We start from the raw sequence: 55,974 nt of genomic DNA, 5'->3' as shown, positions 1-55,974 counted from the left end.
CGGCGAGGGCGAGAAGGACGAGGCGCCCATGCTGTTCAACGGCGAGGAGGTCGGCAACGGCGACGGGCCCGACTGCGACGTCGCGGTGGACCCGATCGACGGCACCACCCTGATGGCCAAGGGCATGCCCAACGCCATCGCCGTCCTCGCCGTCGCCGAGCGCGGCGCGATGTTCGACCCCTCGGCGGTGTTCTACATGGAGAAGATCGCGGTGGGCCCCGAGGCCGCCGACGTCATCGACATCAGCGTCCCGGTGGCGGAGAACATCCGGCGCGTGGCCAAGGCCAAGGGCAGCGACGTCTCCGAGGTCACCGTCTGCATCCTGGACCGCCCCCGGCACGAGAACCTGATGCGCGAGGTCCGCTCCGCCGGCGCCCGCATCCAGCTGATCTCCGACGGTGACGTGGCCGGCGCCATCGCCTGCGCCCGCCCCGACTCCGGCGTGGACATGCTGCTGGGCACCGGTGGCACGCCGGAGGGCATCATCGCTGCCGCCGCCATGCGCTGCATGGGGGGCGCCATCCAGGGCCGGCTGGCTCCCACCGACGACGCCGAGCGCCAGCGCGCCCTGGACGCCGGTCACGACCTCGACCGGATCCTCACCACCGAGGACCTGGTCTCCGGGGACAACGTGTTCTTCTGCGCCACCGGCATCACCGACGGCGACCTGCTCCGCGGCGTCCGCTACCGCGGCGGCGGCTGCACCACGCAGTCCATCGTGATGCGCTCCAAGTCGGGCACGCTGCGCATGATCGACGGCTACCACCGCCTGACCAAGCTCCGCGAGTACTCCAGCATCGACTTCGACAACGCCGGCGACGAGGGCGACCGCCCGCTCCCCTGATCGCAGGTCGGGACACCACCACCGGCGCCGCCCCCACCAGGGAGCGGCGCCGGTGGTGCGTCAACCCTCGCTGGAGCTGTGCCCGGGGAACAGGTGCGCCGACGGATCCAGCTCGACGGCGATGTTGTTCACCGCCGTCGCCGCCTCGCCGAAGCCGGTGGCGATCAGGCTGACCTTTCCCGGGTAGGTGACGATGTCGCCCGCCCCGTAGACCAGCGGGCGGGCGGTGCGCATGGTCGAGTCGACGACGATCTGGCGCCGGTCGATCTGCAGCGCCCACTCGGTGAGCGGCCCCAGGTCCGCGGTGAAGCCGAGCGCGGCGATCACCGACTGCGCCGGCAGGGTGCGCACCACGCCGTCCACCTCGACGTCGACCTCGGCCAGGGCGCCGCTCTCCCCCGCCCGCAGCGCGCTCACCTGGGCGTCGGTGACCAGCTCGACCCCGAGGCTGCGCACGGCGTCCACCGTGCCGGCGTGGGCCCGGAACTTGGCGCGCCGGTGCACCAGGGTGACGCTCTTGGCCACCGGGTGCAGGGCCAGGCACCAGTCGAAGGCGGAGTCGCCGCCGCCCACCACCACCACGTCCTGGCCGGCGTGCGCGGCCAGCGCGGGCACGAAGTTGACCACCCCGCGCCCGGACCACTCCTGCCCCACCGGCAGCGGGCGCGGGGTGAAGGTGCCCATCCCCCCGGTGACCAGCACCGCCCGGCTGCCCACCACCTGCCCGTCGTCGAGCTCCACGTCGAAGCCACCGCCCGCGGCGTCGTGCAGGTGCACGGCCTGGCGGCCGAGCAGGTAGGTGGGCTTGTACTGCCCGGCCTGCTCCACCAGGCCGGCCACCAGGTCGCGGCCCCTGATCGCGGCGAAGCCACCGACGTCGTAGATCATCTTCTCCGGGTACATGGCGGTGACCTGGCCGCCGGGCTCGGGCAGCGTGTCCACCACGACCACCGACAGCCCGCGGAACCCGGCGTAGTACGCGGCGTAGAGGCCGGCCGGCCCTGCGCCGACCACCAACAAGTCACACGTGGTCTCAGTCACACGAACTCCTCGTCTCGGCTGTGACTCCCCACCCTAGGCAGAGCCGGTCCGATTCGTGACCCGGCTCACCGTGGGAGCCGGTGGGCACCCGCGCGCTGGCCCGCGCCCACGCCGAGTGGCAAGGTCGGGCCCATGACCAACGGCGAGACACAGACCCAGGACGGCTACCGGATCGAGCACGACACGATGGGCGAGGTGCGGGTGCCCGTCGACGCGCTGTGGGCGGCGCAGACCCAGCGCGCGGTGGAGAACTTTCCCATCAGCGGACGCGGCCTCGAGCGCGCCCAGATCCGCGCCCTGGGGCTGCTGAAGGGCGCGTGCGCCCGGGTCAACGCCCAGCTGGGCATCATCGCCGACACCGACGCCGCGGCCATCGCCAGCGCGGCCGACGAGATCGCCGCCGGCCGCCACGACGAGCAGTTCCCCATCGACGTGTTCCAGACCGGCTCGGGCACCAGCTCCAACATGAACACCAACGAGGTGATCGCCACCCTCGCCGGCAAGGCGGGCGTCACCGTGCACCCGAACGACACCGTGAACGCCTCCCAGTCCTCCAACGACACCTTCCCGACGGCCACCCACCTGGCCGCCACCGAGGCCGTGGTCAAGGACCTGGTCCCGGCGCTGGAGCACCTGCACGCCTCGCTGGTGCAGAAGCAGCAGCAGTGGCGCGACGTGGTCAAGGCCGGGCGCACCCACCTGATGGACGCGGTGCCGATCACCCTGGGCCAGGAGTTCGGCGGCTACGCCCGCCAGGTCGCCGCCGGCATCGAGCGGCTGCAGGCCTGCCTGCCCCGGCTGGGTGAGCTGGCCATCGGCGGCACCGCCGTGGGCACCGGGCTGAACGCCCCGGAGGGCTTCGGCGCGGCCGTGGTGGCCGCCCTGCGCGACGCCACCGGCCTGGACGTGCTCACCGAGGCCGTGGACCACTTCGAGGCGCAGTCCGCCCGGGACGCACTGGTGGAGGCCTCCGGCGCGCTGCGCACCATCGCGGTGTCGCTCACCAAGATCTGCAACGACCTGCGCTGGATGGGTTCCGGACCGCGCACCGGCCTGGGCGAGATCCGGCTGCCGGACCTGCAGCCGGGCAGCTCGATCATGCCGGGCAAGGTGAACCCGGTGATCCCCGAGGCCACCCTGCAGGTGTGCTCGCAGGTGGTGGGCAACGACGCCGCCATCGCCTGGGCGGGCGCGTCGGGCTCGTTCGAGCTGAACGTGCAGATCCCGGTGATGGCCCGCAACCTGCTGGAGTCCATCCGGCTGCTCAGCAGCTCCAGCCGGCTGCTCGCCGACCGCTGCATCGACGGCCTGGAGGCCGACGAGGAACACTGCCGCGAGCTGGCGGAGTCCTCGCCGTCCATCGTCACCCCGCTGAACTCCGCCATCGGCTACGAGGAGGCGGCCAAGGTCGCCAAGCAGGCCCTGGCCGAGCGGCGCACCATCCGCGAGGTGGTCATCGACCGTGGGCACGTGCCCGACCGCATCAGCGAGGAGAAGCTGGACGCGGCGCTGGACGTGCTGGCCATGGCCCGGGTCAAGCAGGACTGATGCGAGTCGCGCTGGCACAGGTGCTCAGCGGCACCGACCCCGCCGCCAACCTGGCCACCGTGCGCGAGCAGGTGGGGCTGGCCGCCGCCGCCGGCGCGTCGCTGGTGGTGTTCCCGGAGGCGAGCATGTGCCGGTTCGGGGTGCCGCTGGGGCCGGTGGCCGAGCCGCTGGACGGGCCCTGGGCCGAGGGCGTGCGGGAGGCCGCCCGGTCGGCCGGGGTGACGGTGGTGGCGGGGATGTTCACGCCCGCCGACGACGGGCGGGTGCGCAACACGCTGCTGGTGGTGGGGCCGGACGTGGACACCCACTACGACAAGGTGCACCTGTTCGACGCCCTCGGGTTCACCGAGTCGCGCACCGTGGCCGGCGGCGACGAGCTGGTGGTGGTGCCGGTGGACGGGGTGCAGGTGGGGCTGAGCACCTGCTACGACATCCGCTTCCCCGGCATGTACCAGCAGCTGGCCGACCGGGGCGCGGAGGTGGTGGTGGTGTCGGCGTCCTGGGGCGCCGGCCCGGACAAGGTGGCGCAGTGGGAGCTGCTGGCCCGGGCCCGGGCGCTGGACTGCACCAGCTACGTGCTCGCCTGCGGGCAGGCCGACCCGGCGAGCCTGGGCGAGGAGCCCGGCAGCGCGCCGACCGGGGTGGGCCACAGCGTGGTGGTCTCCCCCACCGGCGCGGTGCTGGCGGGGGCGCAGTCCGACCCGGAGCTGCTGGTGGTCGACCTGGACCTCGCCGCGGTGGCTGCGGCGCGGGCGTCGTTGCCCGTGCTGGCCAACCGCCGCTGGTAGCTCGCTCCCCTGGGGCGCCGCAGGGTCAGGACTCCGGCACGAACTCCTCCAGCATGTCGGTGACCAGCGCAGCGATGGGTGAGCGCTCGCTGCGGGTGAGGGTGACGTGCGCGAACAGCGGGTGCCCCTTGAGCTTCTCGATCACCGCCGCCACCCCGTCGTGCCGGCCCACCCGCAGGTTGTCCCGCTGGGCAACGTCGTGGGTGAGCACCACCCGCGAGCCCGACCCCAGCCGGGACAGCACCGTGAGCAGCACGTTGCGCTCCAGCGACTGGGCCTCGTCCACGATCACGAACGAGTCGTGCAGCGACCGCCCCCGGATGTGGGTCAGCGGCAGCACCTCGAGCATCCCCCGCGCCAGCACCTCCTCGATGGTGCCCGGGTCGGCCAGGCCCTCGAGGGTGTCGAACACCGCCTGCCCCCACGGCCCCATCTTCTCGGCCTCGCTGCCCGGCAGGTAGCCCAGGTCCTGCCCACCCACGGCGTACAGCGGCCGGAACACCACCACCTTGCGGTGCTCGCGTCTCTCCAGGACAGACTCCAGCCCGGCGCACAGGGCCAGCGCCGACTTGCCGGTGCCGGCACGCCCACCCAGCGACACGATGCCCACGCTCTGGTCCATCAGCAGCTCCAGGGCGATGCGCTGCTCGGCCGAGCGCCCGTGCAGCCCGAAGGCCTCCCGCTCCCCGCGCACCAGCGCCACCTGCTTGCCCGGGGTCACCCGGCCCAGCGCGGACTGCTGCCCGGCCAGCAGCCGGATGCCGGTGTGGCAGGGCAGGTCCCGCGCCTCGTCCAGGTCGATCAGCCCGGTGGCGAACAGGTTGTCCACGTCGGACTGGGTCACCGCCAGCTCCGTCATGCCGGTCCAGCCGGAGTCCACCACGTCCTGGGCGCGGTACTCGTCGGCGGGCAGACCCACCGCCCCGGCCTTCACCCGCAGCGGGGTGTCCTTGCTGACCAGCACCACGTCGCGCCCCTCGGCCCGCAGGTTCAACGAGCAGGCCAGGATGCGGGAGTCGTTGGAGTCGGTGCGAAAGCCCGAGGGCAGCACCGCCGGATCGGTGTGGTTGAGCTCGACGTGCAGGCTGCCGCCGTGGGCGCCGACGGGGACCGGCTGGTCCAGCCGTCCGTGCTCCAGGCGGAGGTCGTCCAGCAGGCGCAGCGCCTCGCGGGCGAACCAGCCGAGCTCGGGGTGGTGCCGCTTGCCCTCCAGCTCGCTGATCACCACCAGCGGGAGCACGACCTGGTGCTCGGCGAAGCGGGTCGGCGCCCACGGGTCGGACAGCAGCACTGAGGTGTCCAGGACGTACGTTCGTGCAGCCACAGCAGGCTCCCTCACCAGCGCGGCACCCGCGCAAGCGGTTTGCTCGGCCGGACCGTTCCTGGCCGCCGTCAGGGTTGACGGTGACGAGGACCGGGTGCCGGCCCCCTCGTGCAGACACTCACGACTGGAACCTCCCGGACGGGTGGCTTCCCCACCACCCGACACCGCCGACGCTAGCCGCCGCGATCGCCAGGGTGATGCAGGACACGCCGCGGTTTACCGGGCGTTCACGGCCCTCAGGCGGCGGCGATCTCCGCGCGCACGGTGGCGGGCACCAGCGGCTCGTCCAGCAGCCGCAGGTAGCGGGTGCCCAGCGGCTCGTCGGCGGGCCGGGCGTCCAACCAGGAGTGCAGCAGCCGGTAGCCCTCCACGTAGGTGGTGGTGTACGCCCGCCACAGCGGGTCGGACAGGAAGCGCAGCATCTGCCGGGCCCGGGGCGCGGGCACCAGCAGCCACCGCTGCAGGAAGTCCACCACCGTGTCCTCCTCGGCGCCCTGGGAGTGCAGCATCAGGGCCGCGTCCTGGCGCACCTTGAGCAGCTGGGTGGAGGCGTTGTGCAGCCGCTCGGCCCGCGCCCCGTCGAAGCGCAGCCCCAGGTCGGCGAAGATCTCCTGCGCCCACAGGCCCCAGCCCGGCCCGACCACGGCGTCCAGGCCCAGGTCGGCCAGCCCCTCCGCCATCAGGCACTGCGGGGTGTTCACCAGGAACAGCGTCTGCTCCAGCTGGCCGTCGGCCACCAGGCCGGACTCCTTGCGGCAGTGCTCGGTGTGGTGGCCGGGGTAGGACTCGTGGGCCACCAGGTGCGGCAGGTGGCTCATCCGCTGCTTGAGGTCGGAGTTGATGGCCACCCGGGACTGGTGGTTGCCCAGGTAGTAGTTGAAGCCCGACCAGGGCTTGTCACCGACGATCTCGTAGCTCACGGTCTCGTCCTCGGGCAGCGCGAACTGGTCGCGCACCCGGTCGCGCAGCGCGGAGGAGAAGGCGTGCACGCAGGCGCTGAGCCGCTCCGGCGGGATCTCCTCCAGGGCCCGGGCGGCGTTGAGCCGGGCCGGCAGCGGGCCGTCGCCGGGCAGCTCCGCGGCCAGGGCGCGGTGCGCGGCCAGGTACTCGTCCGGGTCACCCGGGGTGATCCGCACGTCGAAGTAGGCGTCGACCTCCTCGACGAAGTCGATGGCGTCGCCGGCGAGCTTGCGTCCCGAGCACTCCAGCGCCCGCAGGTGCACGTCCAGGAAGCGCTCCCGCTCCGGTGCCAGGGCCACCGAGGCGAGCTCGGCGCGCAGGTCGGCCGCCCGTGCGGCCAGCGCACGTGGGTCGGGCGGGGGCTCGTTCTCGGTCTGCCTGCGCAGGGCCGCGTCGCCGGTGTAGGCGTCGACGAACCCGGGCTCCAGTCGGTCGAAGCGCAGCCCCAGGAGCAGGTACTCGCGCACCATCGTGTTCGCGTCCACGACCGTCAAGCCTAGTCGCCACGCCGGTCCAGGCGCCCCACGGCTTCTCCCTCTCCAGGCCTATGCGTACCGTTTGTCCCGTGGCTCGAACCAGCACGCGCAGCACCCAGGAGCCCAGCCCGTACGTGGAGCTCGACCGGGCACAGTGGCGCGACCTCCGGCTCTCCACCCCGCTGCCGCTCAACGACGACGAGCTGAGCGCCCTGCGCGGCCTCGGCGAGCAGGTGGACCTGGACGAGGTGGCGGAGGTGTACCTGCCGCTGGCCCGGCTGATCAACCTCCAGGTGGCCGCGCGCCAGCAGCTGCACAACGCCACCACCACGTTCCTCGGCGAGACCCCGGCCAGCACCCGCGTGCCCTTCATCATCGGCGTGGCCGGCAGCGTGGCGGCGGGCAAGTCCACCACCGCCCGGCTGCTGCAGACGCTGCTCGCTCGCTGGCCCGACCACCCGCAGGTGGACCTGGTGACCACCGACGGCTTCCTCTACCCCACCGCCGAGCTGACCCGCCGCGGAATCCTGGACCGCAAGGGCTTCCCGGAGAGCTACGACCGCCGCGCCCTGCTGCGCTTCGTCACCAGCGTGAAGAACGGGGTGGAGCGCGCCGCCGCGCCGGTCTACTCGCACGAGGACTACGACATCGTGCCCGGGGCCGAGCAGGTGGTGTCCAAGCCGGACATCCTCATCGTCGAGGGCCTCAACGTGCTGCAGCCCGGCCCGCGGCTGATGGTCTCGGACCTGTTCGACTTCTCCATCTACGTCGACGCCGCCATGGAGGACCTGCAGAGGTGGTACGTGGAGCGCTTCCTGGCGCTGCGGAGCACGGCCTTCGCCCAGCCGGGCTCGCACTTCCACCACTACTCCTCCCTCGACGACGCCCAGGCGCGCGTGGAGGGCCGCAGGATCTGGCTGTCCATCAACGAGCCCAACCTGGTGGCCAACATCCTGCCCACCCGGCCACGGGCCACGCTGGTGCTGCGCAAGGACCGCGACCACTCCATCCGCCGGGTCCGGCTGCGCAAGCTCTAGCAGCCGTACCGGCGGTGCTGCTAGGAGCCGTACCGGCGGTGCTGGCTAGGAGCCGTACCGGCGGTGCTGGCTAGGAGCCGTACCGGCGGTGCCGTGCCCCGTAGTCGCGCAGCGCCCGCAGGAAGTCCACCCGGCGGAACTCCGGCCAGTAGGTCTCGCAGAAGTAGAACTCCGAGTACGCGCTCTGCCAGAGCAGGAAGCCCGACAGCCGCTGCTCGCCGCTGGTGCGGATCACCAGGTCGGGGTCGGGCTGGCCGGAGGTGTAGAGGTGCTGGCCGATGGCCTCCACCGTCACCGTCGCGGCCAGCTGCTCGGCCGGCACGCCCGCGGCGGCCCGCTCCGCCAGCAGGGAGCGCACGCCGTCCACGATCTCCTGGCGCCCGCCGTAGCCGACGGCGATGTTCACCGAGACTCCCGGACGTCCCTTGGTGCGCTCGGCGGCCGCGCGCAGGCCCTTGGCGAAGGGCTCGGGCAGCGCGTGCAGCGCACCCACGATGCGCAGCTGCCAGTTGGCCTCCGGCCCGGACAGCTCGTCCACCACGTCGGTGATGATGTGCAGCAGCGCCTCCAGCTCCTCGGGGTCGCGCCGCAGGTTGTCGGTGGCGAGCATGTACAGCGTCACCACCTCCACCCCGGCGGCGTCGCACCAGCCGAGCATCCCGGCGATCTTCTGCGCCCCCACCCGGTGGCCGTGGCTGACGTCGTCGAAGCCGGCCTCACGGGCCCAGCGGCGGTTGCCGTCCATGATCACGCCGATGTGGCGCGGGCGCTCCACGCCGCGGAGCTGGCGCAGCAGGTGGCGCTCGTAGAAGGCGTAGGCCAGGTTGCTCGTCGTCTCCCTGACCGTCACTGCTGAGTCCTCCTGGCGCCGCCCTCCACGGGAGGGGACCCTACGCCTGGGAGCGGACCGCCCAGAACGGTGTCCGAGTGAGCGCCTCGGCTGGGTACCCTGTGATTGGTCTCGCCGCTGGTGCGGTGACCACAGCTGGAGGAGGCCGTCCCGTGACCACCCTGACCCCCGCCCCCTCGCTCGTCACGCCGCGCATGCGCGGCTGGATCCACCTCTGGTCGTTCTGCGCCGCGGTGGTCGCCGCCGCGGTGCTGGTCACCCTGGCGGCGTCCACCGTCTCCGGCCGCGCGGCGCTCGGCACCGGCATCTACGGAGTCACCGTGTGCGGGGTGTTCGGGGTGAGCGCGCTGTACCACCGCCGGGCCTGGCGCAGCGAGCGCGCGCGCACCTGGATGAAGCGGCTGGACCACTCGATGATCTTCGTGTTCATCGCCGGCAGCTACACCCCGTTCGCGCTGCTGTGCATGCCCCGCGACACCGGCAACCGGGTGCTTGCCGTGGTGTGGGTCGGTGCGGCACTGGGGGTCGTGCTGAAGATGGCGTGGCCCTCGGCGCCGCGCTGGGTGGGCGTCCCGCTCTACCTGGCGCTCGGCTGGGTGGCGGTCTTCGTGCTGCCCGAGCTGCTGCACCACGCCGGGCTCGCCGCGCTGCTGCTGCTCATCATCGGTGGGCTGTTCTACACCGTGGGCGGGATCTTCTACGGCGTGCAGTGGCCCAACCCGTGGCCGGACACCTTCGGCTTCCACGAGTTCTTCCACGCCTCCACCGTGCTCGCCGCGCTGTGCCACTACGTGGCCATCTGGCTGGCGATCTACTCCTGACGCGCCGGCCCCGGCGGCCCGCCCCGCTCCCCTCGCGCTGCCGCTGATCGGTGCCCCGCCGGGCCGTCGTTCGGCACCTGAACGACCCTGTTGACGCTCGGGTGAGCGGACGATCATGTTCACCCCACTGCACGCTGACGTGGGCGGTATCACGGACATGGACCGGGTAGCGCCGCGAGCGCAGGCACATGCACGCCCCGTTCGGTGGGGTAACCGGCCCCACGATCAGCGGGCAGAACCGGCCCACCTTCCAGCAGGTGGTGCAGCTCCGCTGCTGCCGGCAGCGGCGAAGCCTGCATCACTACCTACTGCTCCGGCGGGGCGCCTTCCATGACGACGCGGTTGTCCTGCCAGTGGTACTTCACGGTGACGAAGCCCTTGGCCGGGCACGCGTTGCACTCGCCCACGACCTTGTAGGTGAGCACGACCGTGCGGTCGCTGGATGCGGTGCTGAAGCCGGTGAAGCCGTACGCCTTGGTGGTCCCGGTACCGAGGTACTTCCCCTGGTGAAACATCAGGGCCTGCACGGGCGACGACCCGGTAGCCCCGTCGACGGTGACGAGCGCGGTGGACAGCGTCGCGCACGGGTCGTAGTTGCCGTCGATGACGTGCCCAAAGCGTGCACCGGTCACCGGCTCGCGGGGCTGGCGAAGCATGGCGGCGCTGACCGCCGGCGCCTCGAGGTTGATGCCACACGGGGCGCTCACCGGCACCGCGCTCGTCGGGGGCGCTGCGCCGCCCTGCGCCGTCAGCGGGGTTCGATCACCACGACTGAGGTGGAACCCGTTGCCCGAGCTGGCTGCCACGCAGGTGAGCCCGTCCTGCATGCTGCGACAGGCGACGCCGCCCAGCTGCACCGTGCTGCCGTACGGCAGCACCGCCACCGGCGCGATGCTGGTGTCGATCGGCGGACCACCGAAGCACGACGCCGGCGCGAGCCCCGCAGCGGTGAGCTGCACGATCTGCGGCGACCAGTTTCCGACGCAGGGGCTGGGCCTCGGCGGGTCGGGGTAGGTCCGGCCCTGGACGATGCACGCCAGCTCGGCAGCGTCGGGGCTGGTGCCGCAGCGCACGTTGCCGCTGGGCGTGACGAGCTGGTGGCCCGCGGGGGTTGCGTAGGCCGCCGGGTCGGTCGCCGCCCCCGCCGCCACGAAGGCAGCCGGGTTGTCTCGCCAGGTCAGCGCAGGCGCCGGTTCAGCAGAGGTAACGTCCCCGCTCGGAGCTTCCGCCGGTGTCGCCGGCACCGGCGGCTGCGTCACGGCCGCCGTTGGCGACTGCGGCACTGCTGACCTGCCGTCCTGCGGAGCCGGAGCCGGCGCCGGCGCCGACTGGCCACAGGCCGTCAACGCCACCAGCAGGAGCACCGCTGCTGACCACTGGCGCATGCGTGCGTGCACGAAGCCTCCCCCAAGACTGCCCGCCGACAGGACTCGTCCGACCAGGCCCCGAACCCAGCGCAGGCCCGCTCCCGGGTCCCGCGTGCGGCGTCGTCACCGCAACCCCCGTCGTGCTGACAGCACAGTCACGGAGCCGGGCGATCATGGCACAGCGACCACCGAACAACGGCGAGCGGGACTGTGGACCTAGACGCTGTCGGCGCCCCGGCCCAGCAGCTGCAGCAGCTCGGGCACGCTGGCCACCGGGCGGTCGCAGACGAACCCGCGGCACACGTAGGCCGCGGGGTGGCCGTCGATGAGCTCCCGCCCGGCGAGCAGCGGCGCGGAGTCGGGCTTGCCGCCCACGATCACCGTGCCGCCGGGGGCGTTGCGCCGCGCCGAGGACAGCAGTGCTCCCCCGCCGGCCACCGCCACCTGCAGCGGCCCGCGCTGGGCAGCCTCGGCCACCGCCCACCAGTTGCCCGCCGCCCGGGGCGCCCGGTCCAGCAGCACGCCGGCTCGGGCCAGGGTGGTGTCGGCCAGCTCGGCGTACCGCGCCGAGCGCTCGGGCTCGGTGAGCGCGGCCGCCACCTGCAGCGCCTCCGCCATGGCGGACGCCCCGGACGGGGTGACGTTGTCCATCGGGTCGCGCGGACGGCGCACCAGGGCTTCGGCGTCGTTGGCGGTGTCGAACCAGGCGCCCGGCTCGGTGCCGTCGGCGAAGTGCTCCACGGCCAGGTCCACCAGCGTGCAACCGTGCTCCAGCCAGCTCAGGGCCCCGGTCGCCTGGTGCAGGGCCAGCAGCCCCGTCGCCAGCGACGCGTGGTCCTCCAGCACCGCCGCGGCCGAGCCCACCGATCCGCCCAGCGAGGCCCGCCGCAGCCGTCCGTCCACCAGGTGGGTGGCCAGCAGGTGCTCGGCGCACGCCGCCGCCGCCTCCACCCACTCCGGCCGGTCCAGCGCCGCACCGGCCTCGGCCAGCGCGGTGATGGCCAGCCCGTTCCAGGCGGTCACCACCTTGTCGTCGCGGCCAGGCTGCGGGCGCCGGGCCCGGGCGGCCAGCAGCGTGGCCCGCACCCGCTGCCACCGGTCGGAGTCGTCCGGGTCGACCGGCAGCTGCAGCACCGAGGCGCCGTGCTCGAAGGTGCCTCCCTCGGTCACCACCAGCAGCTCGGCCGCCCACGCGCCGTCGTCGGGTCCGAGCACCTCGGCCAGCTGCGCCGGGGTCCACACGTAGGTGAGCCCCTCCACGCCGTCGGTGTCGGCGTCCAGGGCCGAGGCGAAGCCACCCTGCTCGGTGCGCAGCGCGCCCAGGAGCAGGTCGGCCGTGCTCTGCGCGGTCCGCAGCGCCAGCGCCGAGCCGGTCACCCGGTGCAGGTTGGCGTACAGCCGCAGCAGCTGGGCGTTGTCGTAGAGCATCTTCTCGAAGTGCGGCACCACCCACGCCGCGTCCACCGAGTACCGGGCGAAGCCACCGCCCAGCTGGTCGTTGATGCCGCCGCGGGCCATCGCGTCGGCGGTGCGCACCACCGTGGCCAGCGCCTCCTCCGCGCCGGTGCGCTCGTAGTGGCGCAGCAGCGCCTGGCACAGCATGGTCGGCGGGAACTTGGGGGCGGTGCCGAACCCGCCGTTCACCAGGTCGGCGTCCCGCAGCACCTTGCCCACGGCGGAGTCCAGCGCGTCCTGGGTGACGGCGGCCGGCGGCAGCACCCCCGAGGCACGCTCCAGCTCCGACACCACGGCCACGCCGGCCTTGAGCACCTCGGCGCGGTTGTCCGTCCAGGCGTGGGTGACCGCGGTGAGCAGCTGCGGGAAGGACGGCATCCCCTGCCGCGGGGTGGGCGGGTAGTAGGTGCCGCAGTGGAACGGCTCGGCGTCGGGGGTGAGGAAGCAGGTCATCGGCCAGCCGCCCTGGCCGGTCATGGCGACGGTGGCCTCCATGTAGACCGCGTCGATGTCCGGACGCTCCTCGCGGTCGACCTTGACGCAGACGAAGTCACGGTTCATCTGCGCCGCGATCTCGGGGTTCTCGAACGACTCGTGCGCCATCACGTGGCACCAGTGGCAGGCGGAGTAGCCCACCGACAGCAGCACCGGCACGTCCCGCTGCCTGGCCTCCTCCAGCGCCGCCGCGGACCACTCCTGCCAGTGCACCGGGTTGTCCTTGTGCTGCAACAGGTACGGGCTAGACGACTCCGCCAGCTGGTTCACTTGGGTGTCCTTCCACTCGGCGTCGGTCGGGCTCCCCCAAGCCGCACGGCCATCGTGTCAGGACAACCTCCGCCCCGCCGGGTGTGTTCCCGACGGGGCGAGGAGGTCAGTCGAACAGGATGACGCCGCGAATGTTCTTGCCGGAGTGCATGTCCTCGAACCCCTGCGCCACCTGGTCGAGGCTGTAGGTGGTGGTGACCAGCTCGTCGAGCTTGAGCTTGCCGCTGGTGTAGAGGTCGATCATCCAGGGGATGCCCGAGCTGGGGCTGGAGGCGCCGAACAGCGACCCCTGGATGCGCTTCTGGTACAGCACCAGCTCCACCAGGTTGATCGGCAGACCCATCTGCATGGCGTTGCCCAGCCCGGTCACCACGCAGGTGCCGGCCTTGCGGATGGCAGCGAAGGCCTGCGCCACCTGGTCACCGGTGACCACGCCGGTGGTGACGATGGCGGAGTCCGCACCCTGGCCGTTGGTGAAGGAGCGGGCGATCTCGGTGCCCTCCTCCATGGTGGCCACGGCGTGGGTGGCGCCCAGGGCCAGCGCGGTCTCGCGCTTGAAGGCCACCGGGTCCACCGCGATCACGTGGGCGGCGCCGGCGTGGGCCGCACCCTGCACCGCGTTCATCCCGATGCCGCCGACGCCCATCACCACCACGGTGTGGCCGGGGTAGACCTCGGCGGAGTTGACCGCCGCGCCCCAGCCGGTGCCCACGCCGCAGCCGAGCAGGCAGAGCTTGTCCAGCGGCAGGTCCTTGTCCACCTTGACCGCGGAGCTGACGTGCACGGTGGTGTGCTCGCTGAAGGTGGAGATGCCGCTGTTCTGCGCCACCGCCTGCCCGTCCAGGCTCATCCGGTAGCTGGACGGGTCGTCCGGGCGGCTGCCCACCAGCACCGAGGCGCCCCGGTCGCACAGGTTCTGCATGCCGGTGGCGCACCAGCGGCAGCGTCCGCAGCCGGCGAGGAAGGAGAACACCACGTGGTCGCCCTCGGCCCAGTCCAGGGTGTGCGGGCCGACCTCGACCACCACGCCGGCGCCCTCGTGGCCACCGCAGAAGGGGTAGCTGCCCACCGGCAGGTCACCGGTGGCGAGGTGGTCGTCGGAGTGGCACAGCCCCGAGGCCACCATCTTCACCAGCAGCTCGTTCTGCCGGGGCCGGTCGAGCTCGAGGTCGACCACCTCGTACTTGCCGGGGGCCTGCCGGATGATGGCGCCGCGAGTCTGCACAGTTGCTCCTGAGTTCTGGGTCGAGCCGTACTGGTGGGTGGGGTGGTGCGGGTGGAAGCAGGCGCCGGCTAGGGGGTGATGGCGGCGACCATGCCGGCGTGGAACTGCTCGCCGAAGGGCGGCAGCATGCCCCAGTCGTGCCGCGGGTCGGCGCCGGCGGGCGCCTCGAAGACGGTGCGGGCGTGGGTGAGCTCGAGGAAGCCCTCGCGACCGTTGTAGTGCCCCATCCCGGAGGCGCCGACGCCGCCGAAGGGGGCCTCCGACATGCCCGGGTGCAGCATCAGGCCGTTGACCGTCACGCCGCCGGAGCGGGTGCGCTCCAGCACCAGCTGCTTCTCCTGCTCGTCGGTGCCGAAGTAGTACAGCGCCAGCGGCGCGGGCCGGGCGTTGATGTCGGCGATGACGTCCTCGACGGTGTCGTAGGGCAGCACCACCACCGCGGAGCCGAAGATCTCCTCCTGCATGATCGCCGCCTCGGGGGCGGGGTCGACCACGATGCGCAGCGGCTGGCGGCCGGAGTCGGCGGGCACCTGCTCCCCCTCCGGGCTCACCTCCACCCGGGCACCACGGGCCGCGGCGTCGTCCACGTAGCCCTGCACCCGGTCGCGGTGGCGGTCGTTGATCGCGGCCACCACGTCCGGGTTGTCGGCCACGGTCGGGAACAGCTGGGCGAACTGGGTCTTGAGCTCGGCGACGAAGGTGTCCACGTGCTCGCGGGGCACGTGCACCAGGTCGGCGTTGACGCACAGCTGGCCGCCGTTGGTGGCCTTGGCCACGGCCACCTTGCCGGCGGCGATAGCCAGGTCGGCGCTGCGGGAGACCACCGACGGCGACTTGCCGCCCAGCTCGAGGGTCACCGGCACCAGGTTCTTGGCGGCGTTGGTCATGATGATCTTGCCGACCGTGGTGCCGCCGGTGAAGATGATGTGTCCCAGCGGCTGCGAGGACAGCGCGCCGGAGACCTCGGGACCGCCGGTGACCACCGCGACCTCGGTCGGGTCGAGGTGCTCGGCCGCCAGCTCGGCGAGCAGCTGGGCGGTGCGCGGCACCAGCTCGGAGGGCTTCAGCACGGCCCGGTTGCCCGCGGCCAGGGCGTAGGCCAGCGGGGCGAGCAGGGTGTACACCGGGGCGTTCCAGGTGCCGATGATGGCGACGGTGCCCTTGGGCTGGTGCTGCACGTGCGCGGTGGCGCCCATCTGGTCCCACGGCGCGTAGGCCGGACGCGGGTCGGGCTCCATCCACTGCGCCACCGAGTCACGGGTGAACTTGAGCGAGGCCAGCGAGCCCAGCACGTCGTTCATCGTGGAGTAGCCGGGGTGGCGGTTGCCGAAGTCGGCCCCGATCGCGGCGACCAGCGGCTCGTGGCAGGCCACCAGCATGTCGATGACGCGCTGCAGGCGGGCCTGGCGCACCTCGACGCTGGGTGGGCCCTCGGCCAGGAAGGCCTCCTGCTGCTGCGCCAGCACCGTCGTCAGGCGCTGTACCTCGTCGCTGCCGTGCTCCATCTGTCCTCCACGTCGGGCGAGCTCGCGCTCCGCCAGCAGGCGGAGCGCACTCAACCTATTAGGCATAGACCGACGCGATGACCAGCGTCTCGGTGACCGAGAACGGACCAATCGGGCGCTCGGAGGTCGCACAGGGAGCTCACAGCAAACCGCCAGCCTCGGCACAGGCGCACGCGCGACACTGACCCCATGCAGCACGCAGCGCGGTCCGCGGGGGCACGGGTCCCGACGGTGCCCGAGGCCAAGATCCTGGTGGTCGACGACGAGCCCAACATCGTGGAGCTGCTCAGCACCAGCCTGCGGTTCGTCGGCTTCGAGGTGGCCACCGCGGCTGACGGCATGCGCGCCCTGGACGTCGCCAGGACCTTCCGCCCGGACCTGGTGGTGCTGGACGTGATGATGCCGGGGATGGACGGCTTCGGGGTGCTGCGCCGGCTGCGGGCGGACGGCACCCAGTGCCCCGCGCTGTTCCTCACCGCCCGGGACGCGGTGGCGGACAAGATCACCGGGCTCACGCTGGGCGGCGACGACTACGTGACCAAGCCGTTCAGCCTGGAGGAGGTGGTGGCCCGCATCCGGGCGGTGCTGCGCCGCACCGGGACGCTGGAGGGGCTGGCCAGCTCCTCGCGGATGACCTTCGCCGACCTCACCCTGGACGACGACACCCGCGAGGTGTGGAAGGCCGGCGAGCCGGTCACCCTCTCGCCGACCGAGTTCAAGCTGTTGCGCTACCTGATGGCCAACGCCGGCACCGTGCTGAGCAAGCCGCGCATCCTCGACCACGTGTGGAACTACGACTTCGGCGGCGAGATGAACGTGGTCGAGTCCTACGTCTCCTACCTGCGGCGCAAGGTGGACACCACCGAGCCGCGCCTCATCCACACCCTCCGGGGCGTCGGCTACGTGCTGCGGCAACCCCGCCGGTGACGCTGCCCCGGCGGGCCGGGCCGGCCCGCGGGGTGCCGCTGCGGGTCACCCTGGTGGCGGCGCTGCTGGCCCTGGTCACCCTGGGCCTGCTCGCCTCGGGGGTGGCCACCACCACCTACCTCAAGGACTTCCTGGTGCAGCGCACCGACGCCCAGCTGGGCCAGGACGCCGGGGCGTTCCTGCACCGGATGAGCGCACCGGTCGCCCCGCTCAACGACCCGGGCGCCCCACGGCCGCCGGCCCGCTACTACGTGGCCCTGGTGGCCGCGGACGGCACCACCCTGCAGGTGATCGACGATCCCGGCCTGGCCACGGCCCCCGACCTGACCTCGATCCGCCCGGACAGCACCGCGCACGGCCCGGTCACCGTGACCTCCACCGCCGGCGGACCGCAGTGGCGGGTGGTGGCCGAGCCGGTGGTGCTCACCGACGGCAGCGCGGCGAGCGTCGTGGCGGCCACCAGCCTGGCCGACGTCAGCTCCACGGTGCACCGGCTGGTGCTGCTGCAGACCGCCATCGGGCTGGTCGTGCTGCTGCTGCTGGCCGTGCTCGGCTACCTCGTCGTCCGGCGCAGCCTGCGCCCGCTGGTGGAGGTGGAGGAGACCGCTGCGGCCATCGCCACCGGTGAGCTCGACCGGCGGGTGCCCGACCTCGGCCAGCGCACCGAGGTGGGCCGGCTGTCGGTGGCGCTCAACGGCATGCTCAGCCAGATTCAGTCCGCCTTCGACTCCGCCGCGGCCTCGGCACAGGCCGCGCAGAGCTCGGAGCAGCGGATGCGGCGCTTCGTCGGCGACGCCAGCCACGAGCTGCGCACCCCGCTGACCACCATCCGCGGCTTCGCCGAGCTCTACCGGCAGGGGGCGGCCACCGACCCGGCGGCGGTGCAGCGGCTGATGTCGCGCATCGAGGACGAGTCAGCCCGGATGGGGCTGCTGGTGGAGGACCTGCTGCTGCTGGCCCGCCTGGACTCCCAGCGCCCGCTGGAGCGGGAGCCGGTGGACCTGCTCGCCGTGGCCAGCGACGCGGTGCACGCCGCCCAGGCCGTCGCCCCCCGGCGCAGCATCCGCCTGGAGGTGGTGGACGGGCCAGGCACGCCCGAGGTTCTCGGCGACGAAGGCCGACTGCGCCAGGTGCTGGGCAACCTGGTGACCAACGCCCTGGTGCACACCCCGCCGGAGGCCGCGGTGACCGTGCGGGTGGGCACCGACGCCGAGCACAGCGTGCTGGAGGTCAGCGACACCGGTCCCGGCCTCACCGCGGAGGCGGCCGAGCGAGTCTTCGAGCGCTTCTACCGCGCCGACTCCTCCCGCACCCGAGCCAGCGGCGGCACCGGGCTGGGCCTGTCCATCGTGGCGGCGCTGGTGTCCGCCCACCGGGGCACCGTGCGGGTGGACAGCGCTCCTGGCGCAGGGGCCACCTTCCGGGTGTCGCTGCCCCGCGCCCCGCACTGACGGTAGGTTCACCAGGTGCTCTACTTCCTCTTCAAGCATGTGTGCCCGGGTCCGTTCATGATGCTGCTCAGCCGCCCCCGGGTGACCGGCAGGGAGAACATCCCCAAGACCGGTGGCGTGATCGTGGCCGGCAACCACCTCGCCGTGGCCGACTCCTTCGTCGTGCCCCTGGTGATGCCGCGGCGGGTGATCTTCCTGGGCAAGGCGGAGTACCTCACCGGCACTGGCCTGGTGGGCCGGGCCCGGGCCATCTTCTTCGGCGCCATCGGCATGGTCCCGGTGCAGCGCGACGACGCCAGCGCCGCCTCGGCGTCGGTGGACGTGGTGATCGAGCACGTCGAGCGAGGCATGGCCTTCGGCATCTACCCGGAGGGCACCCGCTCCCCCGACGGCCGGCTGTACAAGGGCCGCACCGGCGTGGCCAAGGTGGCCCTGGCCACCGGCGCCCCGGTGCTGCCGGTGGCGGTGATCGGCACCGACAAGCTGAACCCGGTGGGCTCGAAGATGTGGCGCCCGCACCGCATCGAGATCCACTTCGGCAAGCCGCTGGAGTTCTCCCGCTACGACGGCCTGGCCGGCGACCGCTGGGCCGAGCGCGCCATCGTGGACCAGATCATGACCGAGATCGCCAAGCTCTCCGGCCAGGAGTACGTCGACGCCTACGCCTCCTCGGTCAAGGAGCAGCAGGGCTAGCGGACCGGCCGCACCGTCCCGCGGGCGACCAGCTCCACCACCAGCACCACCGCCACGGTCTCCACCGCCAGCAGCGCCACCAGCACGAACAGCTGCACGGCCCCGGCAGCTGCCGGGCTCGCCCCGCCCAGCAGCATCCCCACGAACGCGCCCGGCAGGGTCACCAGCCCCACGGTGCGGGTCTGGTCCAGCGCCGGCACCAGGGCCTGGCCCGCGGCCGGCCGGCACACCAGCAGGGCAGCCTCGCGGGTGGGCAGCCCGATGGCCAGGCCCGCCTCCAGCTCCCCGTGCCGCTGGGCCAGCTCGTCCAGCGCGCGGCGTCCGGCTAGCGCCGTGGCGGTCATCGCACCGCCGACGAGGATGCCCGCCACCGGGATGAGCGCGAGCCCGGTGGTGGGCAGCAGGCCGGCGAGCACCAGGCCGAGCACCACTGGGGTGGTGCCCGCCAGCACCGGCAGCGCCGCCCACCAGCCGTTGCGCCCGGTGCGCATCCGTCGGGCGGCCGTGCCGCTGGCCACCACCGCCATCAGCGCGACGAACGCCACGGTGGCGGCCAGCGAGCCGACGATGGCGGCGATCACCAGCGAGACGGCGGCCAGCTGGACCACGGCGCGCAGCACCGCCACGACCACCTCGCGCCCGACTCCCACGCGGCCCGCCACGGCGACCGCCGCAGCGGCCGCGGTGAGCACGACCATGGCCACGACCAGGCCGGGACCGACCTCGACGAGGGTGGCGGGCCCCTGGGCGAAGGACCCCAGGGTGGCGGGCCCCAGGGTGAGAATCACTGCCCCGCTAGCTGGTGGAGCCCGCGGGGCCGGCCGGGCCGGACTCCGCGTCGGCCTTGGCCTGGTCGAACTCGGTGGGCAGCTTGCGCATGTGCCGGTTCATCGACCGGATCAGCAGGATCAGCCCGACGAGCAGCAGCAGCACCAGCACCAGGCCCGCCGGTGCCGCCTTGCCGAACTCCGCACCCGTGGAGTTCGGGTTGGGGTTGGGCGTCGGCGTGGGGGTCGGCCCCTGGCCCAGCAGGACCTCGGTGGCCAGCAGGGAGAGTGTGCCCGTCATGCCTGAACTGTCTCCTGAATCCCCGCGAAGAGGTCGTCCTCAGGGGTGTCGGTGTCGACCAGCGAGCGCGCCAGCTCCCACTCCTCGGTGGGCCACAGCTCGCGCTGCATCTCCACCGGGATGGCGAAGAAGCGTCCGTTGGGGTCGATCTGGGTGGCGTGCGCCTTGAGCGCGGCGTCGCGCACCTCGAAGTAGTCGGCGCACTCCACCTGGGTGGTCACCCGCTGCATCACGTCCCCGCGAGAGGGGTCCCACTGCGCCAGCCACTCGGCGAAGGGCGAGTCCATCCCCTTGGCCACCAGGGCGTCGTGGAACAGCTGCAGGCGCTGGCGGCTGAAGCCGTGCGAGTAGTAGACCTTCAGTGGCTGCCAGGGCTCGCCCGCGTCCGGAAAACGGTCCGGGTCGCCGGCGGCCTCGAACGCGGCCATGGTCACGTCGTGGCAGCGGATGTGGTCGGGGTGCGGGTACCCGCCGTGCTCGTCGTAGGTGGTGAGGACGTGCGGGCGGAACTCGCGGATGAGCCGCACCAGCCGCTCGGTGGGCTCCTCCAGCGGCACCAGGGCGAAGCAGCCCTCCGGCAGCGGCGGCAGCGGGTCGCCCTCGGGCAGCCCCGAGTCCACGAAGCCCAGCCAGCGGTGCTGCACGCCAAGGATCTTGGCTGCCTCGGCCATCTCGTCGCGGCGGATCTCGTGGATCCGCTCGTGCACCCCGGGGGTGTCCATCGCCGGGTTGAGGATGCTGCCGCGCTCCCCACCGGTGAGGGTCACCACCATCACCTCGTGCCCCTCGGCCACGTAGCGCGCCGTCGTGGCCGCGCCCTTGCTGGCCTCGTCGTCGGGGTGCGCGTGCACCGCCATCAGCCGTAGTCCACTCACCGGCGTCCTCACCTCGTACATCGGCCTGGTCGTAACCTGGGGTGGTGCGACACAGATGTCGCACTAGAGACCCATGATCCCATCTGACCGCACTGCTGCGCGTCGGCACCTCCAGGAGTCGCACCCCATGGCCACCACCCTGCCAGCCGGCCGGTACTCAACGGGCACGAAGCGACACCGCTCACCCCGGCTCACCGCGGCCCTGGCCGTCGTGGCCGCCCTCGTCTTCGGCGCCCTGATCGCCCTGCTGCTCTACCGGAACTTCGGCTCCAGCCCCATCTCCAGCGAGAGCACCGGCTACCAGACGCTCGACGACTCCTCCATCAGCGTCACCTTCACCGTCACCCGCGACGACCCGGCCAAGCCGGCGGTCTGCGTCGTGCGTGCGCTGACCACCGACCACTCCGAGACGGGTCGCCGAGAGGTCTTCATCCCGCCCAGCGACACCGACATCGCCCAGTACGACGCTGTCATCCGCGCCTCCGAGAAGCCTGTGGTGGCAGACGTGTTCGGCTGCGGCTACGACGTCCCCAGCTACCTGCTCACCCCCTGACGCGCCGACGCTGACGCCGTCGGCGCCCGCCGCGGAGACGGGCGCCGACGGCGGAAGACTGCTAGCCTTGGCTCATGGCACGGTCCCGCACGGGGCCGTGTTTCGTCGTATTGAGCGGGTGCCCACCGTAGGTAGTCGACCCGCAACGAGGGAGTGGACACGATGACCGACACCCAGGTGACCTGGCTGACGCAGGAGTCCCACGACCGGCTCAAGGCCGAGCTGGACAACCTCATCGCCAACCGTCCCGTCATCGCCGAGGAGATCAACGCCCGCCGCGAGGAGGGCGACCTCAAGGAGAACGGCGGCTACCACGCGGCGCGCGAGGAGCAGGGCCAGCAGGAGCGGCGCATCCGCCAGCTCCAGGAGCTGCTCAACAACGCCCACGTCGGCGAGGCCCCCACCACCTCCGGAGTGGCCCTGCCCGGCTCGGTCGTGAAGGTGTACTACGACGGTGACGAGTCCGACACCGAGACGTTCCTCATCGCCACCCGCGAGGAGGGCAGCCACGGCCGCCTCGAGGTCTACTCGCCCAGCTCTCCGCTGGGCAGGGCCCTGCTGGACGCCAAGGTCGGCGAGAGCCGCGAGTACCCGCTGCCCAGCGGCGGCACGATGAAGGTCACGCTCACCAGCGCGGAGCCCTACCAGGCCTGACGCGCCTGCCCCGGTGGTCCTCCCCGCTCTCCGCACCCGGTGTGGGTAGCGTCAAGGGCAGAGCGCCACCGGGGTTCGCTCGTCCGCGAGTCCCGTCCCAGCCGCACGAACGAGGAGGTCCGGCCGATGAGGGCACACCGCACCTCCCTGCTCGGCCTGCTCTGCACCGTCGCGGCGAGCGCGAGCCTGATCGGCGGCGCGCTGTTCACCGTCACCCAGGCCGGCTGCGACACCCCCGCCCACCTGCAGACCCGCGCCGACGGCGGCGTGGAGCTGGTGGGCGGCTGCGTCGCCGCCGGTGACCTGGTGGTCCCCGGCGCCCCGACCACGCCGGCGGCCGTGCCGGACGGCCAGGGCAACCGCCCCTAGCTCGTCGGCAGGGCCTGCTCCAGGTCCGCCAGCAGGTCGGCGACGTCCTCGATGCCGACCGACAGCCGCACCAGGTCGTTGGGCACCTCCAGCGCCGAGCCCACCGTGCTCGCGTGGGTCATCGCGCCGGGGTGCTCGATCAGCGACTCGATCCCGCCCAGGCTCTCAGCCAGGGTGAACAACCGGGTCCGCGCGCACAGCGCCAGCGCCGCCTCGCGGCCCCCGGCCAGGCGCAGCGACACCATCCCGCCGAAGCGGCGCATCTGCTTGGCGGCCACCGCGTGCCCAGGGTGCTCGGGCAGGCCCGGGTAGAGCACGCTGGCGACCGCCGGACTGGCGCTGAGCATCTCCACCACGCGCTCGGCGTTGTCGCTGTGCTTCTCCATCCGCAGCGCCAGGGTCTTGGCCCCGCGCATCACCAGCCAGGAGTCGAACGGTCCCGGCACGGCGCCCGCCCCGTTCTGCAGGAAGGCGAACGCCGCGGCCAGCTCGGCGTCGTTGGTGACCAGCGCCCCGCCCACCACGTCGGAGTGCCCACCCAGGTACTTGGTGGTGGAGTGCAGCACCACGTCGGCGCCCAGCGCCAGCGGCGTCTGCAGGTACGGGGAGGCGAAGGTGTTGTCCACCAGCACCGTCACCCCGGCGTCGTGGGCCACCTCCGACAGCGCGGTGATGTCGGCGATGTTCAGCAGCGGGTTGGTGGGCGTCTCCACCCAGAGCAGCTTGGTGTTGGGACGCAGCGCCGCCCGCACCGCGTCCACGTCGCTCATGGACACCGGGGTGTGCTCGATGCCCCACTCGCTGAGCACCTTGTCGATCAGCCGGAAGGTGCCGCCGTAGGCGTCGTTGGGGATCACCAGGTGGTCGCCCGGACGCAGGATGGCGCGCAGCGCGGTGTCGCTGGCGGCCATGCCCGAGGCGAAGGCCAGCCCGTGCGCGCCACCCTCCAGCGCCGCCAGCGCGGTCTGCAGCGCCGCCCGGGTGGGGTTGCCGGTGCGGGAGTACTCGTAGCCGCCGCGCAGCCCACCCACCCCGTCCTGGGCGTAGGTGGAGGTGGCGTAGATCGGCACGATCACCGCACCGGTGGTGGGGTCCGGCTCCTGCCCCGCGTGGATGGCGCGGGTGGCGAATCCGGGACCGGCGAGGTTGCTGCCGGCACTGTGCGACGAGTCGTGGGTCATGCGCCCGAGCCTAGTGGCGGGCGCGGGGCACCCCGAGCCGGGCACAGCGCCGACGTGCCTGGCCGACACAATGAGTCGGTGCACCCCACGAACCACGTCCACGACGGCCACCCGCTGCAGCTGTGGGTGAGCCCCACACCGTGGCGGGCCATCTCCTCGGCCCCGCTGGGCGGTGGCGTCGGGCTCCGCGGCTGGGTGGTCAACGCGACCGTGCCCGCCGACTACGGCCGCACCGACCCGGAGGCGCACCTGCGCGAGATCGCCGAGCACCTCGGGCTCGGCGGGCCCGGCGTCGGGCTGCTCACCGCGGTGGACGTGCGCGCCGCCGTCACCGTGGAGCAGGACGGGGTGGTGGTCACCGCCACCACCGGGGTGGGCGCCCCCACCTGGGCGGCCGCGGGCGCCGCGGCGGTGCCCTACCGGCCGGGCACCATCAACGTGGTGGTGCAGCTGCCCGTGGCGCTCACCGACGCGGCGCTGGTGAACCTGGTGGGCACCGTCACCGAGGCCAAGACGCAGGCCATGCTCACCTTCGGGGTGGCCGGCACCGGCACCGCCACCGACACCGTCACCGCCCTGTGTCCGCCGCCAGCACTGTGTCCACCAGCCCCGCACCCGCCGGCCCCCGAGCACGACGGAGCGGGTGCGCCCGAGGTGTTCGGGGGCACCCGCTCCGTGTGGGGATCACGCACGGCCAGCGCGGTGTTCGACGCGGTGACCGCGGGGCTGGTGGTGGACCGGGCCCGGATCGACGCGCTGGCCGCGCAGGGCTACCAGCCCTGGCCGGTCTGACCCGGCTGGCCATAGCCCTGCTGGCCATAGCCCTGCTGGCCATAGCCCTGCTGGCCGTAGCCCTGGCCCGGGTTGGTCGGGGCCACCGGCAGCACGATGGTGTGCACCATCTTGTCGGCCAGCGTCTGCCGCTTGTCGTCCCACAGCGGGAAGAGCCAGCCGACGTAGCAGATCAGTGAGTCCACGCAGTGCGCCAGGTGCCGGACGAAGGCCATTCCGCCGCCGATCGGCCGTCCGGTGCGCTCGTCGACCAACTGGGTGCCGGCCCAGCGCTTGCCCAGGCTCTGGCCCGTGCTGCCCTGGAGGATGAACAGGTTCCAGATGGTGAAGCCGGCGTAGGCGAGCACCACGACCAGGGCGAGCATGGCGCCCACGACCCCGCCGATACCACCCAGGGTGATCCCGTAGAACAGGTAGAAGACTGCCGCCGGCGCGACGTAGTCGACCAGTGCCCCCTGCGCCCGGAGCGGCCACGACGCGTAGGCGTCGGGGTTGGGCGCCGGGTAGCCGTACCCCGCGGGCGGGTAGGCCTGCTGGCCGTACGCGGCGTTCTGGTCCCAGCCCGGCTGGCCGTACCCCGCAGGCGGGTAGGCCTGCTGGCCGTAGCCGGCGCCCTGGTCCCAGCCCTGCTGGCCGGGGCCGGCGTTCTTGTCCCAGGCGGGCTGTCCCTGCCCGCCCTGTTGGTACGCCCCGGAGCCCGACGTCGGGTCCTGCTCCGACGGGGGGCCGTAGGACTTGTCGCTCATGTGACTCCTCTGGTGGGCAAGCGCGCGCGAGTGATCGCGGTACGTTAACCCGCCGAGAGGCCACACGGTGCCGAGCGTCCCGGCGTGGCGCCGTGCCCCGAGATCACGAATCCCGTGCCGCGGCAACCCCGCTCGTGCGCGCCCGGCACCGCCGCAGCCGACTGGCTGGCGCTCAGAGCTTCTCGCTGAGGAACCCCAGCAGGTCGTGGCGGGTGATCACCCCGACGGGCTTGCCGTCGTCGATGACCATCAGCGCGTCCGTCTCCGTCAGCGCCGCGGTGGCCTCGGCGACCGGCTCGCCCGCCCCGATCAGCGGCAGCGCGGGGCTCATGTGCTTGGCCACCGGGTCAGCCAGGTGCGCACGACCGGCGAACACCGCGTCCAGCAGGTCGCGCTCGCTGACGCTGCCGGCCACCTCGCCCACCATCACCGGTGGCTCCGCGCCCACCACCGGCATCTGGGAGACGCCGTACTCACGGAGGATCTCGATGGCGTCGCGCACGGTCTCCTGCGGGTGCGTGTGCACCAGCGCGGGCATCGCGCCGGACTTGGCCCGCAGCACGTCGCCCACCCGGGTCTGCACGGTGTGCCCGTCCAGCGGGCTGCGCAGGAAGCCGTAGGAGGACATCCACTCGTCGTTGAAGATCTTGCCCATGTAGCCGCGCCCACCGTCGGGCAGCAGCACCACGATGACGTCGTCCGGGCCGGCGCGCTCAGCCACCCGCAGCGCCGCCACCACGGCCATGCCGCAGGAGCCGCCGACGAGCAGCCCCTCCTCGCGGGCCAGCCGCCGCGTCATCTCGAAGGAGTCGGCGTCGCTGACCGCGATGATCTCGTCGGGGATGGACGGGTCGTAGGCGCTGGGCCAGAAGTCCTCCCCCACGCCCTCCACCAGGTACGGCCGACCCGAGCCGCCGGAGTACACCGAGCCCTCCGGGTCCGCGCCGATCACGCGGACCTTTCCGCCGGAGACCTCCTTGAGGTAGCGACCGGTCCCGGTGATGGTGCCGCCGGTGCCCACTCCGGTGACGAAGTGGGTGACCTTGCCGTCGGTGTCGTTCCAGATCTCCGGACCGGTGGTCTCGTAGTGGCTCAGCGGACCCATCTCGTTGGAGTACTGGTCCGGCTTCCAGGCGCCGTCGATCTCGCGAACCAGCCGGTCGGAGACGCTGTAGTAGCTGTCCGGGTGCTCCGGGGGCACCGCGGTCGGGCACACCACGACCTCCGCGCCGTAGGCCCGCAGCACGTTCTGCTTGTCCTCGCCCACCTTGTCCGGGCAGACGAACACGCAGTGGTAGCCGCGACGCTGGGCGACCAGGGCCAGGCCGACCCCGGTGTTGCCCGAGGTGGGCTCCACGATGGTGCCGCCGGGCTTGAGCGCGCCGGAGGCCTCGGCGGCGTCCACCATGCGGACGGCGATCCGATCCTTCACGGAGCCACCAGGGTTGAGGTACTCCACCTTGGCGGCGACCAGGGGCACCAGGCCGTCGGTGACGGAGGTCAGCCGGACGAGGGGGGTGTTGCCCACGAGGTCGACGATGTGTTCGGCGATGCGCATGACCCCATCGTGTCAGGTCGCCCCGTGGGCCGGGTCTGCAGACCGGCACCGAGGTATACCGTGCTCGCGAGACGACCGCCGACAGAGGGGAGCAGCGTGGCCCGGACACGACGAATCTCCGTCGCGGCGGTGGTCACTGCTTCCTCCGCGGGCACGGCCTACCGCCTGCTGATCGAGCAGTCCAAGCACGCCCGCCGCAAGATCGGCCCACCCCGTTCCCTCGCCCCGCGCGCCGACGGCGTGTACCAGCCGCAGGCCACCGAGCCCTGCCCCGGCGGCGCGGTGCTCGACCCGGACGCCGGGCCGGGCACGGACGTGCTGACGCTCGGGTTGTTCGGGGACTCCACCGCCGCCGGCCTGGGGTGCGCCACCGCGGCCGAGCTCCCCGGCGTGCGGCTGGCCCGCGGCCTCGCCGACGAGACCGGTCGCCCGGTGCGGCTGCACACCTACGCCGTGGTCGGCGCCAACTCCACCACCCTGGACGACCAGATCTCCCGGGCGCTGTCCGAGCAGGGCGGCCGCGCCCCGGACGCCGCGGTCATCTTCATCGGCGCCAACGACGTCACCTCCAAGCAGTCGGTGCAGGCCTCGGCGGACCGCCTCGGCGCGGCGGTGGCCCGGCTGCGCGGGCACGGCACCGCCGTCGTCGCCGGCACCTGCCCCGACCTGGGCGCTGTCCGTCCCATCCCCCAGCCGCTGCGCAGCGTGGTGCGCTCCTGGAGCCTGCGGCTGGCCAAGGCGCAGAGCGTGGCCATCACCGCCGCCGGAGGCTGCGCCGTGCCGCTGGCCGACCTGCTCTCCCCCGAGTTCCTCACCCGCCCCGAGGTCTTCTTCTCCGCCGACCAGTTCCACCCCTCGGCGGCCGGCTACGAGGCAGCGGCCACCCTGATGCTGCCGGCGGTGTGCTCCGAGCTGGGCCTGTGGGGTGGGCCGCCGCTGGCCGAGCTCCCCCTCCGCTCGGTCACCGCCGAGGCGCGGCGCCCCACCTCTCGGCTCACCGCCGCGCTGAACCAGAACCTCGACCAGCGGGCGCGGACCGGGGGACGGTGGGCCACAGAGCTGTTGCGCAGGGCCGATGTCCAGCGCCGTGGCGAGGCGCTCCCCACCGACCAGTAACCTCTCGGCAGGTAGCTCAACACGCCGACAGAGGAGTTCTCCCATGCCCGAGGCCGTCATTGTTTCCACTGCACGCTCCCCGATCGGGCGAGCGTTCAAGGGATCGCTGGCCAGTGTTCGTCCCGACGACCTTGCGACGCAGATGGTGGCCGCTGCCCTCGCCAAGGTCCCTGAGCTCGACCCCACCACGATCGACGACCTGCTGCTCGGCTGTGGCCAGCCCGCGGGTGAGTCCGGCTTCAACATGGCGCGCATGGTCGCCATGCAGCTGGGCTACGACGGCCTGCCCGGCACCACGGTGAACCGGTACTGCTCCTCCTCGCTGCAGACCACCCGCATGGCGATGCACGCCATCAAGGCCGGCGAGGGCGACGTCTTCATCTCCGCCGGCGTCGAGAGCGTGTCCAGCTTCGTCCGCGGCAACGCCGACTCCTGGCCGGACACCCACAACCCGCTGTTCGCCGACGCCGAGGCCCGCACCGCCAAGAGCGCCGAGGGCGGCGCCGGGGCGTGGCAGGACCCCCGCGAGAACGGCCTCATCCCGGACGCCTACATCTCCATGGGCCAGACCGCGGAGAACGTCGCCTCCTACACCGGCATCAGCCGCGAGGAGCAGGACCGCTGGGGCGTGCGCAGCCAGAACCGTGCGGAGGAGGCCATCAACAGCGGCTTCTTCGAGCGAGAGATCACCCCGGTGACCCTGGCTGACGGCACCGTGGTCAGCAAGGACGACGGCCCCCGCGCCGGCACCACCTACGAGAAGATCTCCCAGCTCAAGCCGGTGTTCCGTCCGGACGGCGTGGTCACCGCCGGCAACGCCTGCCCGCTCAACGACGGTGCTGCCGCCCTGGTGATCATGAGCGACACCAAGGCCAAGGAGCTCGGCCTGACCCCGCTGGCGCGCATCGTGTCCACCGGCGTCTCCGGCCTCTCCCCGGAGATCATGGGCCTGGGCCCCATCGAGGCCACCCGCCGGGCGCTGAAGCTGGCCGGCATGAGCATCGACGACATCGACCTCGCCGAGATCAACGAGGCCTTCGCGGTGCAGGTCATCGGCTCCGCTCGTGAGCTGGGCCTGGACGAGGAGAAGCTCAACGTCTCCGGTGGCGCCATCGCCATCGGCCACCCGTTCGGCATGACCGGTGCGCGCATCACCACCACGCTGCTCAACAACCTGTCCTCCCGGGACAAGAGCATCGGCCTGGAGACCATGTGCGTCGGCGGCGGCCAGGGCATGGCCATGGTGATCGAGCGCCTCAGCTGATCACCCGCTAGACACCGAGAAGGGCCCGGCAGCGCTGCTGCCGGGCCCTTCTCGTCGCTCCGGGGGGAGCGAGTTGGTGCTAGTCGTTCTGGAAGTAGCTGAGCAGGCGCAGGATCTCCAGGTACAGCCACACCAGGGTGACGGTCAGGCCCAGGGCCACGCCCCACGCGGCCTTCTCCGGCGCGCCCGCGCGGATGAGCTGGTCGGCCTGGTCGAAGTCCAGCAGGAAGCTGAACGCGGCGACCGCGATGCAGATCAGGCTGAAGCCGATGGCCAGGGCCCCACCGTCGCGCAGGCCCATCTCCAGGCCGAACAGCGACCCCACCAGGTTGGCCACCATGAGCACCAGGATGCCGATCATGGCGCCCACGATCATCCGGGTGAGCTTGGGGGTCACGCGGATGGCCCCGGTGCGGTAGACGATGAGCATGCCGGCGAAGACACCGACGGTGCCGATCACCGCCTGCCCCACGATGGCGCTGCCGAAGAGGTCGGCGAAGACGAAGGAGATGGCCCCGATGGCCACACCCTCCGCAGCGGCGTAGGACAGCACGATGCCCGGGTTCATCTTGCGGCCGAAGGTGGCCACCAGCACGAGCACCAGCGCGATCACCACGCCGCCGATGGCCAGCGGGGTGACCAGGTCGGGGTTGGCCGCACACACCAGCGCGGAGATGATCCCGGCCACGGTGAGCACGCCCAGGGTCATGCCGGTCTTCACCACGACGTCGTCGATGGTCATCGCCCGCTCGGTGGAGAACGGCTGCGCCGGCTGCGGCTGGCCGTACGGCTGCTGCTGGCCGTACGGGGCCTGGCCGTGGGGCTGCTGCTGGCCGTACGGGGCCTGGCCGTAGGGCTGCTGCTGGCCGTAGGGCGCCTGGCCGTAGGGGGCCTGGCCGGTCTGGGGCGCCGCGCCGGACCCGAACGTTGCGTACCCGTTCCTGTCCTTGGGCAGGGTGCGGAATACCGGGTTGCTGCTGGTGCGCACGATGTGTTCCCTTCTTGCGGGATGAGTAGCGACGGGCAACAGCCCGTTTGCAGGAGTAACGCGTCTCAACGGTACAAGGTTCCCGGCACGGACGAGACAAATCGGACGCTGACCGGGCGAGGAGCCGGTGGACCTTTGTACCGTCGGTGCATGACGACGGATCCGGAGCTGCTCGAGCACATCCTCGACCAGCTCGCCCCGCTGCCGGTGACCACCCGGCCCCTGTTCGGGGGGCACGCGCTGTACCTCAACGGGACGATCCCGGCGTTCGTCACCGACGACACGCTCAGCCTGAAGATCACCGAGCTCGTCGACGACCGCCTCACCGACGACCTCAAGGGTGAGCTGTTCCCGGGGTCCAAGCCGTACTGGCGCATCCCCCGTGAGCTGCTCGAGGACCACGACTGGCTGCAGGGCGTGGTCGCGGAGACCGCGGCGCGCGTGCCGCCGCCCAAGCCCCGCAAGCCGCGCGGGACGGGGCGGCGAGGCGCATGACGCGCCGACCGCGTGCCCTCGGTGCCCCCGGTCGGAGTCGAACCGACACCGGTAACCCTTTTAAGGGGTCTGCCTCTGCCAGTTGGGCCACGGGGGCGAGCGCCGCGCGAGGTGCCCCGCGCGGCGTGCGTGCGGAACTCTAGCTGGCGGCGGCCCGGTCGAACTCGGCCTTGGGGTCGTGGATCTGGCCGAGCGCGACCACCTCGCGGCGCAGCAGCAGCGCCTCGGTCCAGTCGATGAGCACCCGCACCTTGCGGTTGAAGGTGGGCATCCGGCTGAGGTGGTAGGTGCGGTGCATGAACCAGGCCGGCACCCCCTTGAGCTTGATGCCGTAGACGTCGGCGACGCCCTTGTACAGGCCCAGGCTGGCCACCGACCCGACGTACTTGTGCTCGTAGGGGGTGGCGTCCTTGCCGCGCAGCCCGGCGACGACGTTGTCCGCCAGCACCCGGGCCTGGCGCACGGCGTGCTGCGCCGACGGGCTGCAGGTGGCGCCGGAGTCCTGCTCGAGCTTGGACAGGTCGGGGACCGCGGAGCAGTCGCCGGCGCTGTAGGCGTCCGAGCGGCCGGCCACCTGCAGCGCCGTGGTGCAGCGCACCCGCCCACGCTCGTCCAGGGGCAGGTCGGTCTTGGCGAGCATCGGGTTGGCCTTGACCCCTGCGGTCCACACGATGGTGCCGGTGGGGAACTCGGTGCCGTCGGACAGCCGCACGTTGCCGTCGACCATCGACTCCACCCGGGTGTCCAGGTACACCTGGATGCCGCGCTCGGTGAGCCGCTGCACCGTGTAGACGCCCAGCTTGGGGCTGACCTCGGGCATCACCCGGTTGGTGGCCTCCACCAGCACCCAGCGCATCTCCGAGGGCTTGATCTCCTGGTGGTAGCGCAGGGCGTAGCGGGCCATGTCCTCCAGCTCCGCCAGCGCCTCGATGCCGGCGTACCCGCCACCGATGACCACGAAGGTCAGCAGCTTCTGCCGGCCCACTGGGTCGGTGGTGGTGGCAGCGGTGTCCAGCCGGGACAGCACGTGGTTGCGCAGGTAGATGGCCTCGCCCACGGTCTGGAAGGAGATGCCCTGCTCAGCCAGACCCGGGATGGGCAGCGTGCGGGCGATGGAGCCCGGCGACATCACCAGGATGTCGTACTCGATGGTGGAGGTGTCGCCCTCCGGGGTGGAGACCCAGGCGGTGCGCTGGGAGTGGTCGACCTTGTCCACCCGCGCGGTGACCACCTTGCACTTGCGCAACGCCTTGCGCAGCGGCACCACCACGTGGCGCGGCTCGATGGAGCCGGCCGCCGCCTCGGGCAGGAACGGCTTGTAGGTCATGTGCGGCTGCGGGTCCACCACGGTGATCTGGGCCTCGGACCGACGCAGCTTCTTCTGCAGGCGCAGCGCGGTGTACATGCCGACATAGCCGCCGCCGACGATGAGGATCCGGGCGGGCTTCGCGTTGCTCACGCGTAGATCCTCGCACCGTCCACACTGGTCCGAGCAGGCAGGTCAGCGACGGCGGCGCCGGACGGAGCACCTCCGGGCCAGGTGCTCAGGCGATGGAGAGCGCAATGCCGTCCAGGATGTCGTGCTCGCTGACCACCAGCTCGGTGATGCCCGCCCGCTCGGCCAGCTCCTCGGCGAGCACCCGCGTGATGATGGCGCCACCACCGATGACGTCCGCGCGGCCCGGGTGCATGGGGGGCAGCTCCATCCGCTGGGTGCTGCTGCGGGCGGTCAGGTCGGTGCACACCTCGCGCACCCGCTCCAGCGGGGTGCGGGAGAGGTGGATGAGGTCGCGGTCGTAGGTGGGCAGCTCGTGGCTGACCGCGGCGATGGTGGTCATGGTGCCGGCCACCCCCACCCACGTGCGGGCCTTGGCCACCGGCACCGCGGCGAAGCCTTCCGCCAGCACGTCCCGGACCACCTGCTCGGCGGCGTGGACCTGCTCCGCCGTGGGTGGGTCGTCGGGCAGGCAGCGCTCGGTGAGCCGGACGCAGCCGATGTTGGTGGAGAAGGCCGCCTGCACGCCGTCGGCGTCGCCCAGCACCAGCTCGGTGGAACCACCACCGAGGTCGACCACCAGGAACGGGCCCTCGTCCGGGTCGAGCTCGCCCACCGCCCCGGCGAAGCTCAGGCGGGCCTCCTCGTCACCGGTGATCACCTCGGCGTCCACGCCCAGCACGCCGCGGACCATGGCGAAGAAGTCCTCCCGGTTGGCCGCGTCCCGGGTGGCGGAGGTGGCAACCATGCGCACCCGCTGCACACCCTTGCGCGCCATGACGCCCGCGTACTCCACCAGCGCCACCCGGGTGCGCTCGATCGCCTCCGGCGCCAGCCGACCGGTGCGGTCGACGTCCTGACCCAGGCGCACCACCCGCATGTCGCGGTGCACGTCCCGCAAGTCACCACCGGGGGACACGTCGGCCACCAGGAGCCTGATGGAGTTGGTGCCGCAGTCGATTGCTCCGACCCTGCTCACCGAGCTCTCCTCCCACCCACGGTGCTCGTCACACGCTCGGTGCTCGTCACACGCACGGTCCCTTGCGCCACCACTCGCCGATCCGCTCCAGCGCCTCGTCACCCAGCGGGTTGACGCCGGGCCCCTTGGCCAGCGAGTGCGCCACCAGCACGTGCAGGCACTTCACCCGGTCCGGCATGCCGCCCGCGGTCACCTTCGTGCCCAGCGGCTCGATGGCGTCGCGCTCGGCCAGGTAGCTGTCGTGGGCACGCTGGTAGGCCGCGGCCAGCTCGGGGTCCTCCCCCAGCCGCTCGGTCATCTCCCGCATGACGCCCTCGGACTCCAGCGTGCTGCAGGCCGCGCTGAGCCGGGGGCAGGTGAGGTAGTACAGGGTGGGAAACGGCGTGCCGTCGGGCAGCCGCGGCGCCGTGGTGACCACGGTGGGCTTGCCGCAGCGGCACCGCGCGGCGATGGCCAGCACGCCGCGCGGCTCGCGCTTGAGCTGGGCGTGCACCGCCTCCAGGTCAGCGGTGCTCACGCTGCTCGGGTCCACGTCTGCTGCCTCGTCCTCTGCTGGTTCGATGTCAGTTGTGTCGCTGCCGGGCGTGTCGCTGCCGGGCGTGTCGCTGCCGGTCGTGTCGCTGTCTGGTGGTTCGCCGCCTGTGGGGAAGCTGGTCACCGCGGTGCTCCCGCGGGCTGGTTGACCGAGGCCCACAGCGCCGCGTACCAGTCGGTGCTGGGCGGGCTCACCGGGTTCTCCGCGGCCTCGGCACGCTCGGCGTCGCCGGGCAGCTGCACCTGGTACGGCGTCTCGCCCGGCCGGACGTAGCGCAGCCGCTCCCGGGCCTGCGACTGCACGTAGGCCGGGTCGTCCAGCCGGAGCCGCTGCTGCTGCAGGTCGGCGACCTGGTTGCGCAGCTCCTCCCGCTGGGCCACCGTCTCGGCCAGCTGCTGGCGCTGGCCGACGTAGGTGCGCAGCGGCACCGCGAGGGTCAGGGCGAGACCACACACCACCAGGGCCAGCACCGCGGCCCTGCGGGTGGACAGGCTCAGCCGAAGGCCGAGTCCCGTCCGCGCGCCGGCCGCCCGGTCGGTGCTGGTCCGGCTGGTGCGCGAGGTGCGTCCCGCCCTGCCCCTCGCCACGTCAGCCCTCGATGCGGAAGCGCGGGAAGGCGAGGTCGCCGGCGAAGCGGGCGGCGTCGCCCAGGGTCTCCTCGATGCGCAGCAGCTGGTTGTACTTGGCCACGCGCTCGCTGCGGGCGGGGGCGCCGGTCTTGATCTGACCACACCCGGTGGCCACGGCCAGGTCGGCGATGGTGGTGTCCTCGGTCTCGCCGGAGCGGTGGCTCATCATGCAGCGGTAGCCCGAGCTGTGCGCCATGGTGACCGCGTCCAGGGTCTCGCTGAGCGTGCCGATCTGGTTGACCTTGACCAGCAGCGCGTTGGCGGCGCCCTTGAGGATGCCATCCTCCAGGCGCTCGGGGTTGGTGACGAACAGGTCGTCGCCGACCAGCTGCACCTGGTCGCCCAGCTGGGTGGTGAGCGCGACCCAGCCGTCCCAGTCGTCCTCGCTCAGCGGGTCCTCGATGGAGACCAGCGGGTAGTCGCGGACGAGGTCGGCGTAGAAGGCCGACATCTGCTCGGCGCTGCGGACCTGGCCCTCGAAGGCGTAGCCCTCGGCGGAGTGGAACTCGGTGGCGGCCACGTCCAGGGCGAGCGCCACGTCGGTGCCCAGGGTGAAGCCCGCCGCGCTGACCGCCTCGGCGATGACCTCGAGGGCCTCCTTGGTACCCGCGACGTTGGGGGCGAAGCCACCCTCGTCGCCCAGGCCGGTGGACATGCCCTTGCTCTTGAGCACCGACTTCAGCGCGTGGTAGACCTCGGTGCCCCAGCGCAGGGACTCGCGGAAGCTGGCGGCACCGATCGGCGCGACCATGAACTCCTGCACGTCCACGCCGGTGTCGGCGTGCGCGCCACCGTTGAGGATGTTCATCATCGGCACCGGCAGGACGTGGGCGTTGGGGCCGCCGACGTAGCGGAACAGGTCCAGGCCGGAGGAGTCGGCCGCGGCGCGGGCCACGGCGAGGGACACGCCGAGCAGGGCGTTGGCCCCGAGGCGGGACTTGTCCGGCGTGCCGTCCAGGTCGACCAGCTTCTGGTCCACGATGCGCTGCTCGACGGCCTCGATGCCGACCAGCTCCGGGCCGATCTCGTCGAGGACCGCGCGCACGGCCTTCTGCACACCCTTGCCGCCGTAGCGGGAGCCCCCGTCGCGCAGCTCCACCGCCTCGTGCTCACCGGTGGACGCGCCCGAGGGCACGGCCGCGCGGGAGAAGGTGCCATCGTCCAGCGCCACCTCCACCTCCACGGTGGGGTTGCCGCGCGAGTCCAAGATCTCGCGCGCTCCGACCTGTTCAATGACGGCCACGGGTGTGTCTCCTCAACGCGATTGACGGCAAAGTGACCCCCAGCGTATCGGCCCCGCAGGCCCGCCCGAGCGCGGCACGCGGGAGCGGGTCCCGCCGGTCAGCGTCGGGTGCGCACCAGCCGTCGATCAGTCCAGCGCAGCGCGGGCGTAGCTGTCGGCGCCGGTGAACACGTCCTGCACGTAGGCGTTGGACAGGTTGTAGCTGAGGATGGCCCGCCACCAGTCCTCGCCGTTGGTGAGGTTGCGTCCGCCGACGCACAGGTAGCGCCCGGCGGCCACGGCCGCGTCGTCGATGTTCTGCGGGTCGGCGATCCGGTCGCCGTTGCCGTCGGCCTTCCAGCGCGCCCAGGTGGTGGGGATGAACTGGAAGGGGCCGACCGCGCGGTCCCAGGTGGTGTCGGCGTCGAGCGCCCCGCCGTCGGTGTCCGGGATGGCCTGCACGTTGGGCCCGCCGTCCAGGGGGATGCCGATGATCGGCACGGACGAGCGACCGTCAGCCTGCAACACACGGCCGTTGTAGCGCCCGTGGTTGCTCTCCACCCGGGCGATGCCGGCCAGCGTGGTCCAGGAGAGCTTGCAGCGCGGCTGCTCCTTGGCCAGCACGTTCTGGGCGTTGCCGTAGGCCTGCAGCGCGCGAGCCGGCACGTCGATGCGCCTGGCCAGGCCCGCGGCCCAGGCCGAGTAGGGCGAGAGCCCCGCGGGCACGGTGGAGGCCTGCGGCTCCGGAGCGGCGGGCCGGGGGGCGGGCACCGCCGTCGTGGGCCGGGGCTGGTTGGGCACCGGCTGGACCGGCGCCGGCTGGTTGGGCGCAGGCTGGTTGGGCACGGGGTCGGCCACCGGGGCGCCTGGCTCAGCGGCCGGGGCGGGCAGCGCGGCGTTCTGCGGCGGCAGCGGCGCGGTGGCCGGGGCGTCGGCGTTGACGGGCACCGAGGCGGGATCGCTGCTCAGGCTGCCGTCCACCGCCACCGGGGCCAGCGCCTCCACCACGGGACGGGTGCTGCCGCTGGTCGAGGTGACGGCCTGGGCGCCCACCACGGCACCGACCAGGAGCCCCACCGCTACCAGGGCCACCAGGACGCGTGCCAGGTATCCGCGTGCTCTCACGAGAAGTCCAACGGTCCATCCCCCGTTAAGTTACGCCGACGAACCATTCGTGCTGGTCACCGACTCCCCCGTCGCTACTCCACCACCCCGACCGCGTAGCCGGCCGCGTTCTGCAGCACCTGGTTGGCGTAGACCGCCGACCGGTTGTAGGTGAACAGCGCTGATCGCCACCCGTCCGCGGAGCCCATGTCGGCCCCGGTGGAGCACAGGTAGCGGGCCGCTGCCATCGCCGCGTCGTTGACGTTGTTCGGATCGGCCACCCCGTCGCCGTTGGCGTCGGCTCCCCACCGCTGCCAGGTCTCCGGGATGAACTGCATGGGCCCGACCGCCCGGTCCACGGCGGTGTCGCCGTCCAGCACCCCCTCGTCGGTGTCCGCGATCTCCTGCACCCCCGGCGAGCCGTCCAGCGGGATCCCGATGATGGCCGGCCGGGCCGTGCCCGCCAGGTCGAGCCGGGCGCCGCCGTAGCTGCCGTGGCGCGACTCCACCGAGCCGATCCCCGCCAGCGTGGTCCAGCCGAGCGAGCACTGGGGGCGGGCCGCCGCCTGGCTGGCCGCGGCGTAGCCGTAGGCCTGCAGCGCCAGGGCGGGCACTCCGACGGACGTGGACAGGCGCTGCGCCCACTCGGCGAGCTGCGGGTGGGCGCCGACGGGCAGGGCCAGGTCGAGGGCGGGCACCGGTGCCCCGGGGGCGGGCGGCGCCTCCGCGCGCACCCGCCGGTCCATCATGTTGGAGCTGGTGAGGGCGGAGAACCAGCTGACGAGCGCCGCGGCCGCCAGCACGGTGACCAGCAGCAGCGCCAGCGAACCGACCACGGGGCGCATCGATCGTCGTCGTCGAGCTCTGCGCGCCACCACACCATGGTGCCTGATCTGCCGGTGGGCACGCGCTCGCCCGGCAGCACGGCCTCCTCGTCGGTACCTTCGGGTAAGCCTTGCCTTGCCTCACCTGGGGAGAGTCGATGCTCGTCAGCAACGCGTTGATCGGCCTGCGGGAGGGCCTCGAGGCGGCGATCGTCGTGCTCATCCTGGTGGCGTTCCTCGTCAAGACCGACCGCAGCTCCGCTCTGCGCTGGGTGTGGCTGGGCGTCGGCGCGGCCGTGCTCCTCAGCGTGGCGGTGGGCGCGGCCCTGCACTACGGCACCTCCGAGCTGTCCTTCACCGCCCAGGAGGCAGTGGGCGGGTTCGCCTCCATCGTGGCGGTCGCCTTCGTCACCTGGATGGTGCTGTGGATGCGCACCGCGGCGCGCTCGCTGTCCGGCACGCTCAGGGCGGGCATGGAGACGGCGCTGCGAGCCGGCCCGGTCGCGGTGGCCGCGATGGCGTTCCTCGCGGTCGGCCGGGAGGGCCTGGAGACGGCGCTGTTCTTCTTCTCCAGCGTCCAGGCGGCCAACGGCGGCACCGCCCAGCCGCTGCTGGGGTTCGCCCTCGGCCTCGCGACGGCGGTCGTCCTCGGCTACCTGATGTACCGCGGCGCCGTGCGGATCAACCTCAGCCGCTTCTTCACCGTCACCGGCGTACTGCTCGTCGTCGTGGCCGCCGGCATCCTCGCCTACGGCGTGCACGACCTGCAGGAGGCCGGCATCCTGCAGGGACTGAACACCCTGGCCTTCGACGTCAGCGCCCACGTTCGGCCGGACTCCTGGCTGGGCACCCTGCTCAAGGGCATCTTCAACTTCTCCCCCGCCACCACCGTGCTCGAGGCGGTGGTCTGGGTGCTCTACGTGGTGATCGTGCTGACCCTGTTCCTGCGCCCCACCCGCAGCGCCGCCCCCACCCCCGCCACCGCCGCACTCCGCTCGTGAGCGCGCCCCCGCCCCGAAAGGTGTCAGCCGTGCCTCGCACCCCCCTCGCCCGCCCTCTCTCGCTGGCCACTGCCCTCGTGCTCGTGCCGCTCACCCTGGCCGGGTGCACCGCCAAGGCCGGCAGCAGTGCGCACGGCGTGGTCTCGGTCAAGGCCGGCGACAGCTCCTGCGAGGTCTCCACCACCAGCGCGAGCACCGGCAACACCACCTTCGAGGTGACCAACACCGGCAGCAAGACCACCGAGTTCTACCTCTACGCCGAGGGCGACCGGATCATGGGCGAGGTGGAGAACATCAGTCCCGGGCTCAGCCGACGACTCATCGTGGAGGTCCCGCAAGCCGGCAGCTACACCACCGCCTGCAAGCCCGGCATGGTCGGCGACGGCATCCGCGGGGACTTCCTGGTCAGCGGGGACACCGTGCAGGGCGACACCGACACCAAGCTGGACGACGCCACCGACAGCTACCAGCGCTACGTCAACAGCCAGGCCGACGCGCTCACCGCCAAGACCGCCGAGTTCGTCGTCGCCGTCAAGGCCGGTGACGTGGCGCTGGCCAAGACGCTGTACCCGGTGGCCCGCACCTACTGGGAGCGCATCGAGCCGGTGGCGGAGAGCTTCGGCGACCTCGACCCGATCACCGACGGCCGCGAGGACGCCCTGGAACCCGGCCAGGAGCTCACCGGCTGGCACCGCCTGGAGCGCGACCTGTGGCGCGACGGCCTGCAGCCGGACTCCGTGGCCATGGCCGACCAGCTGCAGACCAACGTCAACGAGGTGTCCACCCGGGCCCGCACCGTGGAGCTCTCCGCGCTGGAGATGGCCAACGGCGCCAAGGCCCTGCTGGACGAGGTGGCCACCGGCAAGGTGACCGGCGAGGAGGAGGCCTACTCGCACACCGACCTGTGGGACTTCCGCGCCAACATCGACGGCTCCGAGGCCGCGATCGCGTCGCTGCGCCCGGTGCTGCAGGAGCGCAACCCCGACCTGGTCCCCACCCTCGACGCTCGCTTCACCGCGGTGGACCAGGCCCTCACCGCGCTGCAGTCCGGGGACGGCTACGTGCTCTACGACCAGCTCACCCCCGAGCAGGTCAAGGACCTCTCCGACAAGGTGGACGCGCTGGCGGAGCCGCTGAGCAGCGTGGCCGGGACGGTCGCGGAGTGAGCACCCCGTCCCCGGGCGGGCGGTTCTCCCGGCGCCGGCTGCTGGGGCTCGGTGGCGCCGCGGTGGCCGCGGCCGGGGTAGGGGTGGTGGCTGGGCGGGAGACCGCCGGCGGAGCCACGGTGCCGGGCTCCGCCACGGTGGCCTTCCGCGGCAGCAGGCAGGCCGGGATCATCACCCCGGCGCAGGACCGGCTGCACTTCGTCGCCTTCGACGTCACCACCGACTCCCGCACCGAGCTGGTGGACCTGCTGCGGGAGTGGACCCGGGCGGCCGAGCGGATGACGGCCGGGCAGGAGGCGGTGCCGGACGGCGCCACCGGCGGCAAGGCCCACGCCCCGCCCGGGGACACCGGCGAGGCACTGGGCCTGCCCGCCTCCTCGCTCACCCTCACCATCGGCTTCGGCCCGTCGCTGTTCACGCACCCCGCCCAGGGGGATCGCTTCGGCATCGCCGGGCAGCGCCCGGACCCGCTCACCGAGCTGCCGCGCTTTCCGCACGACCAGCTGGACCCGGCCCGCAGCGGGGGCGACCTCGCCATCCAGGCCTGCGCCGACGACCCGCAGGTGGCGGTGCACGCCATCCGCAACCTGGCCCGCATCGGGTTCGGGGTGGTGTCGGTGCGCTGGTCGCAGCTGGGTTTCGGGCGCACCTCCTCCACCTCCACCACGCAGGCCACCCCCCGCAACCTGTTCGGGTTCAAGGACGGCACCCGCAACCTCAAGGCGGAGGACCCGGCAGCCCTGGACCAGCACGTGTGGGTGCAGCCCGGCGACGGACCGGCCTGGCTCAGCGGCGGGACCTACCTGGTGGCGCGGCGCATCCGGATGCAGATCGAGACCTGGGACCGCTCCTCGCTGAAGGAGCAGGAGACCATCGTGGGGCGCACCAAGGGCTCGGGGGCACCGCTGGGCCAGGTGGACGAGTTCGACCCCGTCGACCTGGGCATCCGCGACTCGCGGGGGCCGGTCATCCCGGTGGACTCACACGTGCGGCTGGCCTCGGCCGAGGAGCTCGGCGGCATCCAGCTGCTGCGCCGCGGCTACAACTTCACCGACGGCTCCGACGGGGTGGGGCACCTCGACGCGGGCCTGTTCTTCCTGGCCTGCTGCCGCAACCCGCAGACGCAGTTCGTGCCGATGCAGCTGGCGCTGGCCAGCAGGGACGCGATGACCGAGTACCTGGAGCACAACGGCTCCGCCGTGTTCGCCTGCCCACCGGGGCTGGGCAGCACCGACTACTGGGGCTCCACGCTGTTCGGCTGAGTCACCCGTGTCTGGGCCCAGGCCCAGTACCGCCGCCAGTCGGGCTCGGACAGCGCCGCGGGGTCGACGCCGTCGCCGCGCGCGGCGCTCTCGGCCGTCCGCACCTGCGCGGCGAAGCGCAGCGCTGCCCGGCGCAGGGTGTCCTCGGCGTCACCGCCGCCCACCGCCGCCAGCTCGGCGGGCACCAGGTCGGCGGGCAGACCGGCGCGGGTGGCGCGGGAGACCATCTTGGCCGCCAGGGCCAGCGCGGGCTGACCGGTGGCCACCCCCTCCACCGCCGAGTCGCGGCGCTTCTCCACCGCCTTGAGCTCCTCCCAGCGCAGCTGCTGCGCCGCGGAGTCGGCCACCCGCTCCACCGCGCCGTGGGCGGGGTCGGCGAACACGTGGGGATGGCGGTGCACCAGCTTGACCACCAGGGCCCGCGCCACGTCGTCGATGTCGAAGCCACCGTCGGCGGCGGGCTGCTCGGCGGCCACGCGGGCGTGGAAGAGCACCTGCAGCAGCACGTCGCCCAGCTCCTCGACCACGTGCACGGGCGCACCGGAGTCCAGCGCGTCCAGCAGCTCGTAGCACTCCTCCACCAGGTAGCGGCGCAGCGAGTCGTGGGTCTGCTCGGCGTCCCACGGGCAGCCGCCGGGCGAGCGCAGGCGGTCCATCACCGCCACCGCCTCCAGCAGCTGGGACCCGGTGGGCGGGTGGCTGCGCACCACCGCAGCACCGGCCGCCCGCCGCTGCAGCACCTGCGGGTGGGCCTCGTCGGAGCTGACCAGCACGGGGGCGTCGGCCACCACGGTGCACGCCGCCCGCACGGCGTCGGGCACGTCGGGGGTGCAGCTGACCGGGCCGCGCAGCAGGGCCAGCGCCGCCGCGGGCACGTCGTCGGGGCGCAGCGGGTCGAGCAGCACCACGGTCGGCGCCTGCCCGGGGTCGGGCGCGCTCACGACCGCGGGCTGAAGACGACGGAGCGCGGGTCGGACTCGTTGACCACCTGGCCCTGGTACGGGTCCCAGGTGCCGTAGCGGGGATTCACCCGCACCTCGGGGTTGCCGGCCAGCTCCTGCAGCAGGGTGACGCCCAGGGCGTAGGTGGAGCTGGCCTGGGCCTGGCTGGCGTCCACGGCGTCGGCGGAGGTGGTCTTCGGCGCGGTGGTGGTGCGGCTGACGATGCGTGCGGCCTGCCACTGCTGGTCCAGCCGGAAGGCGATGCCGCTGCCCTCGGCGGCGGCGAACAGCGGGCTGCCCGCCAGTCCCTCCAGCACCGCCGGGCTCAGCGGGTAGCCGACCTGGGTCTGCTGGCCCTGGGCCTTCGCCTCGTCCACCACGGCGCGGGAGGACTCCGGGCTCTCCGCCATCCGCCGGGCCTTGGCCTCCGCGTCGGCCTGGTCGGTGGCGGTGGTGAGGTCGGCGACCACGGCGAGGCTGTCCCAGGAGGTGGCGCCCAGCTGGGCGATGACCAGCTGGTCGTGGACGAACTGCGGCAGCGTCTGCGGCGTGATGAAGGTGACGCCCTGCCCGTCCAGCACCTTGGGGTCGATCCTGGCCACCTGGTCAGCGATCGCCTGCTCGTCCACCGGCAGGTTGGTGCGCTGCACCGCCCGGGCGACCAGGGCGCGCTGGACCTCCCCGGAGAGCACCTGCTGGGTGATCGTGGGCAGCTGGTCGCGCACCGCGGCGTTCTCGGGTCCACCGCGGAAGGTGAGCACCGAGTCCACCTGGGACTGCAGCTGCTCCACGCTGATGCGGGCGTCGCCGACGGTGGCCGCGGCGCCGGGCAGCGCCGGGCCTCCCCCACAGCCGGTCACGACCAGGGCGGCGGCAGCAGCGGCGAGAGCAAGAGCGGTCCGGCGGCGGGGTGCCCGCACGGGCTGGGAGACGGTCACGGGCGCCACGGTGCCACACACCTCAACCCACTGCAGCAGTGGCCGGGGTCACACTGACCATGCCGGCGGGCTTGCCGTCCAGCTGCAGCAGCAGGTCCGCCACGAACTGCAGCAGCTCGGTGTCGCGCAACCGCTCTGCCCCGATCCCACCACTGCCGGAGCGGGGCAGCGGCAGCTGCACCAGGTGGGTGGTCGGCTTGTGCTGGGCGCTCGGGTAGAGCCGCTTGAGCCGGACCTGCTGGGAGTCGGCCAGCGGCAGCGGCGACAGCCGCAGCTGGGTGCCGGTGACGGTCACCTCGGTCACCGAGTAGTGCCGGCACAGCAACCGCAGCCGGGCCACCGCGAAGAGGTTGTGCACCGGCTCCGGCGGCGGGCCGTAGCGGTCCACCAGCTCCTCCTGCAGGCCGGCCAGGGCGTCCTCGTCCTGCGCCTCGGCCAGCTTGCGGTAGGCCTCCAGGCGCAGTCGGTCGGAGTCCACGTAGTCCGGGGGGATGTGCGCGTCCACCGGCAGGTCCACCCGCACCTCCTTGACCTCCTCGGCGGTGGGGATGGCGTGGCCGTCGGCGGCGGCGCGGTAGGCCTCCACCGCCTCGCCCACCAGCCGGATGTAGAGGTCGAAGCCGACGCCGGCGACGTGCCCGGACTGCTCGGCGCCGAGCACGTTGCCCGCGCCGCGGATCTCCAGGTCCTTCATGGCCACCGCCATGCCGGCGCCCAGCTCGGAGTTCTGCGCGATGGTGGCGAGCCGGTCGTAGGCGGTCTCGGTGAGCGGCTTCTCCGGCGGGTACAGGAAGTAGGCGTAGCCCCGGTCACGGCTGCGGCCCACGCGGCCCCGCAGCTGGTGCAGCTGGCTCAGGCCGAGGGCGTCGGCCCGCTCCACCAGCAGCGTGTTGGCGTTGGAGATGTCCAGCCCGGTCTCGATGATGGTGGTGCACACCAGCACGTCGTGCTCGCGGTTCCAGAAGCCCTCGACGGTCTTCTCCAGCACGTCCTCGTTCATCTGCCCGTGCGCCACGGCCACCCGGGCCTCCGGCACCAGGTCACGGATGCGCTTGGCCGCCTTGTCGATCGAGGACACCCGGTTGTGCACGTAGAACACCTGGCCGTCGCGGAGCAGCTCGCGGCGCACCGCGGCGGCGACCTGCTTGTCGTCGTAGGCGCCGACGTAGGTGAGGATCGGGTGCCGCTCCTCGGGCGGGGTGAGGATGGTGGACATCTCGCGGATGCCGGCCAGGCTCATCTCCAGCGTGCGCGGGATGGGGGTGGCGGACATGGTGAGCACGTCCACCGCGGTGCGCATCGCCTTGATGTGCTCCTTGTGCTCCACGCCGAAGCGCTGCTCCTCGTCCACCACCACCAGGCCGAGGTCCTTCCACTGCACGCCGGTCTGCAGCAGCCGGTGCGTGCCCACCACGATGTCCACGCTGCCGTCGGCCAGGCCGGCCAAGGTCTCCTTGGCCTCCTTGGGGTCGGTGAAGCGGGACAGCCCGCGCACGGTGACCGGGAAGCCCGTCATCCGCTCGGTGAAGGTCTGCAGGTGCTGCTGCGACAGCAGGGTGGTGGGCGCGAGCACGGCGACCTGCTTGCCGTCCTGCACCGCCTTGAACGCCGCGCGCACCGCGATCTCGGTCTTGCCGTAGCCGACGTCGCCGCAGATCACCCGGTCCATCGGGACCGGCTTCTCCATGTCGGACTTGACCTCGTTGATGGCGGTCATCTGGTCCACGGTCTCGGTGAAGGGGAACGCGTCCTCCATCTCCCGCTGCCACGGGGTGTCCGGGCCGAAGGCGTGGCCGGGGGCGGCCTGGCGGGCGGCGTAGAGCTGCACCAGCTCGGCCGCGATCTCCCGGACGGCCTTGCGGGCCTTGCGCTTGGTGTGCGCCCAGTCCGAGCCGCCCAGCTTGCTCAGCGCGGGCAGCTCGCCACCGACGTAGCGGGAGAGCTGGTCCAGGGAGTCCATCGGGACGAACAGCCGGTCGCCGGGGTGGCCGCGCTTGCTGGGCGCGTACTCCACAACCAGGTACTCCCGGCGGGCGCCGCCGACCGTGCGCTCCACCATCTCCACGAACTTGCCGATGCCGTGCTGGTCGTGCACCACCAGGTCACCGGCGTGCAGGGCGAGCGGATCCACCTGGTTGCGCCGCTTGGCGGGCAGCCGGCGGCCGTCGGTGGTGGAGGCGGCCCGGTTGCCGGTGAGGTCGGACTCCGAGACCACCACCAGCCGGACGCCGGGCAGCACCACGCCGTCGGAGAGGCTGCCGCAGAGCACGGTGACGTGGCCGGGCTCGGGGGCGGCACCGGGCTCGCCGCGCACGGCCGACACCTCGGCCTCCACCAGCCGCTCCAGCACCCGCTGGGCCGTGCCGGCGCCGGCGACCACCACGGCGGCGGCGCCTCCGGAGGCGCAGTGGGCGCGCAGCATGGCGAAGGTGGCGGCGATCTCCGGCTCCAGCCCGCGGGCGGGCTTGACGGCGGTGACGTCCAGAGTGAGCGCGCCGGAGCCCTCGCGCCCGGACAGCAGCGGGCTCAGCGTCCACCACGGGGTGCCGTGCTGCTGGGCGTTCTCGCGCACCTCGTCCAGGCCGCGGTAGGCCGAGGCGCCCAGGTTCAGCCCCTTGGGGTCCAGCGGGGCGGCGGCCCCCACCGAGGCCGCCGTCCAGGACGCCTCCAGGAACTCCTGGCCGGTGCGCACCAGGTCGTGGGCGCGGGTGCGGATCTTCTCCGGGTCGCACAGCAGCACGTGCGAGCCGGTGGGCATCGCGTCGGTGAGCAGCTCCAGCTGGCCGGGCAGCAGCACCGGCAGCAGGGCCTCCATGCCCTCCACCGGGATGCCGTCGGCCAGCTTCTCCAGCATCTCGGTGAGGGCGGCGTCCTCGGCGTGGTCGGCGGCCAGCGCACGGGCCCGCTCCCGCACGTCGGCGGTGAGCAGCATCTCCCGGCAGCCCGGCGCCTCCAGCACGGCGACCTCGACGTCGTCCAGGGAGCGCTGGTCGGCCACCGCGAAGGCGCGCAGCTCGCTCACCTCGTCGCCCCAGAACTCCACCCGCACCGGGTGGTCACAGGTGGGCGGGAAGACGTCCAGGATGCCGCCGCGGATGGCGAACTCACCGCGCTTGCCCACCATGTCCACCCGGGCGTAGGCCAGCTCGACCAGGCGCTGCACCACGCCGTCGAAGCTGTGCTCCTCGCCCACCTTCATCCGCACCGGCTCCATCTCGCCCAGCCCCACCGCCATCGGCTGGACCAGGCTGCGCACGGTGGTGATCACCACCTGCAGCGGCTCGCCCCCGGGGTTCTCCTCCGGGTGGGCCAGGTGGCGCAGCGTCTGCAGGCGCCGGCCCACGGTGTCCGCGCGCGGGGACAGCCGCTCGTGCGGCAGGGTCTCCCAGGAGGGGAACAGCGCCACCCGGTGCTCGCCGAGCATCTCGGTGAGCGAGGCACCCAGGTCCTCGGCCTCGCGGCCGGTGGCGGTGACCACCAGCACGGGCACCTGCTGGGCGAGGGCGCCGACGACGAACGGGCGGGCGGAGCTGGGGCCCTCGAGCTCCAGGTGGGCGGTGCCGACGGCCTCGGTGACCGCCTGCAGCGCGGAGTCAGGAAGGGCAGTGGCGAGCAGACCGGCGAGCGGTGCAGACAACGAGGAGCTCCAGAGGTAGTTCAGCGAGCACGGCAGGCCACCGCCGAATCTGCGCGACCCGGGCGGTGCCTCACCTCAAGTTTAGGCCGGGCTGCACGGTACTGGGGCTTTGACGGGTGCCACCGGCTCCCCTGGCGATCAACAGCAGCGACCGTGAGACTGACGTGGTGCAGCTACCCAGGGTGATCACGTGGACGCTCGGCACCGTGCTGCTGCTGAGCGCCTGCACCACCGAGCCGACCGCGCCCCCGGCCCCGCCGCCGCCCGGCACCCCCGCGCTGCAGGTGCAGACCGTGGCCGCCGGGCTGGAACACCCCTGGGACGTGGGGTTCCTGCCGGACGGGTCGATGCTGGTGACCGAGCGGGCAGGGCGCCTGCAGCTGGTGCGCGACGGCGTCACCACCGCGGTGCGCGCCGACCTCTCCGACGTCCACGCCCGCGGCGAGGCGGGCCTGATGGGCCTGCTGGTGCACCCCGACTTCGCCGCCAGCCGGCAGTTCTCCACCTGCCACGCCCACGCCCAGGACGAGCGAGCGGTGGACGTGCGGGTGAGCACCTGGCAGCTGTCCGCCGACGGCGCGAGCGCGACCCGGGTCGGTGACCCGCTGCTGTCCGGCATCCCGCTCAACCCCTCGGGGCGCCACTCCGGCTGCCGGCTCGCGCTGGGTCCCGCCGGCGAGCTGCTGGTCGCCACCGGCGACACCGCCCGCGCCGGCGTGGCCCAGGACCTGGGCTCGCTGGGTGGCAAGACCCTGCGCGCCGACCTGGCCACGGGCGCCGCCCTGCCCGGCGCCCCGCTGCCCGAGCACCCCTACGTGTGGACCTACGGCCACCGCAACCTGCAGGGCGTCGCGGTGCGTCCGGGCAGCGGGCAGGTGTACACCGCCGAGCACGGGCCGGACGTGGACGACGAGGTGAACCTGCTGCGCGCGGGCGCCAACTACGGGTGGGACCCCAGCCAGGGCGGCACCGAGACCAGCTACGACGAGTCGGTGCCGATGACCGACACCACACGCTTCCCGGACGCGGTGGCCGCGCTGTGGTCCTCCGGCGATCCCACCGAGGCGGTCTCCGGCGCCACCTTCCTCACCGGCGCGCAGTGGGGCCCGCTGGAGGGCGGGCTGGTGGTGGCCGCGCTCAAGGGCCAGCAGGCGCTGGTGCTGCGGCTGGACCCCGCAGGCCAGGTGAGCGACGTGGTCCAGCTGCCCGAGCTGGACGGCACCCACGGGCGGCTGCGCTCGGTGCAGCAGGGCCCCGACGGCGCCCTCTACCTCACCACCGACAACGGCTCCGGGGACGAGCTGCTGCGGGTCACCCCCACCGGCGGCTGAGGGCCCCGGCTCAGGGCCGGCCCACTCCGAGGTAGGTCCACCCCGCCGCCCGCCAGCGGGCCGGGTCCAGGCAGTTGCGGCCGTCGATGACGACCCTGGCGCCGACCTGGCCGGCGAGGGACTCCGGGACGAGCTGGCGGAACTCCTCCCACTCCGTCAGCACGAGCACCGCGTCGGCGCGGGTGCAGGCCTCCAGCGCGGTGGTCGCGTAGGTGAGCGTGGGGAACACCCGCCGGCAGCTCTCCGTCGCCTTGGGGTCGTACACGCTCACCGCGGCGCCCTGCAGCTGCATCTGCCCGGCCACGTTCAGCGCCGGCGAGTCACGCACGTCGTCGGAGTCGGGCTTGAACGCCGCCCCCAGCACCGCCACCCGGGCGCCGAGCAGCGAGCCCCCGACGGCGAGGCGGGTGCGCTCGACCATGGCGGCGCGGCGGCTCATGTTGACGTTGTCCACCTCGCGCAGGAAGGCCATGGCGTGGCCCACGCCCAGCTCGCCGGCACGGGCCATGAACGCCCGGATGTCCTTGGGCAGGCAGCCGCCGCCGAACCCGATGCCGGCGTTGAGGAAGCGGCGGCCGATGCGGTCGTCGTAGCCGATGGCGTCGGCCAGCCGCACCACGTCCGCGCCGGCGGCCTCGCAGACGTCGGCGATGGCGTTGATGAAGGAGATCTTGGTGGCCAGGAAGGCGTTGGCGGCGACCTTCGCCAGCTCGGCGGTGGCCAGGTCGGTGACCAGCAGCGGGACGTCCTCGGCCAGCAGCCGGGCGTAGATCTCCCGGGTCAGCTGCTCCGCGGTGCCCGGGCGGTCCGCGTCGACGCCGAGGACCAGCCGGTCGGGGTGGATGGTGTCCTGCACGGCGAAGCCCTCCCGGAGGAACTCGGGGTTCCACGCCAGCTCCACCTCGTCGCCGGCCGGGGCCACCGCGCGCAGCCGCGCACCGAGGACGGCGGCGGTGCCCACCGGCACGGTGGACTTGCCGAGGACCACCGCCGGCGTGGTGAGCAGCGGGGCCAGCGAGTCGATCACCGCCTCCACGGCCGTCAGGTCGGCGGAGAGCTCGCCGGTCTTCTGCGGGGTGCCGACGGTGAGGAAGTGCACGTCGCCCCAGGCGGCGGCCTCGGCGTAGGAGCCGGTGAACCGCAGCCGGCCACCGGCCAGGTGCGCCTGCAGGATCTGTTGCAGCCCGGGCTCGTAGAACGGGACCTCGCCGTCGTTGAGCTTGGCCACCTTGCCGGGGTCCACGTCCACCCCGAGCACGTCGTGGCCCAGCTCGGCCATGCTCGCCGCGTGGGTGGCGCCCAGGTACCCGGTGCCCAGCACCGTGATCCTGTGACCCATGGAGCAGAGAATGCCTGGTCAGACGGCCTGGCGCCGGATGAGCAGCGGCGCTCAGGTCACCCGCAGCCGCGGGGTGCTCTCCAGGTGCGCCAGCCCGTTCCAGCACAGGTTCACCAGGTGCGCGGCCACCGCCTGCTTGTCCGGCACCCGCTCGTCCAACCACCACTGCGCCGTCAGCGCCACCATGCCCACCAGCGACTGCGAGTACATCCGCGCCATCTGCCGCGGGTAGCCGCGCTCGGCGAACTCGTGACCCAGGATGTGCTCCACCTGGCTGGCCACGTCGTTGAGCAGCCCGGAGAAGTGGCCGGCGAGGGTGAACGGCGGTGAGTCCCGCACCAGCACGCGGAAGCCGTCGGTGCACTCCTCCACGTAGGTGAGCAGCGCCATGGCCGCCTGCTCCAGGCGCACCCGCGGGTGCGCGGCCGAGCGCACCCGCGGCTGCCCGACCGACAGCGCGGTGCTGATCCGCCGCAGCAGCTCCTGGGTCTCCTGCTCCACCACCACGCCGTAGATGCCGTCCTTGCCACCGAAGTGGCCGTACACCACCGGCTTGCTCACCCCGGCACGCAGCGCGATCTCCTCCACCGACGTCGCGGCGTAGCCGCGCTCGGCGAAGAGGGCACGGGCGACGTCCACAAGCTGCGCACGGCGCTGCAAACCGGTCATCCGGGCCCGGACGGGCGGGGGGAGGTGCTGCTCAGCTGACACGATGCTCCACTCTGCCCGCGTCACCAGTGACCACTTGGCCAGCCGAGCCTATCCACCGCCGCCGCCGACCATGGCCGTGTCCGCCCAGGGCTCCGCTCGTGAGACCATCGTCGGGCACGCTTTCCGCCGTGGTGTAAAGGCAGCACCTCTGATTTTGGTTCAGATGGTTCAGGTTCGAATCCTGGCGGCGGAGCGACGCCTGCCCGGCACCGGGCGGGCCGTAGGATCACTGCGAGTGGTTGGCCTCGGCCGACCCGCGTGCGGTGGCCCGTGCGGTGTGACCCCAGACTGTCGTGAGGAGCTTCTACGGGTATGCAGGCTGAACGCATGCGCACTGGTCCATCCGCCGAACCCGCCGCAGTGGTGGTGCTGGCTGCCGGAGCCGGGACGCGGATGCGCTCCAGCCTGCCGAAGGTGCTGCACCAGGTGGGCGGGCGCAGCCTGCTCGCGCACTCCCTGCACGCCGCGGCCGGGCTCTCCCCCCGCCACCTCGTCGCCGTGGTCGGGCACGACCGCGAACGGGTCGGCGCGGCGGTGGCCGATGTTGCTGCCGAGCTGGACCGCCCCGTCGCCGCCGCCGTGCAGGCCGAGCAGAACGGCACCGGCCACGCCGTGCAGTGCGCGCTGGCCGAGCTGCCCGCCGACCTCACCGGGACCGTGGTGGTGACCTACGCCGACGTGCCGCTGCTGGACACCGCGACGCTGCGCGAGCTGCTCGCCGCGCACACCGAGCAGGACGCCGCGGTCACCGTGCTCACCACCCACCTGTCCGACCCCACCGGCTACGGCCGGGTGCTGCGCGACGACACCGGGCAGGTCAGCTCCATCGTGGAGCACAAGGACGCCTCCCCGGAGCAGCTGGCGGTCACCGAGGTCAACTCCGGTGTGTACGCCTTCGACGCGGCCGTGCTGCGCACCGGGCTGGGTCGGCTGGACACCAACAACTCCCAGGGCGAGCTGTACCTGACCGACCTGGTGCACGGCGCCCGCACGGACGGCCACCGGGTGGCCGGGCTGGCCGTCACCGACGACTGGCTGGTGGCCGGCGTCAACGACAAGGTGCAGCTGTCCCAGCTGGGCGCGGAGCTCAACCGGCGGGTGCTGGCGCGCTGGATGCGCGCCGGCGTGACCGTGGTCGACCCCGCCACCACCTGGCTGGACGTCACCGTCGAGCTGGCCCCTGACGTGCAGCTGCACCCCGGGGTGCAGCTGCACGGGCGCACCCGGGTGGACACCGGCGCTCAGGTGGGGCCGGACACCACCCTCACCGACGTGCGCGTGGGGGCGAACGCCTCGGTGGTGCGCACCCATGGCAGCGAGGCCGTGATCGGCGCGGACGCCACGGTGGGCCCGTTCGCCTACCTGCGCCCCGGCACCGTGCTGGGCGCGGCCGGCAAGATCGGCACCTTCGTGGAGACCAAGAACGCCAGCATCGGCGCCGGCTCCAAGGTCCCGCACCTGACCTACGTCGGCGACGCCACCGTGGGCGAGCACAGCAACATCGGCGCCTCCAGCGTGTTCGTCAACTACGACGGCGTGAGCAAGAGCCGCACCGAGATCGGCTCGCACGTCCGCACCGGCTCCGACACCATGTTCATCGCCCCGGTGCGGGTGGGCGACGGCGCCTACACGGGCGCGGGCACCGTGGTCAGCCAGGACGTGCCGCCGGGAGCGCTCGCCGTCTCCGGGGGCCGCCAGCGCAACATCGAGGGCTGGGTCGCCCGCAAGCGCCCCGGCACCGCAGCCGCGCAGGCCGCCGAGGCCACCCGCGCCACCGCAGCAGCACCACAGACCCCCACCACCCCCACCCTCTCAACTCCTAAGGACGGCGAAGCTCTGTGAGCGCTATGCCCGCAACGCCCAAGAAGAACCTGATGTTTTTTGCCGGGCGCGCGCACCCCGAGCTGGCCGACCAGGTTGCCGAGCAGCTGGGGGTCTCCATCACTCCGCAGACCGCCCGGGACTTCGCCAACGGCGAGATCTTCGTGCGCTTCGAGGAGTCGGTGCGTGGGTGTGACGCCTTCGTCCTGCAGAGCCACTGCGCGCCCATCAACACCTGGCTGATGGAGCAACTGATCATGGTCGACGCGCTCAAGCGCGCCTCCGCCAAGCGGATCACCGTGATCATGCCGTTCTACCCCTACGCCCGGCAGGACAAGAAGCACCGCGGCCGGGAGCCGATCTCGGCCCGCCTCATCGCGGACATGTTCAAGACCGCCGGCGCGGACCGCATCATGACCGTGGACCTGCACACCGCACAGATCCAGGGCTTCTTCGACGGCCCGGTGGACCACCTGCTGGCCACCTCGCTGCTCTCGGAGTACGTCACCAGCAAGTACCCCGACGAGAACGTCACCGTGGTCTCCCCCGACTCCGGGCGGGTCCGCCAGGCGGAGAAGTGGGCCGACACCCTCGGCGGCGTGCCCATCGCGTTCGTGCACAAGACCCGTGACCCGCGGGTGCCCAACCAGGTCAAGGCCAACCGCGTGGTCGGCGACGTCGAGGGCCGCACCTGCATCCTCATCGACGACATGATCGACACCGGCGGCACCATCGCCAGCGCCGTGCAGGTGCTGCGCGACGCCGGGGCCAAGGACGTCATCATCGCCGCCACCCACGGCGTGCTGTCCGGCCCGGCCACCGAGCGGCTGTCCACCTGTGGCGCCCGCGAGGTCATCTTCACCAACACCCTGCCCATCGGCGAGGACAAGCAGTTCCCGCAGCTGACGGTGCTCTCCATCGCGCCGCTGCTGGCCCGCGCCATCCGGGCGGTCTTCGAGGACGGCTCGGTGACCAGCCTCTTCGACGGCGACGCCTGAACCCGTCGCTGCTCACCGGCAGCCGCACGGTGGATAATCTGCCGCACAGCTAGCAGATTAGCTGCACGGCGGCTGCTAGTCTGGCGCCGTTCGTGCCGGTGCTGGTGGATGGAGCAACCATGGCGGAGACACCGGCCTCGCAGCGCGGGGTGTACGGGATCTCGGTGGCCGCCGAGCTCTCCGGCATCAGCCCGCAGACGCTGCGGCTCTACGAGCGCCGCGGGCTGGTCGCACCCTCGCGCACCGACGGGGGCACCCGCCGCTACAGCGAGGACGACCTGCGCCGACTGCAGCGGGTGGCGGAGCTGGTGGAGGCCGGGGTCAACCTGGTCGGGGTCGCCCACATCGTGGAGCTGGAGCAGCACAACGTGCGCCTGCGCCGGAGCAACGACGAGCTCACCTCGGACAACAGCCAGCTGGAGAGCGACAACGCCCGGCTGCGGGCCGAGCGCGGGGACTGAGCCTCCCCGCACACCCGTCGGTGCGGAGCGGTCGCGGTGGTGCGGTAGGCTTCCCCAGTTGTCTCGGCGAGGGTGACCCGCACGTGCAGGGTCCCGTGATCGACGCGGCTGCGGTCTTGACGACGCACGGCTGTGACGTGTCCACCCCTCGCCGGGCCCCGGACCAGCTGTCGCACCAAGAACCGCACCAAGGAGTCATCGTGGCCGAGAACATCACCCTCAACGCTGAGAAGCGCACCGAGTTCGGCAAGGGTGCTGCCCGCCGCACCCGCAACGCCGGCAAGGTCCCCGCCGTGGTCTACGGCCACGGCACCGACCCCGTGCACCTGGCGCTGCCCGCGCTGGAGTTCGCCCGCGTGCTGCGCGCCCACGGCACCAACGCCGTCATCACCGTCACCGCCGACGGCGAGGAGCACCTGGCTCTGGTGAAGACCGTCGTCGTGCACCCGCTGCGCAACTACATCGAGCACGCCGACCTGCTGGTGATCCGTCGCGGCGAGAAGGTCAACGTCGAGATCCCCGTCACCATCGTCGGCGACCCGGCCCCCGGCGCCCTGGTCACCCAGGACGCCAGCACGGTCGAGGTCGAGGCCGACGTCATGACCATCCCGGAGCAGATCGAGGTGTCCATCGACGGCCGCCCCGTCGGCACGCAGATCGTCGCCAGCGACCTCGCGCTGCCCGAGGGCGCGACCCTGGTCTCCGACCCGGAGATGCTGGTCGTCAACATCGTGGAGGCCCCCTCCGAGGCCGCGCTGGAGGCCGAGCTCGACACCGAGGGCGCCGGCGTGGTGGAGGATGCTCCGGACGAGGGCACCGTGGCCGACGAGGCCCCCGCCGCGGACAACGCCTCCGAGGCCGACCAGAGCTGAGCCTCTCGCTCAACGCAGTCACACCGGCGGCGCGTCTCCCCTTCTGCGGGTGGCGCGCCGCTGGTGCGTCCGGCTGACCCCCACACTCCGAAGAGGACCGATGCCCGACCACACTCCCGGACCGCCCGCTGCGGCGCCGGGCCGCCCGAGCGCCCACGCCAGCGCGACCGCGGTCGCCGCGGCCCCGCCCGACCCCGCGCTGCCCGCCATGGTCGTGGGTCTGGGCAACCCGGGGCCGTCCTACGCCCGCACCCGCCACAACGTCGGCTTCCTCGTCGCCGACCTGCTCGCCGCCCGGATGAGTGGACGTTTCAGCGCGCACAAGCGCAGCAACGCCGAGGTGGTGGAGGGGCGGCTGGCGAACCGGCGCACCGTGCTGGTCAAGCCGCGCACGTTCATGAACGAAGCCGGCGGCCCGGTGAGCTCGGCGGTCAAGTTCTTCTCGGTCGGGGTGAGCGAGCTGGTGGTGGTGCACGACGACCTCGACCTGGAGCTGGGCACCGTGCGGCTCAAGCGCGGTGGCGGCGAGGGCGGGCACAACGGCCTGCGCTCCATCAGCCGCTCGCTGGGCAGCAAGGACTACCTGCGGGTGCGCGTCGGCATCGGCCGCCCGCCCGGGCGGATGGATCCCGCCGACTACGTGCTCAAGCCGTTCGCGGGCTCCGAGCGCACCGCGGTGGAGCTCGCCGTGGACGACGCCGCCGACGCGGTGGAGCTGCTGCTGGTGCGCAGCCTCACCGACGCCCAGCAGGTGGTGCACGCCCGCTAGCCCCCGTGCCTCCCCAGACACGGCACCGCCCCGGTCCGCAGGTGCGGCCGGGGCGGTGCTGTGTCTGGTGGTGCTGTGTCTGTGCGGGGACTAGCTGACCAGGGCCACCGAGGTGGAGCGGCGCAGCTTGCCCGACGGGGTCTTGGGCACCGAGCCCGGGGCCAGCACCGTGACGTTGCGCGGGCGCACCCCGGTGGCGCTGACCACCGCGGCGGTCACCTCCTTGCGAATGCGCTCCACCTGGGTCTCGTCGGCGTGCTGGTTGCTCTCCAGCACCACGGCGAAGGACTCCCGGCGCTCGCCGGCCTCCATCCGCACGGCCACCACGTTGCCGGCACGCACCCCGGCGACGGTGGCCGCCGCCCGCTCGATGTCGGTGGGGTAGATGTTGCGCCCGCCCATGATGATGACGTCCTTGACGCGGCCACAGACCACCACGTGACCGTCCTCGGTGACGTAGCCCTCGTCACCGGTGTCCAGCCAGCCCTCGTCGTCGCGGATGTCCTGCGGGCCGTCCACGGTGAGGTAGCCGGGGGTGATCGGCTCGCCACGCAGCTGCAGCACGCCGACCCCGCGGGTGGGCAGCACGTTGCCCTCCGGGTCGACGGTGCGCACCTCGATGCCCTCCAGCGGCAGACCCAGGCTCGGGAAGCCGCGGGTGTTCTCCCCCGTGGCGGGCTTGGCCACCCGGTCGCGCTCCAGCGCGTCGGTGTCCACCGTGTCCACGATGAGGTCGGTGTCCAGCGGGTGGAAGGAGATGGCCAGGGTGGACTCGGCCATGCCGTAGGCGGGAACCATCGCCGAGGAGCGCAGGCCGAAGCGGGCCCCGGCCTCCAGGAAGCTGAACGCCGCGGCCGGGTCGATCGGCTCGGCGCCGTTGAGCGCGAAGCGCATGGAGGACAGGTCGTACTTGCCGTCCTCCTCCTTGGCCAGGCGCTTGGCGACCACGGCGTAGGCGAAGTTCGGGGCGGCGGTGATGGTGCCCTTGTAGCGGCTGATCAGCTCCAGCCACAGCAGCGGGGAGCGCAGGAAGTCCATCGGGGTGATGGAGATGAGGTCCACGCCCAGGGTCATCGGCACGGTGAGGAACCCGACCATGCCCATGTCGTGGAACAGCGGCAGCCAGCTGACCATGACGTCGTTGCCGTAGTCGAAGTTGGCGCCCTTGGCCATGCCCAGGATGTTGGCGTTGAGGTTGCGGTG

At 72.7% G+C, this 55,974-nt stretch carries 52 protein-coding genes and 2 tRNA genes (2 of these 54 cut by a window edge); 25 read left to right on the top strand and 29 right to left on the bottom strand.

The annotated features are described in order from the left end of the window. Nucleotides 1-844, top strand: the 3' portion of a protein-coding gene (gene glpX, locus AC3YO9_RS14975; protein WP_127784653.1) for a class II fructose-bisphosphatase. 146 nt of this gene lie to the left of the window's left edge; 844 of the gene's 990 nt are visible here — the last part of the coding sequence; its start codon lies beyond the left edge, outside the window; it ends in the stop codon at nucleotides 842-844. Between the two features lie 60 nt (nucleotides 845-904). Here the strand turns inward: glpX and AC3YO9_RS14970 are convergent, their stop codons facing one another. Further along, nucleotides 905-1,885, bottom strand: a complete 981-nt coding sequence (locus AC3YO9_RS14970) for an NAD(P)/FAD-dependent oxidoreductase (protein WP_489983737.1) — start codon at nucleotides 1,883-1,885, stop codon at nucleotides 905-907. Between the two features lie 132 nt (nucleotides 1,886-2,017). Here AC3YO9_RS14970 and AC3YO9_RS14965 point away from each other — a divergent pair, with 132 nt between their 5' ends. Continuing rightward, the gene (locus tag AC3YO9_RS14965; protein WP_489983736.1) at nucleotides 2,018-3,433 is read left to right on the top strand and encodes a class II fumarate hydratase; all 1,416 of its coding nucleotides are present in this window, start codon (nucleotides 2,018-2,020) and stop codon (nucleotides 3,431-3,433) included. Continuing rightward, nucleotides 3,433-4,221: a carbon-nitrogen hydrolase family protein gene (locus AC3YO9_RS14960; RefSeq protein ID WP_489983735.1), complete on the top strand. Its 789-nt coding sequence runs from the start codon at nucleotides 3,433-3,435 to the stop codon at nucleotides 4,219-4,221. Before AC3YO9_RS14965 ends, AC3YO9_RS14960 begins: the two co-directional genes overlap by 1 nt. Nucleotides 4,222-4,246: 25 nt before the next feature. Here AC3YO9_RS14960 and phoH2 read toward each other — a convergent pair whose 3' ends face one another. Both phoH2 and AC3YO9_RS14950 read right to left on the bottom strand, forming a co-directional pair. Next, entirely contained in the window at nucleotides 4,247-5,545 is a 1,299-nt protein-coding gene (phoH2, locus tag AC3YO9_RS14955) for an RNA 5'-3' helicase PhoH2 (protein ID WP_489983734.1), read from the bottom strand. Nucleotides 5,546-5,781: 236 nt separating this feature from the next. After that, nucleotides 5,782-6,990, bottom strand: coding sequence for a DUF885 domain-containing protein (locus tag AC3YO9_RS14950; RefSeq protein ID WP_489983733.1), 1,209 nt, complete (start codon nucleotides 6,988-6,990; stop codon nucleotides 5,782-5,784). Nucleotides 6,991-7,070: 80 nt separating this feature from the next. On the opposite strand from AC3YO9_RS14950, the gene coaA reads away from it, so the two are divergent. Further along, nucleotides 7,071-8,018 (top strand): type I pantothenate kinase, encoded by a 948-nt coding sequence (gene coaA / locus AC3YO9_RS14945; RefSeq protein ID WP_489983732.1) that lies wholly within the window; start codon nucleotides 7,071-7,073, stop codon nucleotides 8,016-8,018. 70 nt (nucleotides 8,019-8,088) lie between these two features. Here coaA and AC3YO9_RS14940 read toward each other — a convergent pair whose 3' ends face one another. Continuing rightward, the gene (locus AC3YO9_RS14940; protein ID WP_127782190.1) at nucleotides 8,089-8,868 is read right to left on the bottom strand and encodes an isoprenyl transferase; all 780 of its coding nucleotides are present in this window, start codon (nucleotides 8,866-8,868) and stop codon (nucleotides 8,089-8,091) included. A gap of 194 nt (nucleotides 8,869-9,062) precedes the next feature. On the opposite strand from AC3YO9_RS14940, the gene trhA reads away from it, so the two are divergent. After that, entirely contained in the window at nucleotides 9,063-9,689 is a 627-nt protein-coding gene (gene trhA / locus AC3YO9_RS14935) for a PAQR family membrane homeostasis protein TrhA (RefSeq protein WP_489984073.1), read from the top strand. Nucleotides 9,690-9,994: 305 nt separating this feature from the next. Here the strand turns inward: trhA and AC3YO9_RS14930 are convergent, their stop codons facing one another. From AC3YO9_RS14930 to AC3YO9_RS14915, 4 genes are all read right to left on the bottom strand, one after another. Continuing rightward, nucleotides 9,995-10,840: an LppP/LprE family lipoprotein gene (locus tag AC3YO9_RS14930; RefSeq protein WP_489983731.1), complete on the bottom strand. Its 846-nt coding sequence runs from the start codon at nucleotides 10,838-10,840 to the stop codon at nucleotides 9,995-9,997. A 432-nt stretch (nucleotides 10,841-11,272) separates the two neighbouring features. After that, entirely contained in the window at nucleotides 11,273-13,276 is a 2,004-nt protein-coding gene (locus AC3YO9_RS14925; protein WP_489983730.1) for a thioredoxin domain-containing protein, read from the bottom strand. Between the two features lie 106 nt (nucleotides 13,277-13,382). Beyond that, nucleotides 13,383-14,501, bottom strand: a complete 1,119-nt coding sequence (locus tag AC3YO9_RS14920; protein WP_489983729.1) for an NDMA-dependent alcohol dehydrogenase — start codon at nucleotides 14,499-14,501, stop codon at nucleotides 13,383-13,385. A 68-nt stretch (nucleotides 14,502-14,569) separates the two neighbouring features. Beyond that, nucleotides 14,570-16,060 (bottom strand): aldehyde dehydrogenase family protein, encoded by a 1,491-nt coding sequence (locus AC3YO9_RS14915; protein WP_489983728.1) that lies wholly within the window; start codon nucleotides 16,058-16,060, stop codon nucleotides 14,570-14,572. 135 nt (nucleotides 16,061-16,195) lie between these two features. Here AC3YO9_RS14915 and AC3YO9_RS14910 point away from each other — a divergent pair, with 135 nt between their 5' ends. Genes AC3YO9_RS14910 through AC3YO9_RS14900 form a run of 3 tightly spaced genes read left to right on the top strand, consistent with a single transcriptional unit; the run spans nucleotide 16,196 to nucleotide 19,077 of the window. Next, nucleotides 16,196-16,933 carry a response regulator transcription factor gene (locus AC3YO9_RS14910; RefSeq protein WP_127782186.1) on the top strand — a complete coding sequence of 246 codons (738 nt, stop codon included), beginning with the start codon at nucleotides 16,196-16,198 and terminating at the stop codon, nucleotides 16,931-16,933. After that, nucleotides 16,930-18,384 (top strand): HAMP domain-containing sensor histidine kinase, encoded by a 1,455-nt coding sequence (locus tag AC3YO9_RS14905; RefSeq protein ID WP_489983727.1) that lies wholly within the window; start codon nucleotides 16,930-16,932, stop codon nucleotides 18,382-18,384. The genes AC3YO9_RS14910 and AC3YO9_RS14905 overlap by 4 nt, the downstream gene beginning before the upstream one ends. A 15-nt stretch (nucleotides 18,385-18,399) precedes the next feature. Next, nucleotides 18,400-19,077, top strand: coding sequence for a lysophospholipid acyltransferase family protein (locus AC3YO9_RS14900; protein WP_489983726.1), 678 nt, complete (start codon nucleotides 18,400-18,402; stop codon nucleotides 19,075-19,077). Here the strand turns inward: AC3YO9_RS14900 and AC3YO9_RS14895 are convergent. The 3 genes from AC3YO9_RS14895 to mca all read right to left on the bottom strand — a co-directional run bounded on the left by AC3YO9_RS14895 (nucleotide 19,074) and on the right by mca (nucleotide 21,020). Next, nucleotides 19,074-19,775, bottom strand: coding sequence for an ABC transporter permease (locus tag AC3YO9_RS14895; RefSeq protein WP_489984072.1), 702 nt, complete (start codon nucleotides 19,773-19,775; stop codon nucleotides 19,074-19,076). The two genes, AC3YO9_RS14900 and AC3YO9_RS14895, sit on opposite strands and share 4 nt — an antisense overlap. A gap of 97 nt (nucleotides 19,776-19,872) precedes the next feature. Beyond that, nucleotides 19,873-20,145, bottom strand: a complete 273-nt coding sequence (locus AC3YO9_RS14890; RefSeq protein WP_164860575.1) for a hypothetical protein — start codon at nucleotides 20,143-20,145, stop codon at nucleotides 19,873-19,875. Continuing rightward, entirely contained in the window at nucleotides 20,142-21,020 is an 879-nt protein-coding gene (gene mca / locus AC3YO9_RS14885) for a mycothiol conjugate amidase Mca (protein WP_489983725.1), read from the bottom strand. The genes AC3YO9_RS14890 and mca overlap by 4 nt, the downstream gene beginning before the upstream one ends. Nucleotides 21,021-21,147: 127 nt before the next feature. Here mca and AC3YO9_RS14880 point away from each other — a divergent pair, with 127 nt between their 5' ends. The 3 genes from AC3YO9_RS14880 (at nucleotide 21,148) to AC3YO9_RS14870 (ending at nucleotide 22,596) form a co-directional block, all read left to right on the top strand. Beyond that, on the top strand, nucleotides 21,148-21,573 hold the full coding sequence (locus AC3YO9_RS14880; RefSeq protein WP_489983724.1) for a DUF4307 domain-containing protein: 426 nt from the start codon (nucleotides 21,148-21,150) through the stop codon (nucleotides 21,571-21,573). A gap of 162 nt (nucleotides 21,574-21,735) precedes the next feature. Beyond that, nucleotides 21,736-22,227 carry a transcription elongation factor GreA gene (greA, locus tag AC3YO9_RS14875; RefSeq protein WP_489983723.1) on the top strand — a complete coding sequence of 164 codons (492 nt, stop codon included), beginning with the start codon at nucleotides 21,736-21,738 and terminating at the stop codon, nucleotides 22,225-22,227. 126 nt (nucleotides 22,228-22,353) lie between these two features. Beyond that, nucleotides 22,354-22,596, top strand: a complete 243-nt coding sequence (locus AC3YO9_RS14870) for a hypothetical protein (RefSeq protein ID WP_489983722.1) — start codon at nucleotides 22,354-22,356, stop codon at nucleotides 22,594-22,596. Here the strand turns inward: AC3YO9_RS14870 and AC3YO9_RS14865 are convergent. Beyond that, nucleotides 22,593-23,777 carry a cystathionine gamma-synthase gene (locus AC3YO9_RS14865; RefSeq protein WP_489983721.1) on the bottom strand — a complete coding sequence of 395 codons (1,185 nt, stop codon included), beginning with the start codon at nucleotides 23,775-23,777 and terminating at the stop codon, nucleotides 22,593-22,595. The two genes, AC3YO9_RS14870 and AC3YO9_RS14865, sit on opposite strands and share 4 nt — an antisense overlap. Nucleotides 23,778-23,855: 78 nt before the next feature. On the opposite strand from AC3YO9_RS14865, the gene AC3YO9_RS14860 reads away from it, so the two are divergent. Further along, entirely contained in the window at nucleotides 23,856-24,569 is a 714-nt protein-coding gene (locus AC3YO9_RS14860; protein ID WP_489983720.1) for an adenosylcobinamide amidohydrolase, read from the top strand. On the opposite strand, the gene AC3YO9_RS14855 is transcribed toward AC3YO9_RS14860, so the two are convergent. Next, nucleotides 24,548-25,315, bottom strand: coding sequence for an RDD family protein (locus AC3YO9_RS14855; RefSeq protein WP_489983719.1), 768 nt, complete (start codon nucleotides 25,313-25,315; stop codon nucleotides 24,548-24,550). The genes AC3YO9_RS14860 and AC3YO9_RS14855 overlap by 22 nt on opposite strands. Nucleotides 25,316-25,487: 172 nt before the next feature. After that, entirely contained in the window at nucleotides 25,488-26,873 is a 1,386-nt protein-coding gene (locus AC3YO9_RS14850; protein WP_127782177.1) for a cystathionine beta-synthase, read from the bottom strand. 129 nt (nucleotides 26,874-27,002) lie between these two features. Here AC3YO9_RS14850 and AC3YO9_RS14845 point away from each other — a divergent pair, with 129 nt between their 5' ends. Continuing rightward, nucleotides 27,003-27,989, top strand: coding sequence for an SGNH/GDSL hydrolase family protein (locus AC3YO9_RS14845; protein ID WP_241249727.1), 987 nt, complete (start codon nucleotides 27,003-27,005; stop codon nucleotides 27,987-27,989). 43 nt (nucleotides 27,990-28,032) lie between these two features. Next, nucleotides 28,033-29,253, top strand: a complete 1,221-nt coding sequence (locus AC3YO9_RS14840; RefSeq protein WP_127782175.1) for an acetyl-CoA C-acetyltransferase — start codon at nucleotides 28,033-28,035, stop codon at nucleotides 29,251-29,253. Nucleotides 29,254-29,332: 79 nt separating this feature from the next. Here AC3YO9_RS14840 and AC3YO9_RS14835 read toward each other — a convergent pair whose 3' ends face one another. Further along, a complete protein-coding gene (locus AC3YO9_RS14835) occupies nucleotides 29,333-30,241 on the bottom strand; it encodes a Bax inhibitor-1/YccA family protein (protein ID WP_489983718.1) in 909 nt (302 codons plus the stop codon). Between the two features lie 150 nt (nucleotides 30,242-30,391). Between AC3YO9_RS14835 and AC3YO9_RS14830 the strand changes: the two genes are divergently transcribed. Then, nucleotides 30,392-30,736 carry a TfoX/Sxy family protein gene (locus tag AC3YO9_RS14830; RefSeq protein ID WP_164860573.1) on the top strand — a complete coding sequence of 115 codons (345 nt, stop codon included), beginning with the start codon at nucleotides 30,392-30,394 and terminating at the stop codon, nucleotides 30,734-30,736. 22 nt (nucleotides 30,737-30,758) lie between these two features. On the opposite strand, the gene AC3YO9_RS14825 is transcribed toward AC3YO9_RS14830, so the two are convergent. The 8 genes from AC3YO9_RS14825 to AC3YO9_RS14790 form a co-directional block, all read right to left on the bottom strand. Next, nucleotides 30,759-30,833, bottom strand: a tRNA-Leu gene (locus AC3YO9_RS14825). Nucleotides 30,834-30,875: 42 nt separating this feature from the next. Beyond that, nucleotides 30,876-32,195 (bottom strand): NAD(P)/FAD-dependent oxidoreductase, encoded by a 1,320-nt coding sequence (locus AC3YO9_RS14820; protein WP_241249712.1) that lies wholly within the window; start codon nucleotides 32,193-32,195, stop codon nucleotides 30,876-30,878. 85 nt (nucleotides 32,196-32,280) lie between these two features. Then, complete coding sequence (locus AC3YO9_RS14815; RefSeq protein ID WP_127782172.1) at nucleotides 32,281-33,210, bottom strand: Ppx/GppA phosphatase family protein; 930 nt, start codon at nucleotides 33,208-33,210, stop codon at nucleotides 32,281-32,283. A gap of 46 nt (nucleotides 33,211-33,256) precedes the next feature. After that, nucleotides 33,257-33,727, bottom strand: a complete 471-nt coding sequence (locus tag AC3YO9_RS14810) for a DUF501 domain-containing protein (RefSeq protein WP_241249710.1) — start codon at nucleotides 33,725-33,727, stop codon at nucleotides 33,257-33,259. A 137-nt stretch (nucleotides 33,728-33,864) separates the two neighbouring features. Further along, nucleotides 33,865-34,332 carry an FtsB family cell division protein gene (locus tag AC3YO9_RS14805; protein ID WP_489983717.1) on the bottom strand — a complete coding sequence of 156 codons (468 nt, stop codon included), beginning with the start codon at nucleotides 34,330-34,332 and terminating at the stop codon, nucleotides 33,865-33,867. 1 nt (nucleotide 34,333) lies between these two features. Continuing rightward, a complete protein-coding gene (eno, locus tag AC3YO9_RS14800) occupies nucleotides 34,334-35,617 on the bottom strand; it encodes a phosphopyruvate hydratase (RefSeq protein ID WP_489983716.1) in 1,284 nt (427 codons plus the stop codon). 126 nt (nucleotides 35,618-35,743) lie between these two features. Beyond that, nucleotides 35,744-36,721, bottom strand: coding sequence for a lytic transglycosylase domain-containing protein (locus AC3YO9_RS14795; protein WP_489983715.1), 978 nt, complete (start codon nucleotides 36,719-36,721; stop codon nucleotides 35,744-35,746). Between the two features lie 74 nt (nucleotides 36,722-36,795). Continuing rightward, nucleotides 36,796-37,545: a lytic transglycosylase domain-containing protein gene (locus AC3YO9_RS14790; RefSeq protein ID WP_127784646.1), complete on the bottom strand. Its 750-nt coding sequence runs from the start codon at nucleotides 37,543-37,545 to the stop codon at nucleotides 36,796-36,798. A gap of 137 nt (nucleotides 37,546-37,682) precedes the next feature. Here AC3YO9_RS14790 and efeU point away from each other — a divergent pair, with 137 nt between their 5' ends. From efeU to efeB, 3 genes are read left to right on the top strand one after another with little or no spacing between them, the layout of a single operon-like run. After that, nucleotides 37,683-38,525, top strand: a complete 843-nt coding sequence (gene efeU / locus AC3YO9_RS14785) for an iron uptake transporter permease EfeU (protein WP_489983714.1) — start codon at nucleotides 37,683-37,685, stop codon at nucleotides 38,523-38,525. Between the two features lie 29 nt (nucleotides 38,526-38,554). After that, the gene (gene efeO / locus AC3YO9_RS14780; protein WP_489983713.1) at nucleotides 38,555-39,691 is read left to right on the top strand and encodes an iron uptake system protein EfeO; all 1,137 of its coding nucleotides are present in this window, start codon (nucleotides 38,555-38,557) and stop codon (nucleotides 39,689-39,691) included. Beyond that, nucleotides 39,688-40,953: an iron uptake transporter deferrochelatase/peroxidase subunit gene (efeB, locus tag AC3YO9_RS14775; protein WP_489983712.1), complete on the top strand. Its 1,266-nt coding sequence runs from the start codon at nucleotides 39,688-39,690 to the stop codon at nucleotides 40,951-40,953. Before efeO ends, efeB begins: the two co-directional genes overlap by 4 nt. On the opposite strand, the gene AC3YO9_RS14770 is transcribed toward efeB, so the two are convergent. From AC3YO9_RS14770 to mfd, 3 genes are read right to left on the bottom strand one after another with little or no spacing between them, the layout of a single operon-like run. After that, nucleotides 40,926-41,894 (bottom strand): nucleoside triphosphate pyrophosphohydrolase, encoded by a 969-nt coding sequence (locus tag AC3YO9_RS14770; RefSeq protein ID WP_489983711.1) that lies wholly within the window; start codon nucleotides 41,892-41,894, stop codon nucleotides 40,926-40,928. The genes efeB and AC3YO9_RS14770 overlap by 28 nt on opposite strands. Continuing rightward, nucleotides 41,891-42,832 carry a SurA N-terminal domain-containing protein gene (locus tag AC3YO9_RS14765; protein WP_489983710.1) on the bottom strand — a complete coding sequence of 314 codons (942 nt, stop codon included), beginning with the start codon at nucleotides 42,830-42,832 and terminating at the stop codon, nucleotides 41,891-41,893. Before AC3YO9_RS14765 ends, AC3YO9_RS14770 begins: the two co-directional genes overlap by 4 nt. 22 nt (nucleotides 42,833-42,854) lie before the next feature. Beyond that, nucleotides 42,855-46,469 carry a transcription-repair coupling factor gene (gene mfd / locus AC3YO9_RS14760; RefSeq protein ID WP_489983709.1) on the bottom strand — a complete coding sequence of 1,205 codons (3,615 nt, stop codon included), beginning with the start codon at nucleotides 46,467-46,469 and terminating at the stop codon, nucleotides 42,855-42,857. A gap of 182 nt (nucleotides 46,470-46,651) precedes the next feature. Here mfd and AC3YO9_RS14755 point away from each other — a divergent pair, with 182 nt between their 5' ends. Continuing rightward, complete coding sequence (locus AC3YO9_RS14755) at nucleotides 46,652-47,800, top strand: PQQ-dependent sugar dehydrogenase (RefSeq protein WP_489983708.1); 1,149 nt, start codon at nucleotides 46,652-46,654, stop codon at nucleotides 47,798-47,800. Between the two features lie 10 nt (nucleotides 47,801-47,810). Here AC3YO9_RS14755 and AC3YO9_RS14750 read toward each other — a convergent pair whose 3' ends face one another. Continuing rightward, nucleotides 47,811-49,139, bottom strand: a complete 1,329-nt coding sequence (locus tag AC3YO9_RS14750; protein ID WP_489983707.1) for a UDP-glucose dehydrogenase family protein — start codon at nucleotides 49,137-49,139, stop codon at nucleotides 47,811-47,813. A 51-nt stretch (nucleotides 49,140-49,190) separates the two neighbouring features. After that, complete coding sequence (locus AC3YO9_RS14745) at nucleotides 49,191-49,808, bottom strand: TetR/AcrR family transcriptional regulator (RefSeq protein ID WP_489984071.1); 618 nt, start codon at nucleotides 49,806-49,808, stop codon at nucleotides 49,191-49,193. A gap of 164 nt (nucleotides 49,809-49,972) precedes the next feature. On the opposite strand from AC3YO9_RS14745, the gene AC3YO9_RS14740 reads away from it, so the two are divergent. The 6 genes from AC3YO9_RS14740 to pth all read left to right on the top strand — a co-directional run bounded on the left by AC3YO9_RS14740 (nucleotide 49,973) and on the right by pth (nucleotide 54,771). After that, a tRNA-Gln gene (locus AC3YO9_RS14740) sits at nucleotides 49,973-50,043 on the top strand. Nucleotides 50,044-50,177: 134 nt separating this feature from the next. Continuing rightward, entirely contained in the window at nucleotides 50,178-51,692 is a 1,515-nt protein-coding gene (gene glmU, locus AC3YO9_RS14735; RefSeq protein ID WP_127782160.1) for a bifunctional UDP-N-acetylglucosamine diphosphorylase/glucosamine-1-phosphate N-acetyltransferase GlmU, read from the top strand. Nucleotides 51,693-51,697: 5 nt separating this feature from the next. Next, on the top strand, nucleotides 51,698-52,669 hold the full coding sequence (locus tag AC3YO9_RS14730; protein ID WP_127782159.1) for a ribose-phosphate diphosphokinase: 972 nt from the start codon (nucleotides 51,698-51,700) through the stop codon (nucleotides 52,667-52,669). A 119-nt stretch (nucleotides 52,670-52,788) separates the two neighbouring features. Next, on the top strand, nucleotides 52,789-53,130 hold the full coding sequence (locus AC3YO9_RS14725) for a MerR family transcriptional regulator (protein ID WP_489983706.1): 342 nt from the start codon (nucleotides 52,789-52,791) through the stop codon (nucleotides 53,128-53,130). 200 nt (nucleotides 53,131-53,330) lie between these two features. Continuing rightward, a complete protein-coding gene (locus AC3YO9_RS14720; RefSeq protein WP_127782157.1) occupies nucleotides 53,331-54,002 on the top strand; it encodes a 50S ribosomal protein L25/general stress protein Ctc in 672 nt (223 codons plus the stop codon). Nucleotides 54,003-54,210: 208 nt separating this feature from the next. Further along, nucleotides 54,211-54,771 carry an aminoacyl-tRNA hydrolase gene (gene pth, locus AC3YO9_RS14715; RefSeq protein WP_127784643.1) on the top strand — a complete coding sequence of 187 codons (561 nt, stop codon included), beginning with the start codon at nucleotides 54,211-54,213 and terminating at the stop codon, nucleotides 54,769-54,771. A gap of 90 nt (nucleotides 54,772-54,861) precedes the next feature. On the opposite strand, the gene AC3YO9_RS14710 is transcribed toward pth, so the two are convergent. Then, nucleotides 54,862-55,974, bottom strand: the 3' portion of a protein-coding gene (locus tag AC3YO9_RS14710) for a fatty acyl-AMP ligase (protein ID WP_489983705.1). Its footprint extends 519 nt past the window's final position; the window shows 1,113 of its 1,632 coding nt (coding positions 520-1,632); its start codon lies beyond the right edge, outside the window — the gene reads right to left on this strand; it ends in the stop codon at nucleotides 54,862-54,864.

It is taken from the genome of Rhodococcus sp. Z6_132, assembly GCF_058133635.1.
This window is presented reverse-complemented; position numbering and strand designations above follow the sequence as displayed.

Excerpts from the sequence above, each read along its gene's own strand:
- AC3YO9_RS14965 (WP_489983736.1), top strand. The coding sequence starts at position 2,018 with ATGACCAACGGCGAGACACAGACCCAGGACGGCTACCGGATCGAGCAC.
- AC3YO9_RS14960 (WP_489983735.1), top strand. The coding sequence starts at position 3,433 with ATGCGAGTCGCGCTGGCACAGGTGCTCAGCGGCACCGACCCCGCCGCC.
- trhA (WP_489984073.1), top strand. The coding sequence starts at position 9,063 with ATGCGCGGCTGGATCCACCTCTGGTCGTTCTGCGCCGCGGTGGTCGCC.
- AC3YO9_RS14910 (WP_127782186.1), top strand. The coding sequence starts at position 16,196 with ATGCAGCACGCAGCGCGGTCCGCGGGGGCACGGGTCCCGACGGTGCCC.
- AC3YO9_RS14895 (WP_489984072.1), bottom strand. The coding sequence starts at position 19,775 with ATGGTCGTGCTCACCGCGGCCGCTGCGGCGGTCGCCGTGGCGGGCCGC.
- AC3YO9_RS14890 (WP_164860575.1), bottom strand. The coding sequence starts at position 20,145 with ATGACGGGCACACTCTCCCTGCTGGCCACCGAGGTCCTGCTGGGCCAG.
- AC3YO9_RS14880 (WP_489983724.1), top strand. The coding sequence starts at position 21,148 with ATGGCCACCACCCTGCCAGCCGGCCGGTACTCAACGGGCACGAAGCGA.
- greA (WP_489983723.1), top strand. The coding sequence starts at position 21,736 with ATGACCGACACCCAGGTGACCTGGCTGACGCAGGAGTCCCACGACCGG.
- AC3YO9_RS14870 (WP_489983722.1), top strand. The coding sequence starts at position 22,354 with ATGAGGGCACACCGCACCTCCCTGCTCGGCCTGCTCTGCACCGTCGCG.
- AC3YO9_RS14865 (WP_489983721.1), bottom strand. The coding sequence starts at position 23,777 with ATGACCCACGACTCGTCGCACAGTGCCGGCAGCAACCTCGCCGGTCCC.
- AC3YO9_RS14855 (WP_489983719.1), bottom strand. The coding sequence starts at position 25,315 with ATGAGCGACAAGTCCTACGGCCCCCCGTCGGAGCAGGACCCGACGTCG.
- AC3YO9_RS14850 (WP_127782177.1), bottom strand. The coding sequence starts at position 26,873 with ATGCGCATCGCCGAACACATCGTCGACCTCGTGGGCAACACCCCCCTC.
- AC3YO9_RS14840 (WP_127782175.1), top strand. The coding sequence starts at position 28,033 with ATGCCCGAGGCCGTCATTGTTTCCACTGCACGCTCCCCGATCGGGCGA.
- AC3YO9_RS14830 (WP_164860573.1), top strand. The coding sequence starts at position 30,392 with ATGACGACGGATCCGGAGCTGCTCGAGCACATCCTCGACCAGCTCGCC.
- AC3YO9_RS14790 (WP_127784646.1), bottom strand. The coding sequence starts at position 37,545 with ATGCGCCCCGTGGTCGGTTCGCTGGCGCTGCTGCTGGTCACCGTGCTG.
- efeU (WP_489983714.1), top strand. The coding sequence starts at position 37,683 with ATGCTCGTCAGCAACGCGTTGATCGGCCTGCGGGAGGGCCTCGAGGCG.
- AC3YO9_RS14750 (WP_489983707.1), bottom strand. The coding sequence starts at position 49,139 with ATGGGTCACAGGATCACGGTGCTGGGCACCGGGTACCTGGGCGCCACC.
- AC3YO9_RS14745 (WP_489984071.1), bottom strand. The coding sequence starts at position 49,808 with ATGACCGGTTTGCAGCGCCGTGCGCAGCTTGTGGACGTCGCCCGTGCC.
- glmU (WP_127782160.1), top strand. The coding sequence starts at position 50,178 with ATGCGCACTGGTCCATCCGCCGAACCCGCCGCAGTGGTGGTGCTGGCT.
- AC3YO9_RS14730 (WP_127782159.1), top strand. The coding sequence starts at position 51,698 with ATGCCCGCAACGCCCAAGAAGAACCTGATGTTTTTTGCCGGGCGCGCG.
- AC3YO9_RS14725 (WP_489983706.1), top strand. The coding sequence starts at position 52,789 with ATGGCGGAGACACCGGCCTCGCAGCGCGGGGTGTACGGGATCTCGGTG.
- pth (WP_127784643.1), top strand. The coding sequence starts at position 54,211 with ATGGTCGTGGGTCTGGGCAACCCGGGGCCGTCCTACGCCCGCACCCGC.